At 50.3% G+C, this 41,862-nt stretch carries 49 protein-coding genes; 34 read left to right on the top strand and 15 right to left on the bottom strand.

The genetic code is table 11. The features are described 5' to 3' along the window. Positions 1–9: 9 nt before the first annotated feature. From BMY09_RS22505 to BMY09_RS07800, 4 genes are all read left to right on the top strand, one after another. Positions 10–177: an integrase core domain-containing protein gene (locus tag BMY09_RS22505; protein WP_425424961.1), complete on the top strand. Its 168-nt coding sequence runs from the start codon at positions 10–12 to the stop codon at positions 175–177. 323 nt (positions 178–500) lie between these two features. Further along, positions 501–1,043 carry a hypothetical protein gene (locus BMY09_RS07790; RefSeq protein ID WP_139203151.1) on the top strand — a complete coding sequence of 181 codons (543 nt, stop codon included), beginning with the start codon at positions 501–503 and terminating at the stop codon, positions 1,041–1,043. Between the two features lie 159 nt (positions 1,044–1,202). After that, positions 1,203–1,829 carry a cytidine deaminase-like fold-containing protein gene (locus BMY09_RS07795; RefSeq protein ID WP_217647408.1) on the top strand — a complete coding sequence of 209 codons (627 nt, stop codon included), beginning with the start codon at positions 1,203–1,205 and terminating at the stop codon, positions 1,827–1,829. After that, positions 1,826–2,230 (top strand): DUF6911 family protein, encoded by a 405-nt coding sequence (locus tag BMY09_RS07800; RefSeq protein WP_091356283.1) that lies wholly within the window; start codon positions 1,826–1,828, stop codon positions 2,228–2,230. Before BMY09_RS07795 ends, BMY09_RS07800 begins: the two co-directional genes overlap by 4 nt. A gap of 87 nt (positions 2,231–2,317) precedes the next feature. On the opposite strand, the gene BMY09_RS07805 is transcribed toward BMY09_RS07800, so the two are convergent. After that, positions 2,318–2,683: an FAD-linked oxidase C-terminal domain-containing protein gene (locus tag BMY09_RS07805; protein WP_245756529.1), complete on the bottom strand. Its 366-nt coding sequence runs from the start codon at positions 2,681–2,683 to the stop codon at positions 2,318–2,320. A gap of 100 nt (positions 2,684–2,783) precedes the next feature. On the opposite strand from BMY09_RS07805, the gene BMY09_RS07810 reads away from it, so the two are divergent. From BMY09_RS07810 to BMY09_RS07820, 3 genes are all read left to right on the top strand, one after another. After that, positions 2,784–3,521 carry a hypothetical protein gene (locus tag BMY09_RS07810; RefSeq protein ID WP_091356289.1) on the top strand — a complete coding sequence of 246 codons (738 nt, stop codon included), beginning with the start codon at positions 2,784–2,786 and terminating at the stop codon, positions 3,519–3,521. 11 nt (positions 3,522–3,532) lie between these two features. After that, complete coding sequence (locus tag BMY09_RS07815; protein ID WP_091356292.1) at positions 3,533–4,021, top strand: hypothetical protein; 489 nt, start codon at positions 3,533–3,535, stop codon at positions 4,019–4,021. A gap of 113 nt (positions 4,022–4,134) precedes the next feature. Beyond that, positions 4,135–4,920: a hypothetical protein gene (locus BMY09_RS07820; protein ID WP_091356295.1), complete on the top strand. Its 786-nt coding sequence runs from the start codon at positions 4,135–4,137 to the stop codon at positions 4,918–4,920. Positions 4,921–5,504: 584 nt separating this feature from the next. On the opposite strand, the gene BMY09_RS07830 is transcribed toward BMY09_RS07820, so the two are convergent. Next, positions 5,505–6,350 carry an SIR2 family protein gene (locus tag BMY09_RS07830; protein ID WP_091356302.1) on the bottom strand — a complete coding sequence of 282 codons (846 nt, stop codon included), beginning with the start codon at positions 6,348–6,350 and terminating at the stop codon, positions 5,505–5,507. Positions 6,351–6,847: 497 nt separating this feature from the next. On the opposite strand from BMY09_RS07830, the gene nifH reads away from it, so the two are divergent. The 21 genes from nifH to BMY09_RS07935 all read left to right on the top strand — a co-directional run bounded on the left by nifH (position 6,848) and on the right by BMY09_RS07935 (position 22,805). Beyond that, positions 6,848–7,720, top strand: coding sequence for a nitrogenase iron protein (gene nifH, locus BMY09_RS07835; protein ID WP_091356304.1), 873 nt, complete (start codon positions 6,848–6,850; stop codon positions 7,718–7,720). An 86-nt stretch (positions 7,721–7,806) separates the two neighbouring features. Next, a complete protein-coding gene (gene nifD / locus BMY09_RS07840; RefSeq protein WP_091356307.1) occupies positions 7,807–9,288 on the top strand; it encodes a nitrogenase molybdenum-iron protein alpha chain in 1,482 nt (493 codons plus the stop codon). Positions 9,289–9,414: 126 nt separating this feature from the next. Then, positions 9,415–10,986 carry a nitrogenase molybdenum-iron protein subunit beta gene (gene nifK / locus BMY09_RS07845; RefSeq protein WP_091356309.1) on the top strand — a complete coding sequence of 524 codons (1,572 nt, stop codon included), beginning with the start codon at positions 9,415–9,417 and terminating at the stop codon, positions 10,984–10,986. A 217-nt stretch (positions 10,987–11,203) separates the two neighbouring features. Next, positions 11,204–11,416 carry a putative nitrogen fixation protein NifT gene (gene nifT, locus BMY09_RS07850; protein ID WP_091356312.1) on the top strand — a complete coding sequence of 71 codons (213 nt, stop codon included), beginning with the start codon at positions 11,204–11,206 and terminating at the stop codon, positions 11,414–11,416. Between the two features lie 12 nt (positions 11,417–11,428). Next, a complete protein-coding gene (locus BMY09_RS07855; RefSeq protein ID WP_091356313.1) occupies positions 11,429–12,136 on the top strand; it encodes a dinitrogenase iron-molybdenum cofactor biosynthesis protein in 708 nt (235 codons plus the stop codon). Further along, on the top strand, positions 12,136–12,408 hold the full coding sequence (locus BMY09_RS07860; protein WP_091356316.1) for a DUF6129 family protein: 273 nt from the start codon (positions 12,136–12,138) through the stop codon (positions 12,406–12,408). Before BMY09_RS07855 ends, BMY09_RS07860 begins: the two co-directional genes overlap by 1 nt. Next, positions 12,401–13,147 (top strand): 4Fe4S-binding leucine-rich repeat protein, encoded by a 747-nt coding sequence (locus tag BMY09_RS07865; RefSeq protein WP_217647409.1) that lies wholly within the window; start codon positions 12,401–12,403, stop codon positions 13,145–13,147. The genes BMY09_RS07860 and BMY09_RS07865 overlap by 8 nt, the downstream gene beginning before the upstream one ends. Before the next feature lie 203 nt (positions 13,148–13,350). Beyond that, entirely contained in the window at positions 13,351–14,763 is a 1,413-nt protein-coding gene (gene nifE, locus BMY09_RS07870) for a nitrogenase iron-molybdenum cofactor biosynthesis protein NifE (protein WP_091356322.1), read from the top strand. A gap of 3 nt (positions 14,764–14,766) precedes the next feature. Then, complete coding sequence (gene nifN / locus BMY09_RS07875) at positions 14,767–16,149, top strand: nitrogenase iron-molybdenum cofactor biosynthesis protein NifN (protein ID WP_091357112.1); 1,383 nt, start codon at positions 14,767–14,769, stop codon at positions 16,147–16,149. A gap of 1 nt (position 16,150) precedes the next feature. After that, entirely contained in the window at positions 16,151–16,621 is a 471-nt protein-coding gene (locus BMY09_RS07880; protein WP_091356325.1) for a NifB/NifX family molybdenum-iron cluster-binding protein, read from the top strand. 80 nt (positions 16,622–16,701) lie between these two features. Further along, on the top strand, positions 16,702–17,172 hold the full coding sequence (locus tag BMY09_RS07885) for a NifX-associated nitrogen fixation protein (protein ID WP_091357114.1): 471 nt from the start codon (positions 16,702–16,704) through the stop codon (positions 17,170–17,172). A gap of 33 nt (positions 17,173–17,205) precedes the next feature. Then, the gene (locus BMY09_RS07890; protein WP_091356328.1) at positions 17,206–17,409 is read left to right on the top strand and encodes a CCE_0567 family metalloprotein; all 204 of its coding nucleotides are present in this window, start codon (positions 17,206–17,208) and stop codon (positions 17,407–17,409) included. A 30-nt stretch (positions 17,410–17,439) separates the two neighbouring features. Then, a complete protein-coding gene (gene fdxB / locus BMY09_RS07895) occupies positions 17,440–17,745 on the top strand; it encodes a ferredoxin III, nif-specific (RefSeq protein ID WP_091356330.1) in 306 nt (101 codons plus the stop codon). Between the two features lie 59 nt (positions 17,746–17,804). Continuing rightward, the gene (locus BMY09_RS07900) at positions 17,805–18,128 is read left to right on the top strand and encodes a (2Fe-2S) ferredoxin domain-containing protein (RefSeq protein WP_091356333.1); all 324 of its coding nucleotides are present in this window, start codon (positions 17,805–17,807) and stop codon (positions 18,126–18,128) included. A 100-nt stretch (positions 18,129–18,228) separates the two neighbouring features. Continuing rightward, complete coding sequence (locus tag BMY09_RS07905) at positions 18,229–18,600, top strand: hypothetical protein (RefSeq protein WP_091356335.1); 372 nt, start codon at positions 18,229–18,231, stop codon at positions 18,598–18,600. Positions 18,601–18,650: 50 nt separating this feature from the next. Continuing rightward, positions 18,651–19,070 carry a hypothetical protein gene (locus tag BMY09_RS07910; protein WP_091356338.1) on the top strand — a complete coding sequence of 140 codons (420 nt, stop codon included), beginning with the start codon at positions 18,651–18,653 and terminating at the stop codon, positions 19,068–19,070. Positions 19,071–19,250: 180 nt separating this feature from the next. Beyond that, a complete protein-coding gene (locus BMY09_RS07915) occupies positions 19,251–19,574 on the top strand; it encodes a HesB/IscA family protein (protein WP_091356341.1) in 324 nt (107 codons plus the stop codon). A 36-nt stretch (positions 19,575–19,610) separates the two neighbouring features. After that, a complete protein-coding gene (gene nifU / locus BMY09_RS07920; RefSeq protein ID WP_091356345.1) occupies positions 19,611–20,534 on the top strand; it encodes a Fe-S cluster assembly protein NifU in 924 nt (307 codons plus the stop codon). A gap of 2 nt (positions 20,535–20,536) precedes the next feature. Continuing rightward, the gene (nifS, locus tag BMY09_RS07925) at positions 20,537–21,745 is read left to right on the top strand and encodes a cysteine desulfurase NifS (RefSeq protein WP_091356348.1); all 1,209 of its coding nucleotides are present in this window, start codon (positions 20,537–20,539) and stop codon (positions 21,743–21,745) included. Between the two features lie 98 nt (positions 21,746–21,843). Next, positions 21,844–22,320, top strand: a complete 477-nt coding sequence (locus BMY09_RS07930) for a NifB/NifX family molybdenum-iron cluster-binding protein (RefSeq protein WP_091356352.1) — start codon at positions 21,844–21,846, stop codon at positions 22,318–22,320. A gap of 2 nt (positions 22,321–22,322) precedes the next feature. Beyond that, positions 22,323–22,805 (top strand): hypothetical protein, encoded by a 483-nt coding sequence (locus BMY09_RS07935; protein WP_091356355.1) that lies wholly within the window; start codon positions 22,323–22,325, stop codon positions 22,803–22,805. Here BMY09_RS07935 and BMY09_RS07940 read toward each other — a convergent pair. From BMY09_RS07940 to BMY09_RS07960, 5 genes are all read right to left on the bottom strand, one after another. Beyond that, positions 22,747–23,409, bottom strand: a complete 663-nt coding sequence (locus BMY09_RS07940) for a gamma-glutamyl-gamma-aminobutyrate hydrolase family protein (RefSeq protein ID WP_091356359.1) — start codon at positions 23,407–23,409, stop codon at positions 22,747–22,749. The genes BMY09_RS07935 and BMY09_RS07940 overlap by 59 nt on opposite strands. After that, entirely contained in the window at positions 23,382–24,356 is a 975-nt protein-coding gene (locus tag BMY09_RS07945; RefSeq protein WP_091357116.1) for an amidoligase family protein, read from the bottom strand. Before BMY09_RS07945 ends, BMY09_RS07940 begins: the two co-directional genes overlap by 28 nt. 424 nt (positions 24,357–24,780) lie before the next feature. After that, the gene (locus BMY09_RS07950; protein WP_091356370.1) at positions 24,781–25,338 is read right to left on the bottom strand and encodes a hypothetical protein; all 558 of its coding nucleotides are present in this window, start codon (positions 25,336–25,338) and stop codon (positions 24,781–24,783) included. A gap of 212 nt (positions 25,339–25,550) precedes the next feature. Next, a complete protein-coding gene (locus tag BMY09_RS07955; protein WP_091356372.1) occupies positions 25,551–25,817 on the bottom strand; it encodes a hypothetical protein in 267 nt (88 codons plus the stop codon). Next, positions 25,814–26,179, bottom strand: coding sequence for a bacteriohemerythrin (locus tag BMY09_RS07960; protein ID WP_091356375.1), 366 nt, complete (start codon positions 26,177–26,179; stop codon positions 25,814–25,816). Before BMY09_RS07960 ends, BMY09_RS07955 begins: the two co-directional genes overlap by 4 nt. A gap of 182 nt (positions 26,180–26,361) precedes the next feature. Between BMY09_RS07960 and BMY09_RS07965 the strand changes: the two genes are divergently transcribed. From BMY09_RS07965 to BMY09_RS07975, 3 genes are all read left to right on the top strand, one after another. Next, positions 26,362–26,715 carry a NifB/NifX family molybdenum-iron cluster-binding protein gene (locus BMY09_RS07965; RefSeq protein ID WP_091356378.1) on the top strand — a complete coding sequence of 118 codons (354 nt, stop codon included), beginning with the start codon at positions 26,362–26,364 and terminating at the stop codon, positions 26,713–26,715. A 2-nt stretch (positions 26,716–26,717) separates the two neighbouring features. Continuing rightward, on the top strand, positions 26,718–27,059 hold the full coding sequence (locus BMY09_RS07970; protein ID WP_091356380.1) for a hypothetical protein: 342 nt from the start codon (positions 26,718–26,720) through the stop codon (positions 27,057–27,059). A 302-nt stretch (positions 27,060–27,361) separates the two neighbouring features. Continuing rightward, positions 27,362–29,545 (top strand): diguanylate cyclase domain-containing protein, encoded by a 2,184-nt coding sequence (locus tag BMY09_RS07975; RefSeq protein ID WP_091356383.1) that lies wholly within the window; start codon positions 27,362–27,364, stop codon positions 29,543–29,545. 66 nt (positions 29,546–29,611) lie between these two features. On the opposite strand, the gene BMY09_RS07980 is transcribed toward BMY09_RS07975, so the two are convergent. From BMY09_RS07980 to BMY09_RS08005, 6 genes are all read right to left on the bottom strand, one after another. Then, positions 29,612–30,277 carry a hypothetical protein gene (locus BMY09_RS07980; protein ID WP_091356386.1) on the bottom strand — a complete coding sequence of 222 codons (666 nt, stop codon included), beginning with the start codon at positions 30,275–30,277 and terminating at the stop codon, positions 29,612–29,614. 40 nt (positions 30,278–30,317) lie between these two features. After that, on the bottom strand, positions 30,318–30,659 hold the full coding sequence (locus tag BMY09_RS07985) for a 5-carboxymethyl-2-hydroxymuconate Delta-isomerase (RefSeq protein ID WP_091356389.1): 342 nt from the start codon (positions 30,657–30,659) through the stop codon (positions 30,318–30,320). Positions 30,660–30,712: 53 nt separating this feature from the next. Then, positions 30,713–31,405 carry a DUF4336 domain-containing protein gene (locus BMY09_RS07990; protein ID WP_091357119.1) on the bottom strand — a complete coding sequence of 231 codons (693 nt, stop codon included), beginning with the start codon at positions 31,403–31,405 and terminating at the stop codon, positions 30,713–30,715. A 132-nt stretch (positions 31,406–31,537) separates the two neighbouring features. Further along, a complete protein-coding gene (locus tag BMY09_RS07995) occupies positions 31,538–32,116 on the bottom strand; it encodes a pyridoxamine 5'-phosphate oxidase family protein (protein ID WP_091356392.1) in 579 nt (192 codons plus the stop codon). A gap of 127 nt (positions 32,117–32,243) precedes the next feature. Further along, complete coding sequence (metE, locus tag BMY09_RS08000; protein ID WP_091356395.1) at positions 32,244–34,526, bottom strand: 5-methyltetrahydropteroyltriglutamate--homocysteine S-methyltransferase; 2,283 nt, start codon at positions 34,524–34,526, stop codon at positions 32,244–32,246. A gap of 171 nt (positions 34,527–34,697) precedes the next feature. Further along, positions 34,698–35,111 carry a YbaN family protein gene (locus tag BMY09_RS08005; RefSeq protein WP_091356397.1) on the bottom strand — a complete coding sequence of 138 codons (414 nt, stop codon included), beginning with the start codon at positions 35,109–35,111 and terminating at the stop codon, positions 34,698–34,700. Positions 35,112–35,525: 414 nt separating this feature from the next. Here BMY09_RS08005 and BMY09_RS08010 point away from each other — a divergent pair, with 414 nt between their 5' ends. The 3 genes from BMY09_RS08010 (at position 35,526) to BMY09_RS08020 (ending at position 39,596) form a co-directional block, all read left to right on the top strand. Continuing rightward, positions 35,526–36,713, top strand: coding sequence for an acyl-CoA dehydrogenase (locus BMY09_RS08010; RefSeq protein WP_091356399.1), 1,188 nt, complete (start codon positions 35,526–35,528; stop codon positions 36,711–36,713). Beyond that, entirely contained in the window at positions 36,713–37,921 is a 1,209-nt protein-coding gene (locus BMY09_RS08015) for a CaiB/BaiF CoA transferase family protein (protein WP_091356401.1), read from the top strand. Before BMY09_RS08010 ends, BMY09_RS08015 begins: the two co-directional genes overlap by 1 nt. A 217-nt stretch (positions 37,922–38,138) precedes the next feature. Then, the gene (locus BMY09_RS08020) at positions 38,139–39,596 is read left to right on the top strand and encodes an NAD-dependent succinate-semialdehyde dehydrogenase (protein WP_091356403.1); all 1,458 of its coding nucleotides are present in this window, start codon (positions 38,139–38,141) and stop codon (positions 39,594–39,596) included. Between the two features lie 260 nt (positions 39,597–39,856). On the opposite strand, the gene tal is transcribed toward BMY09_RS08020, so the two are convergent. Both tal and dusA read right to left on the bottom strand, forming a co-directional pair. Further along, entirely contained in the window at positions 39,857–40,813 is a 957-nt protein-coding gene (tal, locus tag BMY09_RS08025; RefSeq protein ID WP_091356405.1) for a transaldolase, read from the bottom strand. A 26-nt stretch (positions 40,814–40,839) separates the two neighbouring features. Next, a complete protein-coding gene (dusA, locus tag BMY09_RS08030; protein ID WP_091356406.1) occupies positions 40,840–41,853 on the bottom strand; it encodes a tRNA dihydrouridine(20/20a) synthase DusA in 1,014 nt (337 codons plus the stop codon). Between the last annotated feature and the right edge of the window lie 9 nt (positions 41,854–41,862).

Here is a 41,862-nt window from a genome sequence, read left to right on the forward strand (position 1 = left end):
CAGACGCTGATTCGGGAGTGGTCTTACGGCAAACTGTATAACAATTCCGCTCAGCGAAATGCGAAACTACCCTGTTATCTGAAGAGGTATAACCTTGTCAGACCACATGGTAGTTTAAACAAGCAACCGCCTATAAGCCGGTTACTTGTGAACAACGTATCTGAAATCTACAGTTAGAAAAAGCCTTCTTTATTTAACCGGGTGAAAACGAGCTTGTAAGATGGTTTCGATAGCGCTTTCGCTCTGTGTGGGAGCGACGCCCTCGTCGCGATACGATTGATAGCGATCAAAGGGTCAGAGTCAATGATCTAGCGATCAAAGGGTCAGAGTCAATGATCCAGAATCTACAATGATGAGCCATTTATGGATTGGGCCTGGACTTTGTAAATGGAGATCTCACCGGCAAAATTGTTATAAACTGTGGCAGAATGATTTTACTTTAACCTCAAATCGGTTATCTTCTTCACTCCTCAAAAATCACCCTCACAAGGACAGTGAGTATGTTACTCCCTATGGACAGAGCACGGTTATGTAGTGGCAGCGATCTGACTGCCGAAAAACTCCCCTATGTTCTCCGACCACAGAATGCTCTGAATACTGCCCAACGAATGTGGGCCAATGAGTTTGAACGCTCCAGACTTGTTCGTTTTGACCCGGTATCCCGGCATACCCGCCACAACAGACGCTTACCTTTCCCTTCATCGCTGCAAAACGCTATCCGCACCGGCCAGTTGATACTGCTGCTGGATGATGCCCGCATGATTACGGCACCGGTTGTCAGTCAGCGAAATGGTGAGCTGCAAACATCCGGGTTAGAACGGGAATCACTGATGTTTCGCACCACCATAGAACGGGCGTTGAAACGCAGTAGTTTCAGTAGTGGCAGTGTGAGTACCCCAGATACAGTCACAGACGCTCCAATGAGTTTTGCCGACAGCATCGCAGTCAACAACAGATATTTGTTGGGCGAAGATAAACAAGCCAAAGATAAAGGGGAATCAAAAGACAAAGCTGAAGCAGGGCTGGCTCGTAGTAAGCGGTAGACTGAAGATTTATCCAACTTTGGGACATATCTTAAAGTAATAAGTGATATCACAGCAGACACTATATCTGAGGGAGTCAGTGATTTTGGGGCTGCATTAACCAAAGGAATGGTAACATTCGCTGTTGATGTAAAAGCAGGCGAGAAGTCTGCACAGGAGATGAAAAATTTGCTGGATGTGTACGATAGTCGTACTCAGTTTGCCAGCGACTTCAAAGACGATCTTGCACAAAGCCCATTAACGCAAACGATGGGCGAAGGTGTCTCAAAAATTGATCAGACACTTGGTCTCTCTGATGAAAGTAAAGCTTATATAGGGACCCTTACGGCGGGTTTGCCGTTAGTTAGTAAGCTTGGTAAATTTGTTCCAACCAGCGCGAAACCAGTGGTCACCGCAGAAGCCCGTGTGAATGGATCGGTTTTCCGTGATGTTAACCAGACTGCTCGAATTGAAGCAAATGCTAATAAGCCGACGCTAATATCAGAAAGAGTATTAGCAAAAGAAGCAAAAGCAGGTAAGGAATTACCAAATGGGAATATGGGTACGGCGCATGCTGAGATTGGAGCAATACAGCAAGCAGCGGATGCCGGCAAAACAAAAGGTGCAGATATGTCTATGACGGTATCAGGTAAAGATGTGTGTGGTTATTGTAAGGGGGACATAGCGGCGACAGCAGAAAAAGCTGAGCTGAAGTCGTTAACCATTCAAGCAACTGATGATATAACGGGGTTACCGAAAACGTATCACTGGAAACCCGGAATGAAGTCAATTAAGGTGAAACCATGAATACGATACTAGGCGGCTATATTCTTGATGCGGATTCGGTACGCCAACAACTACCGGCTGTATTTGATCCAAATTATAGCACCATTATGAATGTCCTATCATCCTTGAAGGAGGCAAACGGCGTTATTGGTTTAAGATGTCAGCCGGAGCCAGAAGCTGGACCATACGAACTAATGCTGTATTCCGATGATGGAAACTTTCTTCTTATGCTTAATGAGTTTGATGAAGATGGAGATAGTAGTGTTAGAAGTATTAATAAGTCTGGTTCCGATAGCTCACTAATATCTATTTTGGGAGACCTTTATTCTGCAAAATCTATTACTCGTGATTTTCAACTTGTATGTTCTATTTTTAAAGCGTTTGCAGCTACAGGTAACGTCTCAGAGCTGTTAATGAACTAATCAGCTAAGGGAACTTTGACTGCCCCCAAGACCGTTTCTCTGTGGCCAATTTAGAGTTATTGACCACAGAGAACACCGACTATTTTATTAAATAACCCGACCACTGTTTAAGATACCTTTAGGATCTAACGTGTCTTTAAGCCTGTGCATCAGGGCGATCTCTTCCTTTGTTCTGGAGTGAAGTAAGTACTTTCTCTTTAACACACCGATACCATGCTCGGCAGAAATCGAGCCTTGATATTCACCGACAACCGCCATCATCCTGGCAAAGATCGCCGCTAAATCATCTGCTGATCCCGTACCGGCACAGATATGCAGATTACTGTCACCGATGTGACCAAAAATACGCGGGATCAAAGGGTCAAAGTCATTGATCCAAACGCAGCAGTAATCCATTCTTGACGAGAAAATCATTGGCACCATTGATGAAAGTGAGTTGCTGAAGTATCCCAAAGCAGATGAATCTGTAAGCTAAGGTGAGCGTAAATAAACGAGCAGCGTGTTCCTTTATATCCCTTTATCTCTGTGCCCTCAGTGGTGAATAACCAACTTCGTGTATGAAGATGGTCCTACACGAGCCGCGCTTAAACAGTTTTCTAAAGACTACGTTACTGCACAGGATAGTATTGAACTTGCCGAGTCACTGGCACCGACAGTAGCAGATACGATTCTGACCGTCGTACTGACAGCGGCAACAGGTGTTGGAGGGACAGTTATCGTTGCCAGGGCGGGACAGGCGCTCTTCAAACAACTAGGCAGATTATTAGTCAGTCTTGGTAAGGTGTTGAAAAAGTCTGAACTTTCAAAACACATCGTCAGCAAGCTGAGTAACAAGCCTGAGAGATTTGAAATTCGGCGTCCCGAAGCCCTGAAATTGTCAGAGCCTAAGCGGGTTGAGGGGAATGGTAATGATGGTACGATGGGAGGGGAGAGTGTTGTTCCAGACAGTAAAGGAAGTACACTTATCGATAGTATGGAGCCGGCAGAAGCTAAGAGATATCAAGAATATTGGAATACTGGCGGCGACACTGCTGCTCAAGTGAGTCCGGGTATAAGGGTTTCTCATACTGAAACAGTACCTAGTAGCCGAGCGGGTGAGGTCTATGAGCGAACCACTTATTACGATGAATTTGGACGGCGACGCAAAGTTACCGATTACACAGATCATAGTATGAGTGATGGCCACACTAATCCCCATGACCATTACTATGATGAAGTTTATGATAATGGACTTTATGTCAATAAGAAAATTAAGAATCCTGAAACGGGTTCTACAACTTTTAATCGATGACAGGTAAATATATGAATAATTCGGTTCGAATAAAAGTTTTGGATTTGATTGATAGTGGATACTGGAAAAGTGTGCAGTGGAAAGAATGGGCGGACGCTGTAATATTGAAGTTCGATGAGCCTCCTTATTGGGTAATTGAGTTAAGTATAGTAAAAAACTCAGGGGAAGCTATTTCAATTTTACGAGAAAGTCTGGCTGAGGTTCACTACAAAGACGATATAAATCACAAATCTATCATTCTTGGTTATATGTTTCTTCGGTATAAAGAAAAAGAAATTAATCTTAAGGAGTTTTTAACTTTAGCTTGGCAGGAAACTGAAGCGGAGGAAGATGTTGGTAGCCCTTCAAATTCTGATATTTTTGAAATGTATGAGGCGTGTAATAATTCTTCTGGGGCTGACGAAAAGTTTGAAAGTATAGTTGATCGCGTTTGCAAAAATTTTTCTTATAATGCTGAATGTGCAGCTAAAGCTCTTTTGGAAGTAAATGGCTATAAATAGGATGTTCCAAAAAATTAACTCATTACTAGGGAATTTGTGAGTAAGTTCCTCATGTACTAATTCAGACTTTATCTCTGTGCCCTCAGTGTCCTCTGTGGTGAATTGCCAACTTCGTGTATGAAGATGGTCCTACACGAGCCGCGCTTAAACAGTTTTCAAAAGACTACGTTACTGCACAGGATAGTATTGAACTTGCCGAGTCGCTGGCCCCTACGGTAATAGATACGATTCTGACTGTCGTACTGACAGCGGTAACAGGTGTTGGAGGGGCATTTATCGTTGCTAAGAGGGGACTATCGCTCTTCAAACAACTGGGCAGATTATTAGTCAGTCTTGGTAAAGCTCTGAAAAAGTCTGAACTTTCAAAACGTATCGTCAGCAAGCTGAGTAACAAGCCTGAGAGATTTGAAATTCGGCGTCCCGAAGCCCAGGAATTGTCAGAGCCTAAGCGGGTTGAGGGGAATGGTAATGATGGTACGATGGGAGGGCAGAGTGTTGTTCCTGACAATAGTGTCTCCGGATTAGATAAGTTTTTACCTCAAGGAACATTTGAAAATGGGTTAGATTTACCAGCTACGAGTGTGCCGCATGCTCCTGTTTCTCTGAATAGAAAGCTCCGAGTGTTACAAGATGCACAACAGACAGCAGCTAGGACGGAAACGTTGAAGGATGGGAGAGTTATTTATTATGGGTCAGAGGTTCCTGCCCGTAACCCTGGGTCAACACGAGGGGCTTCTTTAGTGACGGAGTATCAACCAGAAACTGGAAGAGTGCGGCAATACTATGAATCTTATGATCATGATGGGGCTGCTAATCGGGTTCATCCTAAATTGATTGATGGGCAGGTGGTTGATTCACAGCACTATCCACTTACTAAAAAAGAACTGGAAGGTAAATAAGAATATGGTGAGCAATGTTGACACGCTTCAGTTAGAGAAGCTTTTGGGAGAGAACGGGGATATTGATTTTGACGCTCTTGCTGACTGGGCGTACAAAACTAGACTGGATGGGCTTGGCGATTTTCCTAGAGATATTTTAGATGATTTAGAGCAATTAGGAGCCTGCAATATGGGACCAGAATTTGAGTGGTCTCGGCAAGACTTGAGGGCCCTGCTAGGGAAGTTGCGAATAAGCTCCTCCTCTTGAGATAATCTGCGATGCAACCTTCTCAGAGATAAGCCACGGATCATCAGCTCACTTTCGCCGACAGCGAGTTCAGTCGAATCAAAGGGGCAGAGTCATTGATCTAAACGCAGCAGTAATCCATTCTTGACGAGAAAATTACTGGCACTATTGATGAAAGTGAGTTGCTGGAGTCTCTCAAAGCAGATGAATCTGTAAGATAAGGGGAGCGTAAATAAACGAGCTTTATCTCTGTGCCCTCAGTGTCCTCTGTGGTGAGCTTTTATATGCATGAAGCAGATTTGCACAGAGAACACTGAAGTTGGTCACACAGATTTATTTACCGGGTTGGGATCATCTGTCAGGCCAGTTCAGTTTCGCCCACGGCAGCTTCAAGAAAGCTTTCCCAGGGCGCTTCGATAATCTGAATCTTCTTCAGTTTACAGAAGCGGCGTTCTTTATCGGTCGGTTCTTCAATGAATACCCAGCCCGCCTGTTCACTATCGGCGGCGTAGATAATATCTCCCATTACCATCCGCTCGGTATCCCGGGTGAAGCGCATGCCAAGAAACAGATACTGTTTGTTCTGCCGGTAGAGCTTAATAAATTCTGGTACGGCGAAACCACCCATCAGTTCGGTAATGTAATCAACAAAGTCGGCATCGGAGGCGATGAAGTTGGCTTCGGGCACCGGACAGCCCAGCGGTTTAAAGAGAATAGGCAGGCCGGCCATCACTTTGCTCTGTTCGATCTCGGTGTATGTCTCACCATCAAAGTTAAATATCTTATAGCGGTAGTCTGTGCCTGCTACGCGGGAGAGACCCTGTATCAGTATGTGCTGACGGTTTTGATAGAGATCGATTAATTGTGTGTCCCTGTTTATATCCACCACCCAGCCTGGGTTTATATCTGCCAGCCATTGATGGAGTTTGGCGGTGGTCCATTGCTTATTCAGGTAGGTGTCATTAAAGAAGCGGGTTATAAAGCTGCGGCCCTTTTTGTTTTCAAGGTTCATCGCCGCGCGTGGGAATTCATACATCAGACGGGGAGCCATCGGCTGACCATTGTTCATCGCCAGAATCAGACTGTCACTGTCAGCTGGCATCGGCGTTTTATCTGCAACATTTGTGACATCGGCCAGCGCGCCTGCGCCCAGATAGGGAACTATCTTTCCCGACTTAATCCCCTCGACTAATTTACTGTACATATCGTTCACCCATGGCTGATTAATTTAAGTGTTGTTGCTCTGCATATTAAGGACAGAGCAAATTTGAATTAAACAGAGCTGTTGCAATAGTCAGGCCATCGCTGGATTGATGATGGTTTTATGCCATTTATCCGGGCAGATTCAGTGCTGTGCTTCTGTTTGAGCCAGAAAAGATCTGTACGGCGCCGCTGTCACTGCGGTGATCGCTTATGCAACGGCTGGAGCAGGGCGATGTGATAAATGTGACATTGATACGTCTGACAAAACCCTTATTTTTTTGTTGGTATTGCAACAGTAACCCCGCCAATTGTTGTTACTAACACAGACAATGTCTGTTATTCAGAATGCTTCTTAAAATAAATAATTATTTAAAAACAATTATTTATAGGTTTTTTTCTTGGTTGGTACAAAGTTCGCAACAGTGGATGTGAGTTTTCGGGTCAGAACAATTGTGTCTGGCTCAGGCAATCTAAGTTCTAACGCTGAGGAGCAAGATTATGGCTATGCGTCAATGTGCAATCTACGGAAAAGGCGGCATCGGTAAGTCGACTACTACCCAGAACCTGGTAGCAGCACTGGCTGAAGCAGGTAAAAAAGTAATGATCGTAGGATGCGACCCTAAAGCGGATTCTACTCGACTGATTCTGCATTCTAAAGCGCAGAACACCATCATGGAGATGGCTGCTGAAGCAGGTACTGTTGAAGATCTGGAACTGGAAGATGTGCTTAAAGCCGGTTACGGCGACATTAAGTGTGTTGAGTCCGGTGGTCCTGAGCCAGGTGTTGGTTGTGCGGGTCGTGGTGTAATCACCGCTATCAACTTCCTTGAAGAGGAAGGTGCCTACGAAGAAGATCTGGACTTTGTTTTCTACGACGTACTGGGTGACGTGGTATGTGGTGGTTTCGCTATGCCAATCCGCGAAAACAAAGCTCAGGAAATCTACATCGTATGTTCCGGTGAGATGATGGCGATGTACGCTGCTAACAACATCTCTAAAGGTATCGTGAAGTACGCTAACTCCGGTAGCGTGCGTCTTGCTGGTCTGATCTGTAACAGCCGTAACACAGCTCGTGAAGACGAACTGATTATGGAGCTGGCACGTCAACTGGGCACTCAGATGATCCACTTCGTTCCACGCGACAACGTCGTACAGCGTGCTGAGATTCGCCGTATGACCGTTATCGAATACGATCCAAAAGCTAAGCAGGCTGATGAGTATCGTGCGCTGGCTCAGAAGATCATCGACAACAGCATGTTCGTTATTCCTACGCCAATCACTATGGATGCGCTGGAAGATCTGTTGATGGACTTCGGTCTGATGGATGAAGAAGACGAAAGCATTATCGGTAAAACTGCTACAGAAGAGTAATTCACTCTTCTGAGTCGTGGTTTTGCTATTGACGGGTATGGAGCGGATTAGCTTCTACCCGCAAACTAAAATGTAAGGAGACAGCTATGTCTACCATGTCACGCGACGAGACCGAAGCGCTTATTCAGGAAGTGCTGGATGTCTATCCTGCTAAAGCTAAGAAAGATCGTGAAAAGCATCTTGCTGTTAACGATCAGGAAGTTGAGCAGTCTAAAAAATGTATTACCTCTAACAAGAAGTCCCTGCCAGGTGTGATGACCGTTCGTGGTTGTGCCTATGCAGGTTCTAAAGGTGTGGTCTGGGGTCCTATCAAGGATATGATCCACATCTCTCACGGACCTGTTGGTTGTGGTCAGTACTCCCGTAACGGTCGCCGTAACTACTATATCGGTACCACCGGCATTAACGCCTTCGTTACCATGAACTTTACCTCAGATTTCCAGGAAAAAGACATCGTATTCGGTGGCGACAAGAAGCTGGGTAAGCTGCTGGAAGAGGTGGAAACCCTGTTCCCGCTGAACAAAGGTGTATCTATTCAGTCTGAGTGTCCTATCGGTCTGATCGGTGATGACATCGAAGCGGTTGCAAAGAAAGCAACAGCGAATACCGGTAAAACCGTTGTACCAGTCCGTTGTGAAGGTTTCCGCGGTGTATCTCAGTCTCTGGGCCACCACATTGCGAACGATGCAGTTCGTGACTGGGCACTGGATAAGCGGGACGACGACGATAGCTTTGAAACCACAAAATATGATGTCGCTATTATCGGTGACTATAACATCGGTGGTGATGCCTGGTCTTCCCGTATTCTGCTGGAAGAGATGGGTCTGCGCGTGGTTGCTCAATGGTCTGGTGACGGCACCATCGCTGAGATGGAGCTGACCCCTAAGGTTAAACTGAACCTTGTTCACTGCTACCGCTCGATGAACTACATCTCTCGTCATATGGAAGAGAAGTACGGCATCCCCTGGATGGAGTACAACTTCTTCGGTCCGACTAAGACTGATGAATCCCTGCGTAAGATCGCTGCGTTCTTTGATGAAACGATTCAGCAGAAAGCTGAAGAGGTTATCGCGAAGTACAAGCTGGAATACCAGAGCGTCATTGAAAAGTACCGTCCTCGTCTGGAAGGTAAGCGCGTCATGCTTTACATCGGTGGTCTGCGTCCACGTCACGTTATCGGGGCGTACGAAGATCTGGGTATGGAAGTGGTAGGTACCGGTTATGAGTTTGCTCATAACGATGACTACGACCGCACCATCAAAGAGATGGGCAACGCGACCCTGCTTTACGATGACGTAACCGGTTACGAATTCGAAGAGTTTGTTAAGAAAGTTAAGCCAGACCTGATCGGTTCAGGTATCAAAGAGAAGTATATCTTCCAGAAGATGGGTGTTCCTTTCCGTCAGATGCACAGCTGGGATTATTCCGGTCCTTACCACGGTTATGATGGCTTCGCTATCTTTGCCCGCGATATGGACATGACTCTGAATAACCCATGTTGGAAGAAGCTTCAGGCGCCCTGGCAGGTAGAAGACTCTGCTGAAGAAGCAGTGGCTGCAAGCGCTTAAGTTGATATCAGAGGTTCGCGGTGGCGACAGTATATAACGATCCATTCTTATACCCAGCGCCGTGAGCCATCTACCCCATTTTAACCCGTATGTTCACAGATTAGTGGCGCGGGAGGAGAGATTCAAATGAGTCAATCAGTTGATAATATCAAACCAAGTTATCCGCTGTTCCTGGAAGATGATTACCAGGACATGCTGGCGAAGAAGCGTGATAACTTCGAGGAAAAACATCCTCAGGACAAGATCGATGAAGTGTTTCAGTGGACCACCACTGAAGAGTATCAGGAGCTTAACTTCCAGCGTGAAGCGCTGACCGTTAACCCTGCTAAAGCGTGTCAGCCACTGGGTGCTGTTCTCTGTGCACTGGGTTTTGAAAAAACCCTGCCCTATGTTCACGGTTCTCAGGGGTGTGTTGCTTACTTCCGCAGCTATTTTAACCGCCACTTCAAAGAGCCAGTCTCCTGTGTATCTGACTCAATGACTGAGGATGCCGCTGTATTTGGTGGTCAGAAAAACATGTATGACGGTCTGGAAAATGCTCAGGCATTGTACAAGCCGGATATGATTGCGGTTTCGACTACCTGTATGGCTGAGGTTATCGGTGATGACCTTAACGCCTTTATCGGTAACGCCCGTAAAGAGGGTCATGTTGCAGAAGACTATCCTGTCCCATTCGCTCATACGCCAAGTTTTGTGGGTAGCCACACCACTGGCTGGGACAACATGTTTGAAGGGATTGCACGTTACTTCACCCTGAACTACATGGAAGACAAGGTTGTCGGCAGCAACGGTAAGATCAACCTGGTACCGGGTTTTGAAACCTATCTGGGTAACTTCCGTGTAATGAAGCGCATGATGGCTGATATGGATGTTGATTGCACTCTGCTGTCTGATCCTACTGAGGTGCTGGATACCCCTGCAGACGGTGAATTCCGTATGTATTCCGGTGGCACCACTCAGGATGAGATCAAGGATGCTCCTAATGCTGTTAACACTATTCTGTTGCAGCCATGGCAACTGACCAAGACCAAGAAGCTGGCAACCCTGACCTGGAAGCATGAGGTTCCTAAACTGAATATTCCAATGGGTCTGGACTGGACGGATGAGTTCCTGATGGCTGTTTCCAAGGCCACCGGTAAGCCCATCAGCAAGGCGCTTGAAACTGAGCGTGGTCGTCTGGTTGATGCGATGACCGATTCTCACACCTGGCTGCACGGCAAGAAATTTGCCCTGTATGGTGATGCAGACTTCGTCATGGGCCTGACCAAGTTCCTGCTGGAACTGGGGGCTGAGCCTACTCACATCCTGTGTAACCATGCGAACAAACGCTGGAAAAAAGCGATGGAAGCTATCCTTGCTGAATCTCCATTCGGCGCGGATTGTGAAGTGCATATTGGTAAGGATTTGTGGCACATGCGTTCCCTGTGCTTTACCAAGAAGCCTGACTTCCTGATCGGTAACTCTTACGGCAAGGATATCTCCCGGGATACTCTCTATAAGGGCAAAGAGTTCGAGGTGCCACTGATCCGTCTAGGCTTCCCGATCTTCGACCGTCATCACCTGCATCGTCAGACTACCCTGGGTTACGAAGGTGCCATGCAGATGTTAACCACTATCGTTAACGCTGTTCTGGACCGTCTCGACGACGAAACCCGTGGTATGCAGACCACAGACTTCAACTACGACCTGGTGCGTTAAGCGCCGGTCCGGTTGAAAGTCGATGGCCTGTACGAGCCTGATATCGACACGACTCGTACCTGCCGGGATTGACGTGACCCGGATTGCTCTGCGCAGTCCGGGTTATCCGGTCGGTATTTCCCCTGAGTACGTGACGATCTCATATTCAATCAGTCCATCCTCACCGGGGCAGGAGGCTGCCCCGGAATGTCTGAACTTCTGATATTGGAGAGTAACGATGCCTAGTGTGATGATAAGGAAGGATAACGAGGGAAAAATGACCCTCTATGTTGCTAAAAAAGATCAGGAAGATGAGATCTCATCAATCGAATTTGAATCTGCTGATAAGTGGGGCGGGTTAATTGAGATGACCGATGGCACGAAATATTTTATCGAACCCCTCGATGCCATGCCAAAACTCCCGATCACCCTGCGTGCCCGCAGAGGCTGAGGAGGTGTTGCTATGTCTGCTCAAATATCCAATGAAGTTGCTCTGCGAATAGGTCTGGCTGCCCGGGCGTTACCGGACACCGATGCCCGACGCCTGATGACCGTGCTGGTTGATGCTGTCGGCTTGCCGATCACAGAAACTAAACTGGCGAGGCTGAAAGTCAATAAACTGCGAACGGCATCCTCAGGTGAACTGGAAGATATTGAAGTCAGCTTTATGAAAAAGGCTGTCAATCTGCTGAAAGGGATTGGCGTAACGGTTGATGCAGAACCGCTACCCGAAACAACTCCTTATAGCGAAGGTGATATGCCCGGTTCAATACGGGTTGCCTGCGCGTCTAATAATGCCACCGCGATGGATGGCCATTTTGGTTCCTGTTCCCGCTATCTTATCTATCAGGTTTCTGGCCAGGAATACCGGCTGATCGAGATTCGTGAAGCGAATATACCTAAAGATGCTGAAGATAAAAACGTTGTTCGCGCCGGGCTGATCAGTGATTGTCAGTTGCTGTATACGGTATCGGTGGGGGGGCCTGCTGCGGCCAAAGTGATTCGCACCGGAGTGCTTCCCATCAAAATGCCGGATGGCGGCGACAGTGTTGAGATGATGCAGAATCTGGTATCCGTTATTGCCGGCACCCCGCCTCCCTGGCTGGCTAAAGTGATGGGTGTCGCGCCCGAAGAGCGGGTTCGCTTCGCTCAGGGTGAGGAGGTCGAGTAATGATCAGTCAGCAGCAGTTAGATCAAATCCATGATTTTGTCATGTCATCTGATATAGGCGAAGAACTGATATCTGCGCTGAAACAACAGCATCCTGATCTCCATTTCAGCTGGTGCTTTGATGATGATATCGGTGCGACCGCAAAGCCTTACCGCGAGAGTAACGGATTCAATCTCTATCTGGTGAACTCTGAAAACCATTGTTCCTGCCTGAGCAATGATCCGGACAGTTCCAGCGGAGTGGTGATCGCCGAGGTGATTGATGATGAATGAAAGCGGAGATCAGACACCCCTTGCGGATTGTCGTAGTTGCCGCTTTAAAGCCAGTTTATTGCTGAGTGGCCGCTGTATTCCGGGGGATATCTGTGTGGTGGCGCACAGTGGCCGTCAGATCGACCGTTTTCTGCGGGTCAATCCGGAACTGGCCGTGACCTTTTTGCAGGATAGTTTCTGGGAACGCAGAGCGATCGCGGTGCGCTATTCGCCGTTGCCCTATCTGGAGAAGATGATCAGTGATCCCGATGAAGCGGTGCGACGGGCGGTGGCGTATCGACTGCCCCGGGATCAGCTTTATCGTCTGATCGATGATGAAGATCGTGAAGTGCGTATCACCGTGGCGGACCGTATCCGGCCGGAGCAGCTGGAACAGATGGCCGATGACAAAGATTATCTGGTGCGTGCCTACGTTGCCCAGCGGATGCCCGTGGGACGTTTATTCAGGATGATCCGCGACCCGGACCGACAGGTCAGAAAGATTGTTGCCAGACGGCTGCCTCCGGTTAGCCTGGGGCTGATGGTCAGGGATCCCGAAGCGGAAGTCAGGCGCATTGTGGCTGAACGGCTGGCGCCTGATGAGATGGAGCTGATGCTGGAAGATTCTGACTGGACGGTAAGGCTGACCGCTGCGATGCGTGCTCCGGTTGAGATGCTGGAAGGGTTGACCGATGACCCGGATCCCGAGGTCAGCAGCCTGGTGAAAGAGCGTTTGGCGGCTGCACAACAGAGCGACTGAGCGGATATTTGCCGGGTGACGGATGGCAAAACGTCGGAAGTCCGATTGTGGGTGTTTTGTCGTGTTTATAACAATCGATTTTTACGGTCTTTTAAAATCAATAAGTTATCTGTGGTACGTCTGTTGCAGTCTCTTGTGTAAAAGCGTGTAAAAGCTGGATTGAAAATATCCAGCTGTGTGCCTGTACAGACCCGGAGGTTTATATGAAAGCAAAAGATATCGCCGAACTACTTGATGAGCCGGCCTGTGAGCACAACAAAAAAGAGAAGTCGGGTTGTGCCAAACCTAAGCCTGGCGCCTCAGCCGGCGGTTGTGCTTTTGATGGTGCCCAGATCGCTTTGCTGCCAATCGCCGATGTTGCACATATCGTGCATGGGCCGATCGCCTGTGCTGGCAGTTCCTGGGATAACCGCGGCACCCGCTCCAGTGGTCCACAACTGTATCGCATCGGCATGACGACGGATCTGACCGAACAGGATGTGATTATGGGACGGGGCGAGAAGCGCCTGTTCCATTCGATTAAACAGGCGGTTGAACAGCACCATCCCGCGGCGGTGTTTGTCTATAACACCTGTGTGCCTGCGCTGGTGGGGGATGATGTTGATGCGGTCTGTAAAGCAGCCAGCGAACAGTGGGGCACGCCGGTGGTTCCCATCGATGGCGCAGGTTTCTACGGCACTAAGAATCTTGGCAACCGTATCGCCGGCGAGGCGATGGTAAAACATGTGATCGGCACCCGCGAGCCTGAAGCAGCTCCCGAACCTCCCATTCCCGGCATCAAAATCCACAGCGTCAATCTGGTCGGTGAATACAATATTGCCGGTGAGTTCTGGCATGTCCTGCCGCTGCTGGATGAACTGGGAATCCGGGTGCTCTGTACTCTGTCCGGGGATGCCCGCTTCCATGAAGTGCAGTCTATGCACCGGGCGGAAGTCAATATGATGGTGTGCTCCAAGGCGATGGTGAATGTCGCCCGTAAACTTCAGGACAAGTACGGTACCCCCTGGTTTGAAGGAAGCTTTTACGGTATTTCCGACACCTCACAGGCACTGCGGGATTTTGCCCGTCTGATCAATGATGCGGATCTGACCGAACGCACCGAAGCGCTGATTGCGCGGGAAGAAGCGAAAGTCAGAGCTGCGCTGGAACCCTGGCGCGAACGGCTACAGGGCAAACGGGTGTTGCTCTATACCGGTGGGGTGAAATCCTGGTCTGTGGTCTCCGCCCTGCAGGATCTGGGTATGGTCGTGGTGGCCACCGGTACGAAGAAATCGACTGAAGAGGATAAGGCCCGGATTCGTGAGCTGATGGGTGAAGACACGAAGATGATCGACGAAGGTGGTGCGAAGGAGCTGATCAGTATTGTCCATGAATACAAGGCTGACATTCTGATCGCCGGTGGTCGCAACCTCTATACCGCCCTGAAAGCACGGATTCCATTTCTCGATATTAATCAGGAGCGGGAGTTTGGCTACGCTGGATATGACGGCATGCTGGAGCTGGTTAAGCAACTGGCGATCACCATTGAAAGCCCGATCTGGTCGGCGGTGAGAGATCCGGCCCCCTGGGAAGAGATGCCCAGTGAGGCGGAGCTGTTAATCGCAGAGGGGGTATAAGTGATGGCGATTCTGGAAAAACGCAAAAAAGCGCTGTCGGTTAATCCACTGAAAGCCAGCCAGACCATGGGAGCCACCCTGGCGTTTCTCGGTTTTAACCGGGCGATGCCGTTGATGCATGGTAGTCAGGGGTGTACCGCTTTTGCCAAGGTATTCTTTGTACGTCACTTTCGTGAACCTATCCCTTTGCAAACCACCGCCATGGATCAGGTCAGTTCGGTGATGGGGGCGGATGAAAATGTGGTTGAAGCGCTGCAAACCATCGCCGAAAAACAGTCTCCGGCGATTATTGGGGTGTGCTCCACCGGTCTGGCTGAAACCCAGGGTTGTGATATGACGCTGGCGATTAATGAGTTCAGGTCACGCTATCCGCAATATGCAAAAGTAGCGGTGGTTAAGGTTAATACCCCAGACTTCAGCGGTTGTTTCGAGACCGGTTATGCCGCCGCGGTAACCGCCATTATTGATCAGTTGATTGAGCCCTCAGAAAGGGCTGGAACCCGTGCACGCCAGGTTAATGTGCTCTGCGGTAGTCATCTGACACCCGGAGATCTTGAGTTTGTTATCGACAGTATCGAGAGCTTTGGCCTGCGGCCCCTGCTGATGCCTGATCTGTCGCGTTCTCTGGATGGGCATCTGCCCGAAGAGGAGTACAGCGCACTGACCACCGGGGGGCTGACAATAGATGAGTTGGCGCTTGTAGGAGAGAGTGGCGCCACGCTGGTAATCGGATCATCTCTGGCACAGGCAGGGAAAAAGCTTGAAGAGAAAACCGGGGTTAAGAGCCAGGTTTTCCCGCATCTGCATACCATTAAACAGGTTGATAACTGGTTTATGGCATTGTCAGAGCTATCGGGTATGCCGGTTCCTAACCGCTGGCGCCGTCAGCGTCGTCAGTTGCAGGACGCGATGCTGGATACCCACTTTATGCTGGGGCAGCTGCGGGTTGGGATTGCCACAGACCCTGATCTGTTGCTGGCCATGCATGATCTGATTGCATCGATGGGTGGCGACGTAGTTGCTGCCGTGACCCCGGATAAAGGACCCGCGCTGGAGCAACTGACCCTTGAAACGGTTAAGAAAGGGGATCTGGAAGATCTGGAATATCAGGCACGGCAACATCACGCCGAGTTTTTGATTGGCAATAGTCATCTGCATGAGTGTGCGGAACGACTGCATATGCCGCACCTCAGAATTGGCTTTCCTCAGTACGACTATCTGGGGGGCTTCAACCGCGTCTGGGTCGGTTATCGCGGGATTCAGCAGGCACTGTTTGATATCGCCAATATGCGGCTGAGTCAGCATGAGGAGATCCCCACCTACCATTCACCTTTGTCGCAAAAACGTGATGAAGACAATATTTTAAGACAACAACAGGGAGTCTGACATGGTTCCTGTGTCACGCCATCTGCATGTTATCCGCGAGGGGGAAACGCCTTATATGATCCGTGTCGCGTTTGCGACAAACGATGGTGAAACGGTCAATGAGCATTTTGGTTCGGCGCGATCCTTTTCGATCTACGGTGTCACCACGGACCGGTGTGATCTGCTATCGGTGGCTGAGTTTACCCTTGATTCCAGTGAGGAGGACCGGCTCCAGGCACGGATTGAGTTTCTCTCAGGCTGCGCAGCGGTTTACAGCTATGCCTGTGGTGCGGCAGCGATTCGGCGGCTGATTGCCAAAGGCATACAACCGATCAGGGTATCAGAGGAAGCCAGTATTACCGATCTGTTAAAGGCGCTGCAACGTGAGATTGAACGCGGCCCGGGTAGCTGGCTGGCGAAAGCGATTGCCCGGCAGCAACTGCTCTTGAAGTCACCACCAGGCTATTCCGAAGCGGATAGCTGGGAGGAGTAAAGCTGAAAAAGAGCGTTAACCATTAGTCAGCAAGCTGCTCCGGCAGCTTGATGCCAACCCTCAAATTTTTGGAGATTATTATGAATGAAGCGCTGTGTATTGAACCGGGAAATGAGCTGATGGACAGCCCTTTCGTCAAGCAGATGATCGTTCAGCTGCGGGCTGTTGACAGCTATGGCACCTATGATGACTGGAGCAATGAAAAAGTGCTTGATCCTCTGATTCTGACAAAAGCCCGTCGTCGGGAGATCCCGGTGGTGGGTGACCCGGATGAGATCGTGGTGGCACGGGTTAAGGCGTATTACAACGCCCTCTCTGTGCGTATCGAGCAGGAGTGCGGCATGATGGCAGCCCCCATGATCAACCTCAGCCATGAAGGCTTTGGCCGGGCGCTGATCATGGTGGGTAAACTGATTGTGGCGGATAAGGTATTGCGTGATGTGCATCGTTTTGGTTTTGAGTCCCTGGAAAAACTCAATGAGGAAGCCTGCAAAATAATTGATAAAGCACTGGCAACCATCGAAACCTTTAAAGATGCAGCGAAAGCATAATTCGTTAAAGAGATTGATTCAGGAGGGAGAGCAATGACAGATGAAGCGCTGAAAGATCTGCAAAAAAATGCGCGCAAAGCCAAGCGAATCGCTACAGAGTGGGCATCACAGATGCATGACCTGGTTGAAGATCAGCTATGGACCGATTATGAGCGTTTACCCGAGTTGGCGGATAAAACCCTGGCTGCCTGTCAGGCCTGGAAAGAGGCGCAGGAAAAGCTGGAAGCTGCTCAGTAAAAGATTAACCGTATTTAGAGGAGAGTAGGGATGTCTGCAGATCTGATTAAGGGTCGCACCCGTGGCGGGAGCGAATGGACGCCAAACTTTATCACTGGGGTAAATCAGGAAACCTGCATCGGCTGTGGTCGTTGCTATAAGGTCTGTCCCCGGGATGTATTTGAACTGGTTGAGCGCTCAGAAGCGCTGGCTGAAGACGATGATGACGATGATTGGGATGATGATGACGAGATGAAGGTGATGTCGGTGGCTGATGCTGACGATTGCATCGGTTGTATGTCATGTCTGCGGGTTTGTCCGAAGAAATGCCATAGTCATGAAGCGGTCGCTGCCTGATCGGATTGCAATCAACGTAGAAAAAGTCTGAGCAGTTGCCAGAAAACAGGAGTGGTGTCATGCCAAAACCAGAGATTCATGTGTTTGTCTGTAACCAGACACGGCCCGAGGGACATCCCCGGGGAAGCTGCGGCGCTACAGGCGCTGCACAGATTACCCAGGCGCTTTCAGAGGAAGTGGCTAAACGTAATCTTTTTAACAAAGTTGCTGTGACGGCAACCGGTTGTCTGGGCCCCTGTGATTGTGGTCCAAATGTGCTGGTTTATCCGGGGTCTTACCTCTATATCCGGGTGAAACCTGAGGATGTTACCCAGATTGTTGAACAGCACCTGATTGCCGGTGAGCCGGTTAAGGAACTGCTGGCACCGGATGAGCTCTGGTAAACAGGGCTTTGGTAAACTGATCTCTGGTAAACAGTGCTTTGGTAAGAAAGCACTCTGCCAATAACCGCGTCAGTACGTGAACGATTAAAAGGCAATAAAGATGAGTGAAACCGCTGTGGCGCGACTGATCGCTCAGTTCGGTCCGCTGTTGGAGGCTTCTCTGGAAGCGGCCAGCGTGAAACTGACTCAGGCGGGCTTCGGCAGTGTGCTCCTGCCATCACTGCGGCAGTTTCAGTTTGAAACCCGAAAAGAGCCCCTGAACGGTGACGATACCCTGAATGGCCGCTGGGCAGACAGCAATAGTCAGCGGCGCGGCTGGCTGGTGATTAACTGTGATGGTTCGATGATGCTGGAGATCGATCTGATCTGCCCCTGGCCGGATAAACAACAGGTCTGGGCAGAGTCGGTGTCTGTGTGGGGCTCAGATCCTCAACGGCTGAGTGCAGAAGTGACACCGATGCAGATGCTGTGAGCGCCTTCACCGGAGAATGATGCGTCATCGCATCGCCAACAGAGGTATATATGACCGATTTAAAGATTATTCTGGTACATCTGAATCCGATCAGTGCCCGGTTGTCGTTCTGGATCGATTGTTCAACACCTCAGCCATTTGGCTGCCTGCCAGGAGGGCTGCCGGCGCTGACCTCCCTGATTGAAGCGGAGCAGCCGCAAGCGGTGACGCCTCATCCGGCCCGGCATCTCAGTCAACTGGCAGAGTATCTGGGAGTGGATGAAGCTCTGTTGCAGGTGGTCAGCCCGACCCTGGCCTGGGTCGACACCGCACAACAACCCGTTGCTGTGTCACTGGTTCGGATCACCACCACCGATCTGCCTCAGCCGCAGGCCAATGGCACTTTTATCTCGTTGCTGGAACTGCTTAAAGTGCCAGTTGTTGAACGTCTGCTATTCAGAAAAGCCTATGAGTGTCTGTTGGGTGATTAAATCCGTTTTCACTTTGTCGTAATTCCTACAATACCCCTTCAATTGTCATACTGCCCCCGAACACACCCTCCATTGATTTACATCAACTATATGAATATTAAGGTTTTTTAATTTTTATCTTCAATGGCACCCGGCTTGCACTGCATATAACTGAACACTCGGATTGATGAGGACGAGATCATGATTCAGCTAACAGAGAGCGCAGTCAGTGCTATTTCCCGGTTTATTGATCAGGCCAATAAGCCTGTGTTTGGTTTACGTATCCGGGTCGATGGGGGCGGCTGTTCCGGCTTCAAATACGGTATGAAACTCGAAGAGGCTAGCGCTGAAGAGGATCAGATTATTGAGTGCAGTGGGGTGAAAATTCTTGTTGATGGGGAGAGCGCACCACTGCTTAGCGGCGTAACAGTCGATTTTCTGGATGGCCTTGAGGGGTCGGGTTTTAAGTTTGAAAACCCGAACGCAACAGAGAGCTGTAACTGCGGTAAATCCTTCGCAGGTTAACCACTGACCGGTAACAGATAGATAGAGGAATTCGATATGTGGGATTATTCTGAAAAAGTTAAAGAACATTTTTATAACCCCAAGAATGCCGGGGCCGCTGAAAATGCAAATGCGACCGGTGAAGTTGGATCATTAAGCTGTGGTGATGCACTGCGGCTGACCCTTAAAGTGGACCCGGACAGCGAGGTTATTCTCGATGCGGGTTTCCAGACCTTCGGCTGTGGTTCTGCGATAGCATCCTCCTCCGCTCTGACGGAGATCATTAAAGGGATGACACTGGATCAGGCACTGGAGGTATCTAACCAGGATATCGCTGATTTTCTTGACGGCCTGCCACCGGAAAAGATGCACTGCTCCGTCATGGGACGTGAAGCGCTGCAGGCCGCTGTTGCTGATTATCGCGGTGAGGTGTGGAGTGATGATCACGAAGAGGGTGCGCTGGTTTGTAAGTGCTTCGCTATCGATGAGGTGATGATTGAAGACACTATCCGGGCTAATAACCTGACAAGTGTTGAAGAGGTGACCAACTACACCAAAGCGGGTGGTGGTTGTTCAGCCTGTCATGAAGGGATCGAAAATATTCTAAGCCGGGTGATGGCAGAGAGCGGTGAGGAGTTTGTTGCCGGTGGTGTAGGAAGTGCCGTTGCCGCCAGTAGCCCTGCTGCTGCATCAGCGCCGGCTGAGGCCGCACCGAAAACCGACATTAAACGCATCAGCACCATTATGCGGGTGCTGGAAGCGGTGCGTCCACGTTTGCAGGCCGATGGCGGTGATTGTGAACTGATGGATATTGACGGTAATACCATCTACGTCAATCTGACCGGTGCCTGCATGGGTTGCCAGATGGCCTCGATGACCCTGGGTGGTATTCAGCAGCAGCTGATTGAGGAACTGGGTGAGTTTGTACGCCTGGTGCAGGTTGAAAAGAAGGCGGATCAACTGGTTGGAATAGGGGGTTAACCATGAGTGATATCTATCTGGATAACAATGCGACCACGATGGTGTCTCCTGAAGTACTGGAAGAGATGCTTCCCTTTTTCAGCGAGCAGTTTGGTAACCCATCTTCGCTGCACAGCTTTGGTAATAAGGTCGGTTTTGCCCTGAAGAAAGCCCGACAGCAGGTACAGGCGTTGCTGGGGGCAGAGCATGACTCTGAAATTATCTTTACCTCCTGCGGTACAGAATCAGATTCAACGGCGATTCTATCAGCCCTGAAAGCGCAGCCAGAACGTAAAGAGATTATCACCACGGTAGTTGAACACCCGGCGGTGCTGACCCTGTGCGAATATCTTGAAACAGAAGGCTATACCGTTCATAAGCTGGAAGTGGACAGTAAGGGGCGTCTGGATCTTGATCAGTACGCCAGCCTCCTGAGCGACCGGGTAGCGGTGGTCAGTGTGATGTGGGCCAACAATGAGAGTGGCACCATCTTCCCGGTGGAGAAGATGGCGGATATGGCCAACGAAGCCGGTGTTATGTTTCATACCGATGCGGTTCAGGCGGTGGGTAAACTACCGATCAATCTGCAGCAGAGCAATATTCATATGCTCTCTCTGTCCGGTCATAAACTGCATGCCCCGAAAGGGATTGGCGTGCTCTACCTGAAACGGGGTACCCGTTTCCGTCCGCTACTGCGGGGTGGCCATCAGGAGCGCGGTCGCCGTGCTGGTACTGAGAACGCTGCAGCCGTTGTTGGGCTGGGCAAAGCCTGCGAACTGGCTATGCAACATATGGAGTTCGAAAATACCACGGTGAAAGCGATGCGTGATCGTCTGGAAGAGGGCATTCTGGCGGCGGTACCTTATAGTTTTCCGACCGGTGATACGGATAATCGCCTGCCCAATACCGCCAGTATCGCGTTTGAATATATTGAGGGCGAGGCAATTTTGTTGCTGATGAATAAGGTCGGTATTGCCGCCTCCAGTGGTTCTGCCTGTACCTCGGGGTCTCTGGAACCATCACACGTGATGCGGGCGATGGGTATTCCCTATACTGCTGCCCACGGCACGGTGCGTTTCTCTTTCTCCCGCTACAACACCATGGAAGAGGTGGAACGGGTGATAGCCGAAGTGCCTGAGATAGTTGCAAAACTTCGCAAGCTATCGCCTTACTGGGATGGTAATGGTCCGGCAGAGGATCCAGAGCAGGCGTTTGCACCTGTCTATGCCTGATCACTTGGCGAAGGGAGGGATTCGAACCCTCCCTGTGTCACTTTATTGACTAAGCTTTTTATTCACTAAGCTTGCGCTGCGTTTAGCTGGAGGTAATCATGACTGAGTGTCTGTCTTATCCGAGTATTGCTGAGGCTAACCCTAACTTCGATGATCTGATTGTGGCGTTTGCTTCGATGGAGGGGGGTATGGTCGATCAGCATTTTGGTTCTGCTCAGGGCTTTTATGTCTACTCTGTTAACAGTCATTCTGCTCAACTCCTGACGAGCCAGAGCTTTGCTGCGGCCGCTCAGGATGGCAATGAAGACAAGTTAAAACCCAAACTCAGATGGCTGGTGGGCGCGGATCTGATGTATTGCGGATCCATTGGTGGCTCTGCCACAAAACAGCTGATCTCTCTGGGAATCACTCCGGTTCAGGTTAAAGGCGGGCCCGATGTGGATGAGTTACTGGAATCGATACAGACTCAGCTGGCGGGAGAGAAAGCGTTCTGGTTACAGAATATTATCAATCAGAAAATGAAACAGAGTGCCGGCAATTTTGCAGAGATGGCAGAAGAGGACTGGGATGAATAGTGATGCCAGACATACTTAACCGGTTTCTATGGGGGATCTTTCCACCGCCAGAGATCCGCCAGTTTGATCTTTGCTGTTCCGATTTTTTAGAACAACGTTTTTTCCACCCCCGCCTGCATGCCAGTAATCCTCTTATACCACTGAAAAGATCGCTTCAGGCGCTGCTTCAGAGTCCGGAGCAGATTGTTGAACAGATTCAACGGCATCAGATACCGGTTGAACACTATTTTCTCCTCTGTATCGACCACTTTGTCAGAGAATATCTTGAAGATGAACTGATCGGAACCGGTGAGGTTGTCGGCGAGAGCGCCAGCCATCCCGGTAGTGAAACGGTTATCAGTAACCAGGCCGAAGAGTGTTTGCGACTGCTTCACCTGATTGAACAGCAGATGGAGTTGCGAGGCTATCGTTACGACAGTGCAATGCTCAACGAGTATTTTTTACCAGCCAGCGAAACAGAGAAAACTGCGAGGGGAGATAGATAAGATATTCCGGGTGCCACTGCACCGCAATGATCTTATGCTGGTCAGACTCGACCGCCTGGGTGATCTCATCCAGATCCCGGCCAACAACCCGCAGCCCTTTTCCGGTGGATTTTATCGCCTGGTGGTGCAGACTGTTCACCCTCAGATGAACCTTGTTGAAGATATCTGCCAGTTTTGACTCAGCGGTTATTTTCACCTGTTTGGTGGGTAGCAGTCCTGGTCGGTTATAGGTGTGTTGCCTGAGTGAGCGTATGTCCGGGTGCAGGGTTCCGCCTAACACCACATTGATCAGTTGCGCCCCCCGGCAGATGCCCATCAGCGGGATATCGTTATCCAGCGCTGTCTTAATCCAGCGTATCTCCAGCTCATCCCGTGCCGGATCGCTTTTGACCGGCTTATCAATGTCGCCCTGATAATGCTCTGGGCTGATATCATCGCCCCCCCCAATCAGCAGGCCATCCAGTGGTTGACCACTGGCCGAATGGCGCACGCTGATCCGTTCAGGAGTCGCCCCGGCCAGTCGCAGGGCCAGTGCTGCGCACCACCAGCCGGGAGACCAGAACTTCGCCGTCCCGGTTACGCCAATGCGTGGTTTTTTAGCCATTGATCGATATACTCTGTCCACAGTTTACGGCTGACACCCAATAGTGACTGCTCAGCTGCCAGAAAAGCGGCACTTAACTCATTCAGGTGATCCGGTTGGCAGGCCAGCTGTTCCACAACCCACCAGATATTCCATGACAGCGCCAAAGACCAGTTTTCATGTTCAATGTTGCAATTGGGCATGCGGTAATGGAAGGTGGGCCGGGGCTTAATTTTGGGGTCGTCGATACAGCGGCGTACCCTGTCCTCATCAATCTCTGCCAATAGTGGCAACAGATCCAGTGCCCGGTTGCGCGAGGCGTTGTGTTGAAGATAATCGCTGAAGATTATCTCCATATCCGGGTGGTCACGGGATAGCAGTTGTTTAATATATTTTTCCGGATAAAGATCTATATAGGGGCTGATCTTACGGGTTGTATTCACCTCGTGGGCCTCTACCAGCCACCACTGCAACAGGGAAAAGGCTCTCAGATAATTAAACAGTGTAGCGGCATCTAACGAGGGGATTTCGCTATTAATATGCACCCCATATGCAGCAATCATCGACTCTTCTGTGCCGATAGCACCCGCTTGCCGCAGTTGCATCACTAACTCATCAAGCTGATTCAACCGGGATAGCGTAATGGGAGGACAAACCACCTCAACCGGCACCAGCAAACCGGCAGCATCACTCAGCAGTTCCAGCCAGGGCTGATCCTTATCACTGGCGGCTTTTTCTTTCAGATAGTTCCAGTCCAGTTCAATATTGAACGCCCCCAAACCGGCACAATGGATAACCGTTTCTGCCGCGGTCTGATGTTTCAGCGTGCCATTGAGGGTCTCTCTGACTATCTCCGAGGTCTGCTGTAGTGTTAAACCGGAAAACTCCAGCTCGAAGCCCACCTTCCTTTCAGCCCCTTCTTTATTCACGGTACAGGATGGTGACTTGAAACTCTGTGTCTGATTCATTGATCCATAATCCTCTGGTGACACCAAAACAGTAATACGGTTAAAAACGGTCATCAGATCAGTTTAATCTGGCAGGGGATTCCCCTGTCGGCCCATTAGTCTGCCTGACCTGATCGCCGAATAGGCGATCGAGCCGGGTTAACATCATTATCAGAGTAGTTCACTGTGAGACAATTGAAGAGGTGAAAGAGGGGGACAGTGGAATCGATGGTACAGCGTTAATTTCGGCGATATTACATCAGTAGCGGATAGGCAGGCTGTTGAAACAACCGGCCCAGATCAAAATTAACACCCTTTTTTCTACACGCAGACGGGATATCCTGGTGAATAACGCTATAGTCTGCTGTTGGGAGACGTTCTGATCAGGGCCTGCGCGGTGCAACGCGGGCTGATCTGATCAGAACGTAAACGGCCCGCGCAAGGGTTAAACTGCCCCCCAGCCTTCCCGCTTGGCGTCGGTGATCATCGTCATCGCAGCGTCAAATGCAACGCTGGCATATTTAGGCTTGTAGGTTTTCAGCTCTTCGTAGACGGTGACCAGTTTGTTGCCCGCAGACTGACCTTTCAGATCGCTTTTCTCAATTGCCAGCTCCTCCATGGTTTCATTCCAGGGTACACCCTGAGTCATTGGAATCAGGATGAAATTGAAGCCAGAAATGTCGGTGACAACGGCTTTCTCCAGATTAACCACATAGATCAGGGCACTGATGTCGCTGGCAAAATCTGCACTGTACTTGTCCATCAGGGCGGGAAGAGAGTCCATGGAATCGACAACACCACCGAGCATTCTGATCTTGTCGTCTGCCAGTATAAAAACGCCCCGCATCACATCGACAGGTGGTTTTGAGTGGCCTTTGTCATCGCCAATCTCACCTTCGATCAGAATCAGTTCTCCCCGATAGGCTTGCATCTGTGTATCCGTTGATTCGAGAAAGTTAACGTTAAAGAAGAGCCCTTTTTGCTTATATTGATCAAGTAACATGTCTACACTCCAGAGTATATAAAGCCGAATTCCAGCATTTTTCTCTGAATTGCAATTAGCGTACCTAAGGTGGATTTATCTTTAACCTGTTATTTTTTATATAAAAAATATAATCAGCTCTGTTTTCTTTGTTGGCTGTCGACAAAACCTGTACCGTTTGTTGTTTTTACTGCAGTTATTTGTTTCGACGCTTGTCGTGTTCACGACAATCGTTAATCCATATCGCCCGCCAGAAACTCATCAATCTCCCGCATAATGTACTGATTATCGGGCAGGTTTCTGACCAGGTTTTCCGCTTCTTCGCCGCTGAACCCCTGCAGGGTAAAACTCTTGGCTCCGATGATCTGGGTATGGTAGTTCAGCTCCAGTTTGAGAATCCGGTCGCCGGTCATCGGGTTGTGGTATAGCGATGCTAATGCGACCAGCCCCTCTTCCAGCTGAATAATCCGGTTCAGTTCTGTGTTCAGCTCAGTCTTCATGAGTGACTCTCGATATGTTTCACCAGCGCAGCATCCATATTGGTAATATGTTGATGCAACCACTCATCAACACGGTCATTGATATAGGCACGGGCCATGGTCAGGCGGCCCTGCTGTACCCGCTGGTTAAACTGCCGCAGCTCGGTTAGCAGGCGATTGTGTTCACCGCAGTGCTCGCTTTTTCCGGGGTAGTCGTACTGCTCTATGAACTGTTCTTCCCGCTTGAAGTGGGTTTCTGTATGACTAAGAAGCTCACTGAAAAGTCTTTTAAACTGGTCGGTATCTGAGGTTTTCAACCGGGTAGTGATGTCAGCAAAGTGCTGATGATCACAGTCAATATCTGCATGATTTAAATGTTGCATGAGTAAACCTATAAGTCTGACTTCATCTGTCGTCTGATTTGTTTGGTCTTAAGCTTCCAGCAATTTGCACGCCAATAAAGAGATGGCTGGTATAGCTTTTGCAGCCACTCTTAACCTCATGTGCTTGTCTATATGAGTATTAGCACCCCTGAAAAACAACGCAGCCACAGAGGTTTAAGCCGATGGTGAAATTGCCCCCCGTTTTGATGGCCGTCGCCAGCAAAGATGCTGTGTCGATCAATCTGCACTTTGGTCATGCCAGAGCATTTTTGATCTACCGTGTCTGCGAGGATCATTGTGAGTTTATCGAGCGCCGCGTTGTAGACCACTACTGCCAGGGACATACCGGCGACAGGTCAGCCATGGAGCTGATTCTGGAAACTATCAAAGACTGTCATGCGGTGTTCGTGGTCAAAATCGGTGACGGGCCGCAAGAGAAGTTGAAACGGATTGGCGTCATCTCCGTCAGCGACTATGGGCATGAGGGGATTGAAGAGTCGCTGCTGCACTATGTACAAACGTCCGACTGGAGCTAACGATGACCGATATTGAACAATGGCTGTCTGAACATCTTCTCAGTCCGGTTGAAGTTGACTGCGCGATTACGGTGATGCTGAAAATTATCGATGGTAAGTGCAAAATGACGCAACAGGAAAAGGTCGTCATGGCAGCACTGTATGACGCGGTTAAATCATGTCATCACATACTTCTGGAGCCTGGTGTGCACAGGCTGATAGCCGCCGCACGGGACAGCTCGGACGAGGTGGTTAAACTTCAGGTATATGAACAGCGACTATTGGCTGAAACAATGATTTCCCGTCCGGTGATGAAAGCGTTTAAAGCACGTATCCGTCAACAGGGTCTGCTTGAATGTGGCTGAACAAAATACGGATATGATACAGCAGAAAAAAGTGAGTGAAATGACGACCAGACCATCTATATCTAAAGTGTGTCGGGTTTCTTCCAAACGGCTAGACTAGCTGCCTGTCCTTGCATCACCTGAAATGGTTCAGAGGCGGGGCCGTGCCTGACGCTGTCAGACTGATGTAAATCAGCCTACGACTTACAGGGAATTAGATTTTATAAAACAATCTGTTATAGTCTTCGACTCAGTGGCTCTACAATGATGTTAGTTGGTGCAAAAAGGCCGGCTTGCACTGTATCCCGTTTGCAGGCTTTAGTATGGAGCACGTCAGCATTTTGAACGTTTGCTACTCCCTGACAGGTAGAAGTACCTATCTTTTACTGTTTGTGCTTTATGTTGGATCCGCGTTTTTCTTTTCCAGTTTTAGCCCTCAGGCACAGATTGTCTCATTATGGCCCTCTGCAGGCGTTGCGCTGGCTGGGTGCCTGATCTTTGGTAAACGCTTCCTGCCCGCCATTCTGTTGGGCTCTCTGCTGTTTAATTCTGGTCATTATTTGTTACACCATAGTGAACTGGGGCTGTCGGTGGTGCTCACCTCCGGGATTATCGCCATGGGGTCGGTTGTACAGGCTTGGGTCAATCACACCCTTCTGCAATCCCGGCACATCAAGATTCTTGATGCCCCCTCATACTCCCATGTGGCGGGGTTTATCGGTACCGCCTTTCTCTGTTGTCTGATCAGTGCCGTGGTGGGGAATGGGGCGCTAACTCTGGGATTAAGCGGGGATCTCAGCGCGAAAATTTACCTTAACAATGTGCTGATCTGGTGGATAGGCGATTTTCTGGGTGTCATTCTGGTCACACCTCTCTTGTTGGCGATGTTTATCCGTCAGGTGGATAAAGTTGTCTGGTATCGCCTGCTGAAGTCGTTAACGATACCTCTGTTTACCTTAATTACTGCGTTTCAGGTAGCGCAGCAATATATTGAAGACTCGGTGGTGACTAAGACTGAAAATGATTTTGCGTTGAAATCTGAAGCGGTTGAAAACATCCTGAAACAACATATGAGCAATTACCTTGATGCGCTGAACCATCTTGGCACTACCCTGGCGCAGACCGAAGAAGTCAATTATCAGGTGTTCACAGACGCTACCCGTCCCTATCTCGCCAACCTGCCCGGCATCAGTGCGATCTCCTGGGATATTCTGGTCGGGCAGGGGGCGGTTGAAGAGTTTGAACAACATGCGCGGAAGGAGGTAGACCCAGGATTTAAGGTCAGGGGAAAGCCTCTGCTATCCACCGATCCATTGGTGGTAGTTGAGTATATTCTGCCGTTTAAAAATAATAATCCGGCACTGGGCTATAACGTTTTTTCCAACGATGAGCGTAAACAGAGTATGTTGCTGGCCAAAGCGACCCGCAAGGATACCGCAACCAATATTATAGAGCTGGTGCAGTCTAAAGACGATAAACAGGGGTTTCTGATCTTCTCGCCGGTTTTTCAGCAGGTTGATCCGCAGGATAACTCGGTGGCTGCTGTTGAATCACTTAAAGGGTTCGTCGTCGGGGTTTTTCTGGTGTCAGAAATACTGAATAACCCGCAGATCGCTGAACGGCTGGGTTATATCGATCTCTATGTGTACGAAAATGACAATCCGGCAGACAAGGTGTATGGCCGCATGGATACTATGGATGATATCGCTGCAGGGGAGGGGTTGAGCCATTGGTTTGAGATGGAGTTTGCGAATCATACGTGGACTTTTAATCTGCATGTCAGTAATAAAAACGTCACTGCTCTGCAGATCGGTGATAGCCTCAGCTTTCTGATAGCCGAGGCATTGTTTGGTGCGCTGGCGGTATTTATCGTGCTGTCTGCGTTTGGTTATCACGAAAGACTGACCCGGCTGGTCAGCTTGCGTACCGATGAATTGAAACAAGCGAATGCAGAACTGGAGCATTTTGCTTTTTATGATGCGCTGACCGGACTGCCTAACCGTCGGCTTTTTATTGACCGGGTGGAGCATACGCTTGCACTGTGCCGGCGAAATAACCGCTCAGCGGCACTGCTGTATATGGATCTGAATGGGTTTAAAGCGGTCAACGACTCTCTGGGGCATGATATTGGAGATCAGTTATTGATTGAGGTCAGTCGTCGTCTGAGTCGTGTTTTGCGGGATAGTGATACCCTGGCGCGGCTGGGGGGAGATGAGTTTGCCCTGCTGCTGCCCGGTAACCCGGGCATTGAAGAGGTTAGTGTAATCGCAAACAAACTCAGTGCCTGTCTCTCAGAGCCGGTAACGTTATTGGCAAAGGAGCTGCAGATTTCAATCAGTATTGGTGTGGCCTTTTATCCCCGCGATGGCGTCAACCGGGTTGAACTGATTGGCGCTGCTGACAGTGCGATGTATGCCGCTAAAAAGAGCACCCGATCACTGTCATTTTATGCAGATGAGTTAAACAACCAGCCAGTGCTGACGGGGGACACCGAAGCGGTTGAGTGATGTGAAGCGGCGCATCGGGTAAAAAGAACAGGCGGGATTACTGTGGGACCGGCCGTTCCGAACCGCTTATGCTCTCCTTAGCTGCCTCCCCAGCCACCCGCTCAGCAGACAGATGGACAGAATCATTACCAGTGACCCCTGGGCTAACAACACCTCAGAAGAGGGGGTTGGTGCAATGGTCATGGTCACTACTGTGATGGTGAGCGCGAGCACACAGAGCAGGGTCATGCCCACCACTCTGGCGGTAGAGATTCTGGCACCATAGAGAAACAGTAACAATCCGGCCAGCAGAATACCTGCCTCAATTAGCAAGATAACGGGCATATTATCCCAAAATTTCAGGCCCATCTTCAGAGAAGCATCGCCCAGAAGAGAGAGGTCGAGGTCATGCACCGTAAAATCCAGTAACCAGTTGGAGAACACTGCCACCGAAACCATAAATACGGCTCGCAGGCCCACCCCTCTGAACTCTGAATACCAGAGAAACGCTGCCGCACCAGACATGAGGGACCAGATAACCGCCGCAGAAAGACTGTGGGAGTATGAGTAGTTAAATTTCAGTTGATGCTTTTGGTCAAAATTGTCAGGAATGGTGACCGACTCCCAGCCCAGCAGTACAAAGCTCCAGAGCAGCAGGTCGAGTAACAGGGCTGCAGCCACTAATGCCCCCGGATTCACGCGCCGATCCAATCTGCACAGAGCCAGTGCAACACCAATATGACCAGCCAGCATAATCACCTCTCAGAGTAAACAGAGCCTGATGCTGCCAGCGTCAGGCAATAAATTTGGCATAACTACTACTATGAATATCCTCAACCTCCACTGTTAAGGATATTCCAGCCAGATTACAATCTGTTAACCCCTTCAACACTGTAGAAGATAATAACTGTTTTTGCTCATCGGTTCTGCCACTTAATATTCTTAGGGTTACGTGAATAAAATCAGCAGGGGATGGACCTGTGAGGAAATGATCGTAGGCTAAGGCGCGGGTTTTAATATCTGCGGCCTCAAACAAGCCGGACCTCAATGCGCCTTCATAGACGATTTGCACCAGTTTTGCAGGGGGCAGGCGGGGGATAAGCGTTTCTGAAAACTCAATAATACAGTGGGGCAAGGGTGCGTACTCCAGATAACATTAAAGTGGTGGGCCGGGATAACTAACCGGGATCAGTCAATATCCAGCCAGTTAAACGATCGCTTTAAAAACTGTACCGCTTCGCTGTTGATCACCTGTCCGTGAGCCATAACGATCGTTTTCGGGTGCCAGTGTAATATGTTTTGCAGATGTTGTTGCGCCTTCTTTTTACTGAACATAAAGCTCAGCCGCCAATCCAGGGGCATCTTGCCATTGGGCGCTAAAATACCTGCAGCCGCGGCCACGAACCGTTTCACCGGGGTGAACGATTCCGGAGCAAAGTTCTCAATCAGATCGGTGACAATCAGTGTTGCCGAGGGTTTATGGAAAAATACACACTCTTCCATGGCCGGCGAACCGGTAAACAGCAGTTGATCGATATGTTCTGACCAGGGGGCATTGAAAAATGGGGTGAAAATACTCTCAAATATGATATCCGGACGCTTAACTTGTACCTCTCTGGTACCAAAGCTCAGGGTGTCCTGATAATGATTCTGCCAGTCCTTAATAAACAGATGGTGCAGATGGTTGGGAGAGATCAGGTATTTTACCCTGCCCAACGTGTCAATCTGGTGAATCAGCTCCGTTGTCAGGGCGATCGGGCTGTGAACCCATAATTCATCACCGGGTAACCTGATGATCGTCATACGCGTCGTGTAGGGCAGGGTAAAAAAGGGTACGGCAGGCCCCTCAAAAATCCAGATGTTTTCACCTATTTCAGTCACAACACTCTCCATTAACAACGTTGCCACAAAAACGTTTTTGACCAGGTGCTTCAGTTACAGAGCTGAAGAGACAGGGGCTGCTGCGACATTGACATTTAGCGGCAATCTTTCAGCTGTTCTCTTGCAGTGCGCTTATTTGTTGTGCTTTTCAGGGGCACTGATTCCAGTGCGTTCAACGATTTCAGTGTCAAAACCATCGAGACTTTGCTGGTTTCTGTCGTACCAGTAGGCCTCAATACCCTGTTTGCCTTTTTTCTCTGCCCAGTTAGTTAACGCATCACGGTCGCCTTTATAATCAAACAGGGGCACTGACATGCCGCAGGATGACTGAACCAGGCTGATATCCAGAATAAAGATCTGCCGGGCGGCTTCGCTGGCAGGAAAAAGTGAGCGATACTCGTGCCAGTCGGGATCCTGCCGATGCAGCACCCGGGCATCGCCATAAGTTCTGAGAATCAGGGGGGCGGCCTGAAAATCGCAGAACATCAGTGTCATTCTTGGATTCTGCAATACATGGGCGGCAGATTCATTGCCACTACCGGTCAGATTTAACCAGGCTATTCTGGTCGGGCTGATCACTCTGAGGGAATCACCGCCTTTGGGGGACAGGTTGACCTGGCCGGTGGCCGCGGCTGTTGCCACAAAGTAGATCTTCTGCTCACCGATAAACTCAATATGTTGAGTGGACAGTTCTGCAAATTGCTGACCCATGTCGTGTTCCCTTTGTTTTTCCTTAACATTATCTACCTGATTAATATCAGATGATTGCGTTAATGTGAAACAGAAAAGGCCAGGAATTGCTTCCCAGCCTTTTGTTGGTTGCTATATTCAGGGCACGTTATGCTGCCAGTCGTTGCTCCCGCAGGATTTTAGCCGCTGCAACCATGTTGATCAGGCTGGTGGCAACCTCATCCCAGCCACGGGTTTTCAGACCACAGTCTGGATTAATCCAGAGACGTTCGGCTGGAATCAGTGTGGCGGCTTTTTCAATCAGCGTCTGAATCTGTTCTACCGTTGGTGTGTTCGGGCTGTGGATATCATAGACGCCGGGGCCAATCTCATTGGGGTAGTTAAACTCGGTGAACACTTCCAGCAGCTCCATATTGGAACGGCTGGTTTCAATGGTGATCACATCGGCATCCATATCGGCAATCGCCTGAATGATGTCATTGAACTCGGCATAACACATGTGGGTGTGGATCTGGGTTTCCGGCTGTACGCCACTGGCTGATACACGGAAGGCATAGACCGCCCATTGCAGATAAAACTCCCACTCGGACTGTTTCAGCGGCAGTCCTTCCCGAATAGCCGGTTCATCGATCTGGATCGCAGCGATACCCGCCTGCTCAAGATCGACCACTTCATCCCGCAGGGCCAGGGCGATCTGCAGACAGGTTTCAGAACGGGGCTGATCGTCCCGAACAAACGCCCATTGCAGCATAGTCACCGGACCGGTCAACATCCCTTTAACTGGCTTGTTGCTCAGTGACTGGGCATAACGGCTCCAGCCGACGGTCATCGCTTCTTTGCGCAGAATATCACCATAGATAATCGGTGGCTTAACGCAACGGGAACCGTAGGACTGCACCCAGCCCAACTGACTGGTGGTATAGCCTTCCAGCTGTTCGCCGAAGTATTCCACCATATCGTTGCGTTCCGGTTCGCCATGTACCAGCATATCCAGACCATAGCGCTCCTGCCGTTCGATGCAGTCTTTAATCTCTGCCTGCATAATCGCGGTATAGCTAATCTCATCCAGTTCACCACGACGGAAACGGGCCCGCACAGAACGGATATCGCTGGTTTGCGGGAATGAGCCGATAGTGGTGGTTGGGAACGCAGGAAGCTGCAGCTTTTGCTGCTGTTTTACCGCGCGCTCAGCGTAGGGCAGGCCGCGCTCACCATCTTGTGGCATCAGTCCGTTGACACGCCGCTTCACCTCGATACGGTGTACCCGCTGGGACTGTGTCCGGGCGGTCACATGTTGCAGGTTCGCGGCCAGCTGAGGACTGTTTTTGCCCTCGATCGCCTGTTTCAGCAGGCTGAGCTCCGCCAGTTTTTGCCGTGCAAATGCCAGCCAGCTGTATAACTCGGGATCAAAGCCGGTTTCCTGCTCCAGATCGACAGGCACATGCAGCAATGAACAGCTGCTGGAGAGCCAGAGGTTATCGCCCCTTTGGTCCGCAACCGGTTTAATGCGCCCGGCCGCTGCGGTAATATCGGTTTTCCAGATGTTGCGACCATCGATGACGCCCACTGAGAGCACCTGATCTGTTCTGAGTCGCTCGCTGAAACGGATAAACTCATCGCCGCCGCGTACTGCATCCAGATGAAAGCCATCCACCGGCAGGTAAGCAGTGAGATCAAAGTTACTGTCCAGCGCGCCAAAGTAGGTGGTCAGCATCAGCTTTAACCCGGTGCCACTGCTGCTCAGCGTCTGATAAGCTTCACGATAGGCTTCCTGCCATTTAGGTGGCAGCTCCAATACCAGTGCCGGCTCATCGATCTGTAGCCAATCGATGTTCTTACGAGACAATAGATTCAGCAGGCCTTTATAACTTTCCAGCAGAGCCGGTAGCAGCGTTAGTTTATCGAACGTCTGAGCCGCACATTTAGCCAGCCACAGATAGGTAACCGGGCCGATAATCACCGGCTTAACCCGATGACCGGCTTGCTGTGCTTCGGTTATCTCCGCCAGCAGCTTTTCTGGATTGAGAATAAACTGCTGTGTAGCGGTTAGCTCCGGCACCAGATAGTGATAGTTTGTATCAAACCATTTGGTCATCTCGCAGGCACGGGTTGCCTTGCCTGATGGTGCCCGCCCCCGGGCCATGCGGAAATAGTTATCAAAGCTATCGCAGCTGCCATCGCTGAAACGCTGAGGAACCACCCCTAACAGCACCGAGTGATCCAGCACCTGGTCATACAGAGAGAAATCATTGACAGTGACCAGATCCATGCCACTTTCAGCCTGAATATTCCAGTTTTGCATTCGCAGAGTCTTTGCCACATCAGTCAGCTCGTTGCGGCTGGATTTTCCATGCCAGTAGTTTTCAAGCGCGAACTTCAGTTCGCGCTGAGCGCCAATACGGGGAAAGCCCGGAATATGTGTTTTCACCATCTTCTCCTGTTGATAGTTCTGTAGGGTCGTTCTTTGAGACAGGGGATTGTCCCGAAAGAGGCGTTGATTATGGTGCTGATCTATCATGAGGTAAATTGATATAAAATCAAAAAATATTGAATTAAATTAATACAGATTATTTTATCGCCATTGTTTTATAAATCGGTGGGACTATTTGAGAGGGTGTTCTGATTTAGTAGTAGTCGATAGCGGGCGTTTTGAGGGTTTGCGCCAGACATACCATAGCGCAATGATAACCGTAGCGGCAGCGGCCGTTTTCAGGCCTGGATGAAAATTCAGAAACAGCAGCGGATAGCTGATCATTAACAGCATCATACCGCTGGCGAAAAGTTTCGCCTTCAGTGGGATCACGCCATGCTCTTCCCAGTCACGAATATAATGACCAAACCAGCGATGGTTGAGCAGATACTGATGCAAACGCTCCGAACTGCGGGAAAAGCAGAAGGCCGCGACCAGCAGGAAAGGGGTGGTCGGGACCAGTGGCAGTAACAGTCCGATAATGCCTAACAGAACGAAAAAAAAACCGCTCATCAGGAAAAGTGTCCGGATCAGTGTTTGACGCACAGTGTATCCTCAATGTTCGCTCCTGATTCATCCTGGCTGATCAGATGAGCGCAGAGCTTCAACTATCTTATCGTTTTGACATGCACAGAGATCCCCTGCGGTTGTGGGCACTATTTTAAACAGTGTATCAGGGGGTATCACTCTGCAGACATCAGCTCCATTATAGACAGCTTATCGCCACAGATAGTCATTAATGTCAGGCCTTTTTCTACCTCCCCCTGAAGGGGCATATACCTGAAAGCAGGGTCGGCGGTAGTATTGTTATCAGGACAAAATCGATATAGCCATGTTGTTCTATGGGCTTGATTTTGTAAAAAATAATGAACAATATGCTGCTATCATTCCTATCAGAACCGGTGGAAACCGCTCTCATAAGCGGTGGCTGCACATAACGAGAAGCAAGAGGCGTGTTCCATGAGCAAATCTTCTACAAAGCCTGCATTTAACTGGGAAGATCCGTTTTCCCTTGAGACTCAACTGACCGAAGAGGAGCGCATGGTTCGCGATGCTGCCCGTGATTACTGTCAGGGTCAGCTGTTACCGCGGGTTACAGAAGCCAACCGTAACGAGATTTTTCACACCGAAATCATGCAGGAACTGGGTGAACTCGGCTTACTGGGGTCTACGCTGCCAGAGCAGTATGGTGGTTCAGAGGTTAACTATGTCTGCTACGGTCTGGTGGCTCGTGAAGTTGAACGGGTAGACAGTGGTTACCGTTCGGCGATGTCGGTGCAGTCCTCGCTGGTGATGCACCCGATCTATGCTTACGGCAGCGAAGAACAGCGGATGAAATATCTGCCTAAACTGGCCACCGGTGAGTGGATCGGCTGTTTTGGCCTGACCGAGCCGGATGTGGGGTCTGATCCAAACAATATGAAAACCCGCGCCACTAAAGTGGATGGCGGTTACATCCTTAAAGGCGCGAAGATGTGGATCACCAACTCGCCAGTCGCCGATGTGTTTGTCGTCTGGGCGAAGCTGGACGGCGTGGTACGTGGCTTCGTACTGGAAAAAGGGATGCCGGGTCTGAGCGCGCCTAAGATCGAGGGCAAGTTCTCTCTGCGTGCTTCAGTCACTGGTGAGATCGTTATGGAGGATGTGTTTGTCCCTGACGAGAACCTGTTACCCGGTGTTGAAGGGCTGGCCGGACCGTTCGGTTGTCTCAATAAAGCTCGCTACGGTATCGCCTGGGGTTCACTGGGGGCGGCTGAGTTCTGCTGGACTGCTGCCCGTCAGTACACCCTGGATCGTATCCAGTTCCAGCGTCCGCTGGCCGCAAACCAACTGGTGCAGAAAAAACTGGCGGATATGCAAACTGAGATCTCTCTGGGTCTGCAGGGTTGTTTGCAGATGGGGCGTTTGATGGATGACAATCGTTGCCCGGTTGAACTGATCTCGCTGATGAAGCGCAACAACTGTGGTAAGTCGCTGGATATCGCCCGGGTTGCCCGGGATATGCACGGTGGTAACGGTATCTCCGATGAGTTTGGTGTGATTCGTCATGTGATGAACCTGGAAGCGGTCAATACCTACGAAGGCACCCACGACATTCATGCCCTGATTCTGGGTCGTGCGATGACAGGCATTCAGGCGTTCTTCTGATGGCTGGCGCGCTGAGTCATATCAGAGTACTCGATCTCAGCCGTATTCTGGCGGGCCCCTGGGCCGGCCAGATGCTGGCAGATTTTGGTGCTGAAGTGATTAAGGTGGAGCGTCCTGGCTGTGGTGATGATACCCGTGGCTGGGGGCCTCCGTTTGTTAAGGACCCGGATGGCAACCCGACAGACGCCGCCTATTTTCATGCGGCGAACCGGGGTAAACACTCAATTGCGATTGATATGACCACCCCTGAGGGACAGGCGCTGATTAAGCGTCTGGCGGCGCAGGTCGATGTTGTGATTGAGAATTATAAAGTCGGCGGCCTGAAAAAATATGGCCTCGACTATGACAGCCTGAAAACGGTGAATCCCGGGTTGATCTACTGCTCTGTTACTGGTTTTGGTCAGGACGGTCCCTATGCGCAACGGGCTGGCTATGACTTTATGATCCAGGCGATGGGCGGTCTGATGAGCGTCACCGGAGATCCCGATGGTCAGCCAATGAAGGTCGGCGTCGCCCTGGTGGATGTGATGACCGGTCTGTATGCCTGTAACGGTATTCAGGCGGCGCTGTTGCACCGCAGTGAAACCGGTGTGGGACAACATATCGATATGGCACTGCTGGATGTACAGGTGGCAACGCTGGCAAATCAGGCGATGAACTATCTGGTGGGTGGCAAGCCGCCAGTACGTCTGGGAAATGCCCATCCGAATATTGTCCCCTATGAGGCGTTCCCGACGGCGGATGGCCACATCATTCTGGCGGTGGGCAATGATGCTCAGTTTGCCCGCTTCTGTGCCCTGGCGGGTGCCCCGGAGCTGGCGGATAATCCCGCTTTTGTCACTAACTCATTACGGGTTGAAAACCGTGCACAACTGACACCCCTGGTGGCCGAGCTGATGCGTAGTCACAGCAGTGACTGGTGGCTGGAGAAGCTTGAGTCGCAGGGGGTGCCGTGCGGGCCGATCAATACGCTGGATAAAGTGTTTGCTGATCCGCAGGTGAAACACCGCCAGATGCAGGTAGAGCTGCCTCATCCGGCGGGTGGCAGTGTGCCCGGCGTTGCCAGTCCGGTGAAATTCTCTCACACCCCGATAGAGTACAATGCTGCGCCACCGACACTGGGGCAGCATACCGATGAGGTACTGGCCTCTCTGGGACTGAGCGAAGCGGAAATTACACAATTAAAAGCGCAGAACGTTGTCGCCTGAGATCTGGTTTACTACCTTTATAAGGCTGTATAACGTTCTGAATATAAGAGTGCTGAATACCTAAGTGTTGTATTTAAACGCTCGTATTTAAAAGCGCTGTAATTAAGCGCTGTAATTAAGCGCTTTGTAATTAAGAGTTCTGTAATTAAAAGTTCTGTATTTTGATACACGCCCCGATATCGGTATCGGGGCGTTATTGCTGTTTTTGGAGTTACACATGATTACCCTGAAAGATCCGTCGCTGTTAAAGCAACACGCCTACGTCAATGGTCAGTGGATTGACGCCCTGAACGGCGAAACCAATCCGGTACTGAATCCGGCCACCGGTGAGCAGATCGCCACTGTGCCGGATCTGGGGGTTGAAGAAACCGAAGCCGCCATCGCGGCCGCCGATGTGGCCTTTAAAAGCTGGAAAAAGAAAACCGCGAAAGAGCGTTCAGTACTGCTGCGCAAATGGTTTGAACTGATCGTTGCCAACAAGGATGATCTGGCTATTCTGATGACCGCAGAACAGGGCAAGCCAATTGCAGAATCCGCCGGTGAAGTGCTCTATGGCGCATCGTTTATCGAATGGTATGCGGAAGAGGGCAAACGGGCTTATGGTGATGTTATCCCGTCCCATGCAGCGGATAAGCGTATTATCGTGACCAAAGAACCGATTGGCGTAACTGCAGCGATCACCCCCTGGAACTTCCCCAATGCGATGATCACCCGTAAGTGTGCTCCGGCCCTGGCGGTGGGTTGTACGATGATTATCAAGCCCGCTGAAGATACACCGCTATCGGCGCTGGCGTTGATGGAACTGGCAGACCGCGCTGGTATTCCGGCAGGTGTCATCAACGTTATCACCACTAAGCGTCCAATCGAAGTAGGCAAAACCCTCACCGATAGCTCGGTGGTGCGTAAGCTCTCCTTTACCGGATCGACGCCGGTGGGTAAACAGCTGATGCGTCAGTGTGCTGACACAGTGAAGAAAACCTCGATGGAACTGGGGGGGAATGCCCCTCTGATTATCTTTGATGATGCGGATCTCGATAAAGCGGTGCCCGCCGCAATCGCCTCTAAATACCGCAACTCCGGTCAGACCTGTGTCTGTGCCAACCGTCTGCTGATTCAGAGTGGTATCTATGAAGAGTTTGCCCAGCGCTATGCCGCCGAGGTTGCCAAACTGCAGGTGGGTAACTGCTCGGAAGGCGAATTTCAGCAGGGACCACTGATCAACCGGGCGGCGCTGGATAAAGTGACTTCGATGGTTGATGATGCGGTGGCCAAAGGGGCGCGGATTATTTCCGGAGGCAAACCCCACGCACTGGGCGGAAATTTCTACGAGCCGACCATTGTTGCTGATATCACTAACGATATGCGCCTGGCCCATGAGGAGATATTTGGTCCGGTGGCGCCACTGTTCCGTTTTGACACTGAAGAGGAAGCGGTGCAGATCGCTAACGACACCGAGTTTGGTCTGGCAGCGTACTTCTTTACCCGTGATTATGCCCGGGTGTTCCGGGTGTCTGAAGCGCTGGAATACGGCATGGTAGCGGTTAACGATGGTATTCTGTCAACCGAGGTGGCCCCGTTTGGTGGTGTTAAAGAGTCGGGTACCGGCCGGGAAGGTTCTAAGTACGGTATGGAGGACTACCTGGAGATCAAATATACGCTGGTGGGCGGGTTGTAACAGCACTGACCGGTTAAAAAAAGGTTCTTCGCGCCAGAGAGTACTGGAAGAGAGTACCGGAGCAGGGGCCTTTAGAGCATAAAACAGACTCACCACAGAGGACACAGAGTGCACAGAGAAAAGCCAGTTAATAGTGCTTCTCCGTGTCCTCTGTGATCTTCGCATGCCCTTTGGGTATAGCATGCCCTTTGGGTATAGCATGCCCTTTGGGTACTGTGGTAACGCTTTTAAGCATCAAGCGTTGATTATTGTCAGCCGGTTTATAGCTGACTTAGCAACTGCTCCAGCTTCACCTGATCCGCGGCAAAGTTGCGGATACCCTCAGCCAGTTTTTCGGTGGCCATCGCATCTTCATTCATTGCCCAGCGGAACGCCTGTTCACTGTTTTCAAGCTTTGGCTCATCACTCATCGGAGCATCAGCAAAAAGCTTCTGGTCCAGCGGTATTCTGGTTCCCGCCAGTTCTTCAATCAGCCCCGGGCTGATCGTTAGCCGGTCACAGCCTGCCAGTTGGCGAATCTCTTCACTGTTACGGAAGCTGGCCCCCATCACCACGGTGTTATAACCGTGTTGCTTGTAGTAGTTGTAGATGCGGCTGACCGAAAGTACGCCGGGATCTTTAGGGCCGCTCAGCTCAGTGCCCTCTGGGCTGTTGGCTTTATACCAGTCAAGAATCCGACCGACAAAGGGCGAGATCAGGAACACACCGGCATCGGCACAGGCCACCGCCTGGGCGAAGCCAAACAGCAGCGTCAGGTTACAATTGATGCCCTCTTTTTCCAACTGACGGGCCGCTTCGATCCCTTCCCAGGTTGATGCGATTTTGATCAGCACCCGCTCATTACTGATACCCGCTTCGTTATACAGGCCGATCAGTTTCTTCGCTTTAGCGATGGTTGCCTGGGTATCAAACGACAGGCGTGCATCCACCTCGGTGGAGATACGCCCGGGAATCAGCGAAAGGATTTCGCAGCCGGCCAGCACCGCCAGCTTATCGGTCATGTTGGCCAGTTGTTCCGCTTCGCTGCCACTCTGACTCAGCGCCCAGGCTTTGGCCTGTTCCAGATAGGGACGGTAAGCCGGGTCCTGACTGGCTTTCAGCAGCAGGGAGGGGTTGGTGGTTGCATCCACCGGTTTCAGATCGCGGATCGCATTAATGTCGCCGGTGTCGGCAACAATGGTGGTCATCTTTTTAAGCTGATCCAGCTGGCTTTCCATTGTTATATTCCTTATTCCATAATCTTTTAGAACGCAGCTACTTTAGCAACCGCGTGTTTCAAAACGTCGACATCAGCACCGGCCTTGTGAGCATTTTCACTCAGATAGCGTCGGAACTGGCGTCCGCCCGGCTGGCCGTGAAACAGGCCCAGCAGATGGCGGGTGATATGGCCCAGATAGCAACCCTGGCTCAGTTGCTCTTCAATGTAGGGGTACATCTGTTCGATAATCTCTAAGCGGGTTTTCACTGCCGCGTCCGGGTTATAAAGCTTGTCTACCTCCGCCATCATATAGGGGTTGTGGTAGGCTTCCCGGCCGATCATGACACCATCAACATGCTGCAGATGTGCTTTGCTTTCATCCAGTGTTTTGATGCCACCGTTTATCAGCACTTCCAGATCGGGAAACGCCTGTTTTATCTGGTAGACCCAGTCATAGTTCAACGGTGGTATATCCCGGTTTTCTTTCGGACTTAACCCCTGAAGTATCGCTTTTCTGGCATGGATTATAAAGGTCTTACAGCCGGATTCCCGGACAATTGAGACGAAATGATGAAGTTCTTCATAGCTGTCCATATCATCAATGCCCAGCCGGTGTTTCACCGTCACCGGAATGCTCACGGCGGACTGCATCTTTTCCAGGCACTCAGCCACCAGACCCGGATGAGCCATCAGGCAGGCACCGATCATATTGTTCTGCACCCGGTCGCTGGGGCAACCCACATTGAGGTTAACCTCATCATAGCCAAACTCTTCGGCCATCTGGGTACAGGTGGTCAGGTCATCGGGATTACTGCCACCCAGTTGCAGGGCCAGTGGATGTTCCTGCTGGTTGTACTGCAGAAACCGTTCCCGGTCGCCATGAATCAGCGCGCCGGTGGTCACCATCTCGGTATAGAGCACCGCGTTCTGGCTGATAATCCGGTGGAAATAACGGCAATGCCGGTCCGTCCACTCCATCATGGGCGCGACTGAAAGGCGTCTATCCGGCGTATTCCGCGGGGTTGCTGGGCTGTGGCTTGTTTTTGCTGATGTTTTCAATGGCTTGTT

The organism is Amphritea atlantica (assembly GCF_900111095.1).
Taxonomy (GTDB): Bacteria; Pseudomonadota; Gammaproteobacteria; order Pseudomonadales; family Balneatricaceae; genus Amphritea; species Amphritea atlantica.

Bases quoted from the DNA above. Each gene is read 5' to 3' on its own strand.
- nifH (WP_091356304.1), top strand. From the start codon at position 6,848: ATGGCTATGCGTCAATGTGCAATCTACGGAAAAGGCGGCATCGGTAAG.
- BMY09_RS08015 (WP_091356401.1), top strand. From the start codon at position 36,713: ATGGCTGGCGCGCTGAGTCATATCAGAGTACTCGATCTCAGCCGTATT.
- BMY09_RS07940 (WP_091356359.1), bottom strand. From the start codon at position 23,409: ATGGCTAAAAAACCACGCATTGGCGTAACCGGGACGGCGAAGTTCTGG.
- BMY09_RS07975 (WP_091356383.1), top strand. From the start codon at position 27,362: ATGGAGCACGTCAGCATTTTGAACGTTTGCTACTCCCTGACAGGTAGA.
- BMY09_RS07855 (WP_091356313.1), top strand. From the start codon at position 11,429: ATGTCTGCTCAAATATCCAATGAAGTTGCTCTGCGAATAGGTCTGGCT.
- BMY09_RS07830 (WP_091356302.1), bottom strand. From the start codon at position 6,350: ATGTACAGTAAATTAGTCGAGGGGATTAAGTCGGGAAAGATAGTTCCC.
- BMY09_RS07795 (WP_217647408.1), top strand. From the start codon at position 1,203: ATGAAAAATTTGCTGGATGTGTACGATAGTCGTACTCAGTTTGCCAGC.
- BMY09_RS07960 (WP_091356375.1), bottom strand. From the start codon at position 26,179: ATGCAACATTTAAATCATGCAGATATTGACTGTGATCATCAGCACTTT.
- BMY09_RS07910 (WP_091356338.1), top strand. From the start codon at position 18,651: ATGACCGATTTAAAGATTATTCTGGTACATCTGAATCCGATCAGTGCC.
- BMY09_RS08020 (WP_091356403.1), top strand. From the start codon at position 38,139: ATGATTACCCTGAAAGATCCGTCGCTGTTAAAGCAACACGCCTACGTC.
- BMY09_RS07970 (WP_091356380.1), top strand. From the start codon at position 26,718: ATGACCGATATTGAACAATGGCTGTCTGAACATCTTCTCAGTCCGGTT.
- BMY09_RS07900 (WP_091356333.1), top strand. From the start codon at position 17,805: ATGCCAAAACCAGAGATTCATGTGTTTGTCTGTAACCAGACACGGCCC.
- BMY09_RS07885 (WP_091357114.1), top strand. From the start codon at position 16,702: ATGAATGAAGCGCTGTGTATTGAACCGGGAAATGAGCTGATGGACAGC.
- nifK (WP_091356309.1), top strand. From the start codon at position 9,415: ATGAGTCAATCAGTTGATAATATCAAACCAAGTTATCCGCTGTTCCTG.
- BMY09_RS07995 (WP_091356392.1), bottom strand. From the start codon at position 32,116: ATGGGTCAGCAATTTGCAGAACTGTCCACTCAACATATTGAGTTTATC.
- metE (WP_091356395.1), bottom strand. From the start codon at position 34,526: ATGGTGAAAACACATATTCCGGGCTTTCCCCGTATTGGCGCTCAGCGC.
- BMY09_RS07890 (WP_091356328.1), top strand. From the start codon at position 17,206: ATGACAGATGAAGCGCTGAAAGATCTGCAAAAAAATGCGCGCAAAGCC.
- BMY09_RS07865 (WP_217647409.1), top strand. From the start codon at position 12,401: ATGAATGAAAGCGGAGATCAGACACCCCTTGCGGATTGTCGTAGTTGC.
- BMY09_RS07880 (WP_091356325.1), top strand. From the start codon at position 16,151: ATGGTTCCTGTGTCACGCCATCTGCATGTTATCCGCGAGGGGGAAACG.
- BMY09_RS07945 (WP_091357116.1), bottom strand. From the start codon at position 24,356: ATGAATCAGACACAGAGTTTCAAGTCACCATCCTGTACCGTGAATAAA.
- BMY09_RS07915 (WP_091356341.1), top strand. From the start codon at position 19,251: ATGATTCAGCTAACAGAGAGCGCAGTCAGTGCTATTTCCCGGTTTATT.
- BMY09_RS07935 (WP_091356355.1), top strand. From the start codon at position 22,323: ATGCCAGACATACTTAACCGGTTTCTATGGGGGATCTTTCCACCGCCA.
- BMY09_RS07955 (WP_091356372.1), bottom strand. From the start codon at position 25,817: ATGAAGACTGAGCTGAACACAGAACTGAACCGGATTATTCAGCTGGAA.
- BMY09_RS07965 (WP_091356378.1), top strand. From the start codon at position 26,362: ATGGTGAAATTGCCCCCCGTTTTGATGGCCGTCGCCAGCAAAGATGCT.
- nifE (WP_091356322.1), top strand. From the start codon at position 13,351: ATGAAAGCAAAAGATATCGCCGAACTACTTGATGAGCCGGCCTGTGAG.
- BMY09_RS07930 (WP_091356352.1), top strand. From the start codon at position 21,844: ATGACTGAGTGTCTGTCTTATCCGAGTATTGCTGAGGCTAACCCTAAC.
- nifN (WP_091357112.1), top strand. From the start codon at position 14,767: ATGGCGATTCTGGAAAAACGCAAAAAAGCGCTGTCGGTTAATCCACTG.
- nifT (WP_091356312.1), top strand. From the start codon at position 11,204: ATGCCTAGTGTGATGATAAGGAAGGATAACGAGGGAAAAATGACCCTC.
- BMY09_RS07800 (WP_091356283.1), top strand. From the start codon at position 1,826: ATGAATACGATACTAGGCGGCTATATTCTTGATGCGGATTCGGTACGC.
- tal (WP_091356405.1), bottom strand. From the start codon at position 40,813: ATGGAAAGCCAGCTGGATCAGCTTAAAAAGATGACCACCATTGTTGCC.
- BMY09_RS08010 (WP_091356399.1), top strand. From the start codon at position 35,526: ATGAGCAAATCTTCTACAAAGCCTGCATTTAACTGGGAAGATCCGTTT.
- BMY09_RS07905 (WP_091356335.1), top strand. From the start codon at position 18,229: ATGAGTGAAACCGCTGTGGCGCGACTGATCGCTCAGTTCGGTCCGCTG.
- BMY09_RS07790 (WP_139203151.1), top strand. From the start codon at position 501: ATGTTACTCCCTATGGACAGAGCACGGTTATGTAGTGGCAGCGATCTG.
- nifU (WP_091356345.1), top strand. From the start codon at position 19,611: ATGTGGGATTATTCTGAAAAAGTTAAAGAACATTTTTATAACCCCAAG.
- BMY09_RS07980 (WP_091356386.1), bottom strand. From the start codon at position 30,277: ATGCTGGCTGGTCATATTGGTGTTGCACTGGCTCTGTGCAGATTGGAT.
- fdxB (WP_091356330.1), top strand. From the start codon at position 17,440: ATGTCTGCAGATCTGATTAAGGGTCGCACCCGTGGCGGGAGCGAATGG.
- BMY09_RS07860 (WP_091356316.1), top strand. From the start codon at position 12,136: ATGATCAGTCAGCAGCAGTTAGATCAAATCCATGATTTTGTCATGTCA.
- nifD (WP_091356307.1), top strand. From the start codon at position 7,807: ATGTCTACCATGTCACGCGACGAGACCGAAGCGCTTATTCAGGAAGTG.
- nifS (WP_091356348.1), top strand. From the start codon at position 20,537: ATGAGTGATATCTATCTGGATAACAATGCGACCACGATGGTGTCTCCT.
- BMY09_RS07950 (WP_091356370.1), bottom strand. From the start codon at position 25,338: ATGTTACTTGATCAATATAAGCAAAAAGGGCTCTTCTTTAACGTTAAC.
- BMY09_RS07815 (WP_091356292.1), top strand. From the start codon at position 3,533: ATGAATAATTCGGTTCGAATAAAAGTTTTGGATTTGATTGATAGTGGA.